This window comes from Burkholderia pyrrocinia, from assembly GCF_018417535.1.
Lineage (GTDB): Bacteria > Pseudomonadota > Gammaproteobacteria > Burkholderiales > Burkholderiaceae > Burkholderia > Burkholderia pyrrocinia_E.
In genome coordinates this window covers 170820-228490 of sequence record NZ_CP070978.1, presented here as the reverse complement: position 1 = coordinate 228490, position 57671 = coordinate 170820, and the positions used below count along the sequence as shown (strand labels likewise).

Below are 57671 nucleotides of genomic sequence, written 5' to 3'. Positions count from 1 at the left end.
CCGCCGGCTCGCCGATCGCGCCCGATTCGCCGCTCGCCGCGCTGCTGCCGGAACTCGCGATTGATCCCGCGCGCGACATCGTGTTCGACAAGACGCGGTCGAACTGCTTCGCCGGCACGCAACTCGCCGAATGGCTGTGCGCCGCTGGCATCGGCGAACTCGTCGTCGCGGGCATGAAGACGCAGTACTGCGTCGATACGACCTGCCGCGCCACCGCCGATCTCGGCTTTCGCGCCGTGCTCGTAACCGACGCGCACACCTGCATGGACACGCCGGCTCTGTCGGCCGAGCGGATCGTCGCGCATCACAATGCAACGCTCGACGGCCCGTTCGCGACGCTGACGACGACCGATACCTGCGTGTTCTGACCGATATCGACCACACGCCGTAAACGCAACAACGCACGGGCGGTCACCGCCCGTGCGTTGGGTGCAAGTCGCGTAGTCGCCCCGCTCAGAACGTATGCATCATCCCCACATACGCACCCGTCTGCGACTCGCCCGTCAGCGGGCTCGTACCCGACGTCGCGTCGCGCGGCGTCGCGAGCAGCGAGAAGTTCGAATTCCCGCCGTTACGCGCATACGCGACCGTGCCGTACAGGAACGTGCGCTTCGACAGGTTGTACGTAGTACCGAGCACATACATGATCGCGTGGCCCGACGGATCGTGCGACGCATCGCCGCCGCCGTCGCCGACCTTCACGTAATACCCGCCGCCCGTCACCGCCCACTGCGGCGTCGCGGTGTAGGTCGCGCCGAGCCAGTAGTGATCCGCGCGATCGGCGACGCCGGCCGGGCTGTCCGGCGCCTGGTAGTGCGTATACGCACCCTGGATCTTGAACTTCGACACCTTCACGTTCGCGCCGACGAAATACTCGCGCGACGCGGTGAAGATGTTGCTGAACTTGCCGTTGTTGTCGCGCAGTTCGTCGTAGATGCCGCGCACGTCGAGCACCGGCGAGTGGTACGAGATCATGATCCCGTCCGAGCGGCCGAAATCGTCGGCCGCGCCGTAGTTGAAGCCGCGCGACTGGTTGCCGAACGCGTATTGCGCCTGCACGTCGAAGCCGCCGATCACCGGGCTGTGATATTCGATGTTGTTGCTGCTCTGCTGCCAGTTGCGGCCGCGCACGAGCGATGCGGACGAAAACGCCTGCTGCACGAACGGATCGAATTCCCACACGCCGTCGCTGTCGATGAACAGGTTGCGGCCGGCCTGCAGCTGGCCCCACGTATTGCTCTTCAGGCCGACATACGCGCGCCGCGACCACATGCGCCCGCCGCCGGTCTGGCCGTTCATCACCTGGAACGCAGTTTCGAGGTTGAAGACCGTCGACAGCCCGCCCCCCAGATCCTCGATGCCCTTCAGGCCGAACATGCTGGTGCCCCAGTCGCCGCTTTCCGCGCTCCAGCGCGACTTGCTGCCGTTCGGCGTCGCGATGTGATTCAGGTATTCGACGCCGCCGTCGACACGGCCATACAACGTCACGCTCGTTTGTGCGAAAGCGGCCGCCGGCGTGGCGGCCGCAATCAGCCATGCGAAATGTTTGAGTCGCAAAATGTTGCCCCCTCGGAGTCTCGACCTTCCAGCGCGCGCCCCATGCGCGCGCCCCGGGTCTGTTTATCCGCGATCGATCGAAAAACGCCCGGGGCCCGCTGCGCAGAGCGCGAGCAGGCCGCCCGAGATCGCGATGTTCTTGTAGAAATGAATCATGTTGTTGATCTGCTCGCCGCCCGTCATCGTCCAGTAGTGGTGGCCGATGATGCCGGTGCCGATCGTATACAGCGCAAGCAGCAGCGCGAGCGGGCGCGTCTGGAAGCCGACGAGGATCGCGATCCCGGCGAACAGTTCCATCGCGACGGAGATCGCGGCGGAAACGATCGGCGCGGGCGCGCCTTCCGAGCCCATGAACGCGATGGTACCGGGGAAGTCGATGATCTTCTTCCAGCCAAACATCACGAACAGGATCACGAGCAGGATGCGGGCAAGCAGCAGCAGCACATCGCGTTGGGACGCGAGAAACGGTTGATTCGGTGTCATGGTGTCGATCAACGAAAACGATGCGCGGCTGGCGCACCGGATTGCCAGTGAACCGGGACGGACAGCCGCCTGCGCTGCCCGCCCCGCCCTGCAACAACCGGCATCGGGGTCCGCCCGATGTGCTGTGCTCCTCCTCTGGTTCGATGCCGCTCTTCTTCGATGTTGCCCTGCAGCTTCGTCGCGCGTCGCGTCAACGCAGCTTCGCGACGTCCTGCTCGGTCACCTTCGCGGCCGGATTGCCGAACTGCCCGGTCAGGTAGTTCGTCAGCGCGGCGACCTGCGCATCCGACAGCTCGTGACGGAACGCCGGCATTCCAACGTCCTCGCTGCCGGCCTTGCGCTGCACGCCGTTCAGGATCACCTGCACGAGGTTGGTCGGATTCGGCGCGCCGACCGTCGAGTTGTGGAACAGCGGCGGGTAATAACCGTCCGGCGTGCCCTTGCCCTGCATCTGGTGGCAGGTCGCGCAGTTGCCGAGATACAGCCGCGCCGGATCGATGCCCGACGACGCGAGCGCGACGCCGCGCAGCTTCTGGCCGTCCTCGGCCGGCTTGCCCCACGACGAACGCGACTGCTTCGCGTCGCCGCTGGCGACGGCCGGCACCGTGCGGATGTACGTCGAGATCGCGCCGATGTCGGATTCCGTCATCTTCGAGAAGCTGTGCTCGATCGCCTCGGCCATCGGGCCGGCCGCCTGCGCGACGCCCGGCACGCTGCCGGTGCGCAGGTACTGGACGAGCTGCTGCTGCGTCCAGCCGCCGATCCCCGCGTTCGGGTCGGACGTGATGTTGTAGCCGTCCCAGCCCGCGAGCACCGAGCCCGACAGGAAGCTGCCGCCCGTCTCGTCGAGCGACTTCTCCTGCATCGCGATGCCGCGCGGCGTGTGGCACGTGCTGCAGTGCGCGAGGCCCTGCACGAGGTACGCGCCGCGGTTCCACTCGGCGCTCTGCGCCGGCTTCGGCTGGTACACGCCGTCCGTCAGGAACAGCCAGTTCCAGATCTTCAGCGGCCAGCGCATGCTCAGCAGCGCGGGGATCTCGTTCTTCGGCGGCGCCTGCTTGACCGGTTCGACGCCATGCATGAAGTACGCGTACAGCGCCTGCACGTCGTCGTCGTTGATCTTCGCGTACGACACGTACGGCATCGCCGGGTACAGGTTGTCGCCGTTCTTCGAGACGCCGTGGCGCACCGCGCGCTCGAAATCGTCGAACGTCCAGTTGCCGATGCCCGTCTCGGGATCGGGCGTGATGTTGCTCGTGTAGATCTTGCCGAGCAGCGGCACCGGCATGCCGAGGCCGCCCGCGAACGGCTTGCCGCCCTTCGCGGTGTGGCACGCCATGCAGTCGCCCGCGACTGCGAGGTATTCGCCGCGCTTGACCTGCGCCGGATCGGCGGCGTCGGCCGCGCGCGCGAGGCCCGGCAGCGCGAGGCAGCCGGCGAGGAGGAAGGTGAGAGTAGATTTCCGCACGGTCAGACTTCCTTCTTCAGCGTGTCCGACATCCGCAGCGCGAGCGCCGCGATCGTCAGTGTCACGTTCACCGTACCGACGGTCGGCATCGTCGAGCTGCTCGAGATGAACAGGTTCGGATGGTCGAACGTGCGGCAGTCCTTGTCGACGACCGAGTCGCGTGCATCCGCGCCCATGATCGTCGCGCCCGTGATGTGGTTGTTCGGCGCGAACTCGTCGTTGAAGACGACTTCGGTGCCGCCCAGCACCTTCGCGGCCGTCGCATAGACCTCGCGCGTGTGCACGGCGCCGCGCTTCACGTAGTCGTCGATCGCGTACGTGATCTCGGGGCGCGGGATGCCGATTGCGTCGGAGGCCGTCTTGCTCGGCACGATGCGGTTCTCGGGCTGCGGCAGGATTTCATGGAAGCAGTCGAACTGCACGTAGCGCGCGGAACGGTCGCGGATCTGCGCGTCGAGCTCCGCGGGCTTCATCAGCTTGCCGCCCTTGAAGATTTTCTGCGTCTCCTGGTTGATGCGCGACATGTTCGACAGGTGGATCTTCTTCGCGGCTTCGGTCGCGCGGAACGGGCCGTCGCGGAAACCGATCAGCGACGTCATCTCCTGCGGGCCGCGGCCCGGCCACAGCTTCTCGTTCGCGTAGAACGACACGCCGGTGCCCGGATGGTCCATCAGGTTGCGGCCGACCATGTCGGAGCTGTTCGCGACGCCGTTCGGGAAATCGCGGTTCGCCGACATCAGCAGGATCTTCGGCGTCTCGATGCCGTTCGCGGCCACCACGAAGTACTTGCCTTCGACGCGATGGTCGGCGCCCGACTTGTCCTTGTAGACCGCGGCGGTAATGCGCTTGTTCGGCCCGGTCTCGAGCTTGTAGACGACCGCGTTCTCGATCAGCTTCGCGCCGGCCTGCTCGGCCTTCTCGACGTGCACGATCCCGTTGTACATCGCGCCGATCGGGCAGATCGGCATGCAATTGTTGTTCCCGCAACAGGTTGGCCGGCCGTCGTACGGGCGGCTGTTGCGCGCGACCGGCTCGGTCACCACGTGGAACTTAGGGTCATAGCCGTTGAGCGCGCGCTTGATCGTCTGCTCGTTGAACGACAACGGCAGCGGCGGCATCGGGTAAGGCTCCTTGCGCGGCGAGTACAGGTCTTCCTCGGGGCCCGGGCCCCACACGCCGAGCTCTTCCTCGGCGCGCTGATAGTAGTGTTCGAGGTCGTCGTACTGGATCGGCCAGTCGCGGCCGACGCCGTACACGGTCTTCATCTTGAAGTCGTTCGGGATGAAGCGCCACGCCGACGCGGCCCAGTGCCACGTCGTGCCGCCCACCGCGCGGATGTACTGCGAGTTGAACTTGTGCTCGCCCTTCAGGACCAGGTAGTCGTTCGGCGGGCCGTATTCCGGATGCGGCGCCCACGGGCTCGACGGGTACGGCGCCATGAAATCGGTCTTGTCGGGCTGGTTGCGAAAGCGCTCGACGATTTCCCAGCGCGGCATGCGCGGGCCGGCTTCCAGCAGGATCACCGACTTGCCCGCCAGCGCGAGCTGGTGCGCCACGATCGCGCCTGCGACACCCGACCCGACGACGACGACGTCGGCCTTTTGCGTATCGGTATCGGCCATCAGGCTTGCCTCTCGATCGGTTTTTCGGCCCAGAAGCCGGGTTTGTTGGGGCAATACGAAGGGATCACGAGCGTATCGGATACGACACCGAACATTAATGCCTCTTCGTAGGTAATCACGACGTTGTCGACGATGCCGAGATACCACGCTTCGAGAATCTTCAGCGCGAGCGCTTCCTGATCGGGATTCAGCGAACCGGACGCGAGTGCGCCGGCGAGTTGCGGCAGGCCGTCGGCCGTCTTGAACGAGCCCTTCTGCAATGCCTGCAGGAAGCGCTGGCCGAGCACGCGGCTCAGCCCCTTCTTGCCGGTCAATGCTTCGGAGAGCGTCATGAACGTATCGAGCGGCGCAGTGCCGGGATCATCGGCCAGGGCCCGCAACGCCAGCGAGCCCGTGAGGCCCGCCGCCGTCAGCGCCAGTGCGCCCTGCAGCCATTGACGCCGCGTGATGCCGGTTGCGGCTGCGTCGCCATCGCGACGCGAGTGGGGGGTGTTGTCGTTGTGCATGTTTCCTTCTCTCGAACACCGGATTCGGGAAAACCACGCTTGATATTTCTCAAACATTGGCGCGGACCTGAAATGTACGCGCACAAATCGGATCGAACAATCTTTTTATAGTCCATTAAATGTTCCGCAATCCGCGACAATCGACATTTCGCTGCATTTTTGTGTCGTCGGCGCGACAAATATGCGGCGGATGCACCGATGTCGCATGGCGACGACACACTGCGGCTGCGCGCGACGATGCGTGCGCATGACCGTCGGTTAGAATCGCGTGCAATCAAACAGAAAGCTTCCCTCCGAGGGCAATCGAGCGATGAAGCAGCACGATAAACACAACAAAGCGAAACGAACCAACCACACCACCCGGCTGCTCTGGCGCATCGGCGCCGTCGCGGCGCTCGGCGGGGCCGCGGCCCTGTCGCTGCATGCGCTCGCGGCGCGCACGGTGAGCGTATCGCCGCAGGGCACCGTCACCGAAGTCCGGCAGACCGTCGTCAAGTTCGACGAACCGATGGTCGCGTTCGGCTCGGCATCCGCGCCGAATCCCGCGCGCGTGACCTGCAACGATTCGACTGCCGCACGCGGCCAGGGTCACTGGCTCGACGACAAGACTTGGGTTTACGATTTCGAAAACGACCTGCCGCCCGGCGTGCGCTGCTCGGTCGCGCTCAACGACACGCTGCGCTCGGTCGCCGGCAATGCGGCCAGCGGCCCGCGCCGCTTCGCGTTCCAGACGGGCGGCCCGTTCCCGGTGAACGTGCGCCCCGGCTCGCGCGAGATCGAGGAACGGCAGGTCTTCGTGCTGAAGCTGAACGGCCCGGCCGAACCGCGCTCGGCGCTCGCGAACATCTGGTGCGAAGCAGCCGGCATCGGCAACCGCATTCCCGTCACGGCCGCCGACGACGACACGCGCACCGCGCTGCTCGACCACTTCGGGCTGAAGAAGGATGCCGCGCGCGTATTGACGCTGTCGTGCTCGCAGGCGTTGCCGGCAAGCGCGAAGATGCAGCTCGTATACGGCAAGGGCGTCGCGAGCCCGAGCGGCATCGCGAACGAAACCGAACGGCGCTTCGATTTCACCGTGCGCGCACCGTTCGCCGCGAGCTTCTCGTGCGAACGCGAGAACGCGAAGGCGCCGTGCACGCCGCTGCGCCCGCTTACGCTGTCGTTCAACGCGCCGATCTCGCGCAAGAACGCCGAGGCGATCAAGCTGCGCGGCCCCGACGGTTCGCTGTCGCCGACCTTCGCGGCCGACGACCGCAGCGAGGAAGTGACGACCGTCACGTTCAACCCGCCGCTGCCCGCGCAGGCCGGCCTGACGATCGAACTGCCGTCGGGCCTGCGCGACGTGACCGACCGCTCGCTGTCCAACGCCGACCTGTTCCCGCTGGCGACGCGCACCGCGCCGATGCCGCCGCTCGCGAAATTCTCGTCGGGCACCTTCGGGATCGTCGAGCGCTTCGCCGAACCCGATACGCCCGCGCTCGTGCCCGTCACGCTGCGCAACGTCGAGGCCGACCTGCATATCGCGGGCCTCAACGCGGGCGGCGCGCAATTCGCGAACCTGAAGGTCGAGAACGACACCGCGATCCGCCAGTGGATGCGCACCGTCGACCGCTTCGACAACTGGTCGATGACGGCCGGCTCGATCGAAAGCCAGATTCCCGGCCTGCTGGCGCGCAAGGGCCAGCACCCCGTCTACGTGCCGCTCGCGGCCGGCGAAAAGCAGCCCGCACCGAAGGACCGCCGCATCGACGTGCGCTCGCTGTCGCTGCTCAAGGGCGAGCCCGGCGCGCAGGCGCTGACGCTGCCGCAGGCCGACCCGAAGACGCTGCGGCCGTTCGAGATCGTCGGCGTGCCGATCGACAAGCCCGGCTTCTACGTGCTCGAACTCGCGTCGCCCGCGCTCGGCCGCTCGCTGCTTGCGAAGCCGTCGAGCATGTACGTGCGCACCACCGTGCTCGTCACGAACCTCGGCGTGCACCTGAAACAGGGCCGCGAGAACAACCTCGTGTGGGTCACGACGCTCGACAAGGGCAAGCCCGTGCCGAACGCGCAGATCCGCGTGTCGGATTGCAACGGCGACGAGATCGCGGCCGGCAAGACCGATGCGCAGGGCCTGCTGAAGATCGACCGGCCGTTCGAGGCGAAGCACGAATGCAGCTCTTCCGAGCGCTTCGACGACTACTTCGTGTCGGCGCGCGTCGACGATCCGAAGACGGGCCCCGACATGGCGTTCGTCAGCTCGGGCTGGAACCGCGGGATCGAATCGTGGCGCTTCAACGTGCCGACCGACACAGACAGCGCGCCGACCGTGCGCGCGCATACGGTGTTCGACCGCACGCTGCTGCGCACGGGCGAAACCGTGTCGATGAAGCATTTCATCCGAACCGAAACGCTGCAGAGCCTCGCGTTCCCGTCGCAATACCCGACGCGCGTGACGATCCGCCATCTCGGCACGGGCCAGACGTACAAGCTGCCGCTCACGTGGGCCGCCGACCACAGCGCGGACACGCAGTTCACGCTGCCGCCCGCCGCGAAGCTCGGCGAATACGGCGTCGAGCTCGAAGGCGGCCCGGAAGACGCGCCGACCGCCACCTACTACAGCGGCAGCTTCCGCGTCGAGGCGTTCCGCCTGCCGGTGCTGAAGGGATCGATCGGCGCGCGCGACGCGCAGAAGAGCCCGCTCGTCGCGGTGAAGGAAGCGCCGCTCGCGGTGCAGATCGACTATGTGTCGGGCGGCGGCGCATCGAACCTGCCGGTGCAGGTGTCGGCGCTGATGAAGTGGGCGTCGCCGCCGTTCGCGGATCGCTTCGAAGACTTCAGCTTCACGCCGTATCGCCCCGACAAGAGCGACGGCAATGCCGACGACGATTCGCAGGACGGCGACAACGCATCGGCGACGAACAACGATCCCGACGCGACGAAGCTGATCGCCGACAAGCTGCCGCTGACGCTCGACCGCAACGGCGCGGGCTCGGTCACGCTCAAGGGCCTGCCCGACGTCGACGCGCCGAAGCGCATCGCGCTCGAAGCGACGTTCGCCGACCCGAACGGCGAAGTGCAGACGATTCGCGGCGACACGATCCTGTGGCCGGCCGCGGTGGTGGCCGGCATCAAGGCCGGCCGCTGGGTGTCGGTCGGCCAGCGCGTGCCCGTGCAGGCGCTCGCGGTCGACCTGCAGGGCAAGCCGCGCGCATCGGTGCCGGTCGAGATCAAGGGCGTCGCGCGCATCACGACGTCGTCGCGCAAGCGGATGGTCGGCGGCTTCTATGCGTACGACAACAAGAGCGATACGCGCGACCTCGGCGTGCTGTGCTCGGGCAAGACCGACGACAAGGGCCGCATGGCCTGCGACGCGACGCTCGAACAGGCCGGCAACGTGCAGCTGATCGCGGTCGCGAAGGACGGCGACGGCCGCACGTCGAACGCATCGACGTCGGTGTGGGTCACGCGCGAGGACGAGCTCTGGTTCGGCGGCGACAACACCGACCGGATCGACGTGATCCCGGAGAAGACCTTGTACGAACCGGGCGAAACGGCCCGCTTCCAGGTGCGGATGCCGTTCCGCTACGCGACCGCGCTCGTCGCGGTCGAGCGCGGCGGCGTGATGGAAACGCACATCGTCGAGCTGAACGGCAAGAACCCGACCGTCGACCTGAAGGTCGGCGAATCGTGGGGGCCGAACGTCTACGTGTCGGTGCTCGCGCTGCGCGGCCGGATTCGCGAAGTGCCGTGGTACTCGTTCTTCACGTGGGGCTGGAAAGCGCCGGTCGAATGGGCGCGCGCGTTCTGGCGCGAAGGCCGCCACTATGAGGCGCCGACCGCATTCGTCGACCTGTCGAAGCCCGCGTTCCGCTATGGTCTCGGCGAGATCAAGGTCGGCACGGGCGTGCACCGTCTCGGCGTGGCCGTGACGACCGACGCGACGCGCTACACGGTGCGCAGCAAGGCGCAGGCGCACGTGAAGGTCACGCTGCCGAACGGCCAGCCCGCGCCGGCCGGCACGCAGATCGCGGTCGCGGCCGTCGACGAGGCGCTGCTCGAGCTGATGCCGAACAACAGCTGGGACCTGCTCGACGCGATGCTGCGGCGGCGCGCATACGGCGTCGAGACGGCCACCGCGCAGATGGAGATCGTCGGCCGCCGCCACTTCGGCCGCAAGGCCGTGCCGGCCGGCGGCGGCGGCGGCAGCGCGCCGACGCGCGAGCTGTTCGACACGCTGCTGCTGTGGAATCCGCGCGTGACGCTCGACGCCAACGGCAGCGCGACCGTCGAGGTGCCGCTGAACGACGCGCTCACGCGCTTCCGGATCGTCGCGATCGCGGCGGTCGGCCCCGACCGTTTCGGCACGGGCAGCACGTCGATCCGCAGCACGCAGGATCTGCAACTGATCTCCGGCCTGCCGCCGCTCGTGCGCGAAGGCGACGCGTTCCGCGCGCAGGTCACGCTGCGCAACACGACCGACCGCGCGATGCAGGTCGTCGTGACGCCGCGCGTGACGGGCCTCGACGTCGCGCCGCAAACCGTGTCGCTCGCGGCCAATACGGCGACCGAGGTCGCGTGGACGATCACCGTGCCCGAGCAGGCGCTCGACGCGGCCGGCGCGCTGAACTGGCGCATCGAAGCGGCCGAGCAAGGCGGCAAGCGCGCGTCCGACGCGCTGGCGGTCGCGCAGAAGGTCGTGCCCGCACTGCCGGTGACCGTGCAGCAGGCGACGCTCGCGCAGGTCGACGGCACGCTGACGGTGCCCGTGTCGGCACCGGCCGGCGCCGTGAGCAACGCACAAGGCGCGCCGCGCGGCGGCATCGCCGTGTCGCTGCAGTCGAAGCTTGCCGACGGCCTGCCCGGCGTGCGCCGCTGGTTCGAGCGCTATCCGTACCGCTGCCTCGAACAGCAGGCGTCGCGCGCGATCGGCCTGCGCGACCCCGCGCAGTGGCAGGCGCTGGTTGCACGCATGCCCGTCTATCTCGACAGCGACGGGCTCGCGAGCTACTTCCCGCCGCCGTCCGACAATTCGCACTACGGCAGCCCGACGCTGTCGTCGTACCTGCTCGTGCTGTCCGACGAGGCGAGCCGTGTCGACCCGCGCTTCGCGCTGCCGGAAGACCTGCGCGCGCAGCTCGAAGCCGGGCTCGCGCGCTTCGTCGACGGCCGCATCGAACGCAACGCGTGGGCGCCGCGCCAGGATCGCGACCTGCGCAAGCTCGCCGCGATCGAGGCGCTGTCGCGCTACGGCGCCGCGCAAGGCCGCATGCTCGGCTCGATCGAGATCGCGCCGAACCAGTGGCCGACGTCGGCGGTGATCGACTATCACGCGATCCTGACGCGCGTGAAGGACATCCCGCAACGCGACGAGAAACGCGCGCAGGTCGAACAGATCCTGCGCGCGCGCCTCACGTACCAGGGCACGCAGCTCGTGTTCTCGACCGCGCGCGACGACGACCTGTGGTGGCTGATGACGAGCAACGAGACCAACGCCGCGCGTCTCGCGCTCGAATTCGCCGGCGACCCGGCGTGGAAGGACGAGATGCCGCGCGTCACGGCCGGCCTGCTCGCGCTGCAGCGCCAGGGCGCATGGCAGACGACGACGTCGAACGCGCTCGGCCTGCTCGCGGTCGAGCGCTTCTCGCGCACCTACGAGAGCACGCCCGTGTCCGGCGCGACGAAGGTCGCGCTCGGCGGCAACGAACGCTCGATCTCGTGGTCGCAGGCGCCGGCTCCCGCCGACACGCCTGCGTCGGCCACCGCCGCGACCCGCGCCGCCGCCGCGCGCAGCGTGCTGATGCCGTGGCCGCGCGCATCGCAGGCGCCGGCCACGCTGTCCGTCACGCAGGAAGGCACCGGGCGCCCGTGGGCGACGGTCGAGAGCCTCGCGGCCGTGCCGCTGCGCGCGCCGTTCGCGGCCGGCTACCGGATCACGAAGACCGTCACGCCGGTGTCGCCCGCCGTCAAGGGCGTGCTGACGCGCGGCGACGTCGTGCGCGTGCATCTCGACATCGATGCGCAGAGCGACATGACGTGGGTCGTCGTCAACGATCCGATCCCGTCCGGCGCGACGATCCTCGGTTCGGGCCTCGGCCGCGATTCCGAAGCCGCGACGCAGGGCGAGAAGACGCCGGACGGCGCGTGGCCGGCCTTCATCGAGCGCGATTTCGACGGCTACCGCGCGTACTACGACTATCTGCCGAAGGGCAAATTCTCGGTCGAGTACACGGTGCGGCTGAACAACGTCGGCACGTTCGGCTTGCCGCCGACGCGCGTCGAGGCGCTGTACGCGCCGTCCGTGTACGGCCTGTGGCCGAACCCGCCGATGACCGTCAAGCCGGCCGACGCGGGCAAGCAGTGAGCACGTGATGATCGATCGGGTTTTGCCGCGGCCGGCGCGTGTCGCCGGCCGAGTATTCGTCGCCGTCGTGCTGGCCGCGCCGGTCGTCGCGCATGCGCTGCCCGGCTACGACGACGTGCGCCGCAACTGGCGCAGTTCCGACTGGGTGCTGCTCGCGCGCGACGGCACGCCACTGCAGCGCACGCGCGTCGACCTCACCGAACGGCGCGGCGACTGGGTGTCGCTCACGGACGTGTCGCCCGCGTTCCGCGACGCGATCGTCGTCTCCGAGGACAAGCGCTTCTACGAACACAGCGGCGTCGACTGGCGGGGAATCGCCGGTGCCGCGTGGGGCAACCTGTGGAACGAGCGCACGCGTGGCGCATCGACCGTGACGATGCAGCTCGCCGGGCTGCTCAGCGATTCGCCGCGCCGCTCGGGCCAGCGCTCGCTGCCGCAGAAGGCCACGCAGGCGATGAACGCGCTGCTGCTCGAACGCGGCTGGCGCAAGGACCAGATTCTCGAGGCGTACCTGAACCTGGTGCCGTTCCGCGGCGAGACGGTCGGGCTCGGCGCGCTGTCGCAGGCGCTGTTCGGCAAGGCGCCGTCGGGCCTCGACGCACGCGAAGCCGCGATCGCGGCCGCACTGGTGCGCGCGCCCAACGCGACGCCCGCGAAGGTTGCCGAGCGCGCATGCCGGATCCTGCGCGACATGCATGCCGAGCAGGCGTGCGCGTCGCTCGACGGCTACGTGCAGCTCGTCACCGCGCGCCCGGCCAACGCCGTACGTAACGACACCACGGCGGACGGCGCCGCCCTCGCCCCGCACTTCGCGCGACGCATCGCCGTCGAGGTCGGGCCGGCGGCCGGCGCGCAGGTCCGCACGACACTCGATGCGCCGTTGCAGCGCTTCGCGCGCGACACGCTGATGCGCGCGCTGACCGAACTCAACGCGCCCGCGCACCGGCGCAACGTGCAGGACGGCGCGGTCGTCGTGATCGACAATGCGACCGGCGAGATTCGCGCATGGGTCGGATCGTCGGGCGCGTTGTCGAGCGCGCGCGACGTGGACGCCGTGCTCGCGCCGCGCCAGGCCGGCTCGACGCTCAAGCCGTTCCTCTATGCGCAGGCAATCGACGAAAAGCGGCTGACCGCCGCGTCGCTGCTCGACGACGCGCCGATCAACCTCGCCGCCGGCGGCGGCCTGTACATTCCGCAGAACTACGACAAGGATTTCAAGGGCTGGGTGAGCGTGCGCAGCGCGCTCGGCGGCTCGCTGAATGTACCGGCCGTGCGCACGCTCGTGCTTGTCACGCCGCACCGCTTCGCCCGCACGCTGACCGCGCTCGGCCTGCCGCTCGCGCAGGAAGGCGACTACTACGGCTTCAGTCTCGCGCTCGGGAGTGCCGACGTCACGCTGCTGTCGCTGACCAACGCGTATCGCGCACTCGCGAACGGCGGCGTCGCGCGCAAGGTCGTCGACCTGCCCGCGCCGGCACCGGCGTCCGGCGCAACGGCGCCCGCGCATACGGACGGCGGCACGCGCGTGTTCAGCGAAGCGGCCAGCTTCGTCGTTACCGACATCCTTTCCGACAACAACGCGCGCGTACGCACGTTCGGCTTCGACAACCCGCTCGCGACGCGCTTCTTCTCGGCGGTCAAGACCGGCACGAGCAAGGACATGCGCGACAACTGGACGGTCGGCTTCACGTCGCGCTACACGGTCGGCGTGTGGGTCGGCAACGCGGATGGCTCGCCGATGTGGGACGTGTCGGGTGTCACGGGCGCATCGCCCGTGTGGTCGGCTGTCGTCGGCTACCTGCACCGCGACCTGCCGAGCCGCGCGCCGCGCGCGCCGGCCGGCGTCGAAACGCGCCGCATCGCGTTCGAGCGCGACATCGAGCCAGCACGCAACGAGTGGTTCGTCGCGGGAACGGCGGTCGACACGATCCGGCTCGCCGCACCGGTCACGCCGGGCAAGGACGGCGCGCGCGCGCCGCTGACGATCGGCGCGCCGACCGACGGCACGATCTTCGCGATCGACCCGGACATTCCGCCGAAGAATCAGCGGATCTGGTTCGAGCGCTCGGCCGGGCGCGCGGCGCAGTTCGCGTGGCGGCTCGACGACAAGGTGATCGGGCATGCCGACCGCGTCGCGTGGATGCCGTGGCCGGGCCGGCACCGGCTCGAACTCGTCGACGCGCGCGGCAACGTCGCGGATGCGATCAGCTTCGAGGTGCGCGGCGCGTTCGCGAAGACGGCCGCGCACAAGCCGTGAGCGCGTGAGCCGGCCGCTTACCGGCCGGCCGCGTTGCTGCAAGGCTCGCGCCGCTGAACGGCACGCCCGCCCCCTCGGAAACGGCGCGTTCCCTCGTCGTTTTTAGTCGTCCCGCAGCACAACCCATTGCGAAGGGAACTGAAAGGTTTCCGGCTGGACGGGCAAACGGCCAAACGGGCAAGCAACCCGCGGATCGGGAACCTAGAATATCAGCAGCGCCGTATTCCCGACGCTCACCGGTTGCCCCCTTCTCCCGGACACCCGCAACCATGAACATTCGCCATACGCACTTCACCCGCCCCGCGCTGGGCGCGCTCTGCGTCGCAGCACTCGCGACGCTTCAGGCGTGCAACGGCGACGCCTGCTTCGGCGTGGATGTCTGCTTCAACAACAACACGCAAACCGTCTCGCTGTCCGGCACGGCCGCCACCGGCAACGCGCTCGCGAGCGCGTCGGTGGCGGTCAGTTGCGCGACAGGCTCCGCGACGACGCTGACGGACGGCGGCGGCAACTACCAAGTGACGGTGAACGCCGCGCTGCCGTGCGTCATCACCGTGACGTCGGGCGGCACGAGCCTGCATTCTCTCGCCTATGCGGGCGGCACCTTCAACACGACGCCCGAGACCGAGCTGATGCTGGTCTACCTCGCGGCACAGCTCGGCACGAATACGGCCGGGCTGATCGGCAATTTCCAGGGCAATCTGCACTTCCAGCAGGTGATGGACAGCCCGAACGCCGTACAGGCCGCGCAATCGGCCGTCGTGACCAACCTGCAGCAGCGCTATGCGGTCACGCTGACGACGCCGGCGTTCCTGACCACGTCGTTCGTGGTCGGGCAACCGGGCGTCGACAGCGATCTCGGTGCGCTGGCCAAGGCTGGCGCGATCGACTCGAATGGAGTGCCGGACCAGACTGCCGTTGCGCTGCTCGCGCAGGCGGGTGCGGCGCACCCGTTGTAGCGGCCTACGCGGCTTCCCCGCTCCCGCACACGACGGTCGCGGCCTGCTGCTGCGTCAGGTACCGCAGCAGCTTCGTCACCATCCATACGACGATGAACGACAGCGCGACGAAAAACACAGCGAGCGGCGTCAGCACGTGGATCGACACGAAGCCGGCCAGCCCCATCATCGCGGACGACACGAGCAGCAGCGCGCACCCGAGGATCGCGCTCGTCAGGCCCGCGATATGCGGAAACAGCGAATTGCCCTTGGCCATCAGCGTCGGATACATCGCGCCCGCGCAGAAGCCCATCACGAGCACCGGCGTCGCGAGCGTCCATACGCGCAGGCCGACGGTCAGCGCCAGCACCAGCATCGCGACCGATGCACCCGCCATCACGCGCGCGCCGATGCGCAACCGTTGCTCGGCGCTCGGCAGCCCGCGCCCGTGAATCCGGTTCGACAGCCCGCCGAGGAAATACATCAGGCCGATGCCGAGCGCGAGATAGCCGAAGAAGGTCGGCGGCTTGTGCAGCGTGGTCTGCACCATGAACGGCCCGACGATGTTGAACACGAGCAGGATGCTGTAGCACAGCCCCTGCGCGAGGAAACAGCTCTGGAACACCGGGCTCGCCAGCACCTTGCCCGCGTTCGCCATCAGCGTGCGCGGTTCGAGATGCACCGGTTTCGGCAAGGTTTCCCGATAGCGCCACAGCAGCGCCCACATCACCAGCGAGTAGACGAGCAGGAACACGAGGCAGGCGCGCCAGCCGAACCACTCCTGAAGATGCGCGCCGATCACCGGCGCGACGATCGGCGCGAGCCCCCACGCGATCGACATGTACGTGAACGCATGCATCAGCGCCTGGCCGGAGAACGAATCGGTGATGATCGCCTTCGCGAGCAGGTTGGTGGTCGCGATCCCGAAGCCCTGCAGGCAGCGCGCCAGCACGAACGTCTCCAGGTTCTGCGCGCCGAGCGACAGCAGGCAGCCGATCGTGTAGATCACGAGCCCGAACGCAAGCACGCGCTTGCGCCCGTACGCGTCGGCGATCGGGCCGAAGATGAGCTGGCCGAGCGCGTAGGCCGCCATGTAGCCGGACACGCTCGACTGGATCGCCTGCGGCGTCGTCGCGAACGAACGCGCCATGTCGGGCAGCGCGGGCACGTAGATGTCGATCGCGAGCTGGCCAGCGGACGCGAACAGGCAGATCAGGAACAGCAGGAAGCGCGGCGAGTTCGACTCGCGCGCGGGAGTGAGCGTGGCGTTCATGAAGACCGGGAAGGATTCGGGCGACGGTGATGCTGCGTGATCCGTGCGTTCGCATTACGAACGCGCGTGCGCAGCGTGCCGGGTCGCATATTGTGCCTGTTGTTGCGGCAATCGACGCGATTCCCATGGCGCGGGCGAGGTTGAACGTCCATCGGGGCATGCCCGGACCTCGACACACTCGCCGAGCCACCCGCGCATTCGTCCGCCTCCTCCGTATTTTCCACCCATTGACACGCCTCCCCGCCTTCGCCCTATACTCCCCGCAGCGCCAAAAAATTGTTGAACAATCCAACATGCCCGTTGACGCCTGACCGGCCACCGACAAGGATTCCGGCCGGATATCCACGCCTGAAAATTTCCCCGAGAGCACCGCGTCATGTCGAACTATCCCGCTGCTTATCAGGTCACCAAGGGCTCCGTCCTGAACGTTGACCGGTCCTTTTACGCCGCGATCGCGCAACGCCAGGACGCGCGGCAACGCATCGAATCGCACGTCGTGCCGATCCGCAGCGGCTTCGCGTGGACGGTACCTGCCGGTCACGTATTCCGCATCGTCACGCTGGAAGGGCCGCAGGTCGCCGACTTCAACATGTGGAACCTGCACAATCCGCGCGAGCGCATGTGGGCATCGCGCACGCGCCAGCTGCAGGCGGCGCACGTGACGACGTTCGACCGCCTCTGGTCGACGCTGCCCTACCTGCGCCCAATGGTCACGATCACCGACGACACGCTTGCCGGCTATGGCGTCGACGGCGACGGCGGTCGCGTGCACGACCTGCTCGGCACGCGCTGCGATCCGTACGTCAACAAGTTGCTGACCGGCGAGGATTTCCATTTCCACTGCCACTCGAATCTCGTGCGTGCGGTCGCACCGTACGGGCTGACGGAATTCGACGTCCACGACGTGCTGAACGTGTTCCAGTGCACCGGCCTGAACGACGACGACAAGTACTTCATGAAGGCCTGTCCCGCGCAGGCGGGCGACTATCTCGAGTTCTTCGCCGAGATCGATCTGCTGTGCGCGATGTCCACGTGTCCGGGCGGCGACCTGTCGGTGCCGATGTGGGGCCCCGGCGCGCGCGACCCGATCGACGTGTGCCGGCCGCTCGGCGTCGACGTGTACAGGCTCGACCCGAGCCTGCTCGACGGCTGGTCGTCGCCGCCCGTCGCGCCGTACAAGGGCCTGCACGGGATGCAGCCGCCGCAGGCAGACTGGCAGCACGGCAAGACCGTGTGACAAAGCCCGTAGAATGACGCAACGCCGCCGGCCGGCCACGCCGGCGGCATACGATCAGGAGAGGAGCAAACGAACAGCATGGCAAGCGAAAAAGCGCGAGGACAATCGGTCGCCGACCGGATCAGCCATCAACTGCGCGAACACATCATCAGCGGCAAGCTGCCGCCCGGCACCGCGCTGATCGAGATGGACCTCGCGGCCGAATACGATACGTCGCGCAACTCGCTTCGCGAAGTCCTGCACCAGCTCGGCCGCGAAGGGCTCGTCACGTTCGTGCGGCACAAGGGCGTCGTCGTACGCACGCTCAATCGCCAGGACGTGCGCGATCTCTATGTCGCGCGCCGCACGCTCGAACTGCATGCGCTGAATACGGCCGAACTCGCACAGCCGGCGCTGCTCGAGAAAATGCAGGCGGCCATCCGCGCCGCCGAGCGCGAACTCGACAAGGAGAACTGGCAGGCGGTCGGCACGCACAGCCTGCGGTTTCACCAGCATATCGTCGCCCTGCAGAAGTCGGCGCTGCTCGACGAATTCTTCCGGACCATCTCGGCGCAGCTGCGCCTCGTATTCGCGTCCGATCCCGACGAAAAGCGCGTGCAGACGGCCGACTGGATCCAGCGCGAATACCGGATCTATGAACTGCTCACGCAGAACCGTCGCGGCGAAGCCGTCACCGCGCTCGCACGCTATCTCGACGATTCCGAGCGGATGCTGCTCGACGCGATCAGGCGTAGCCAGCGCGAAGCGGCCTGAGCCGGCGTCCTGCCACCCGCGTGCGTGCCGCGCAACGCGGCACGCACGAACCCGGCATCCAGCGCCGTCAGGCTTCCTCGCCCGCCGGCAGCGCGTAACTGCCGTCGTCGCGATGCGTCTCGAGCCCCGTCAGCGGCGGATTGAACACGCACACGAGATGCAGATCGCCGCGCGTCGCCCGCAGGATGTGCGGATCGTTCAGGTTCAGCGCGTAGATCGTGCCGGGCGTGATCCGGTGCACGTTGCCGGTCGCCGTTTCGACGACTTCCCCTTCACCCGCCACGCAGTAGTTGGTTTCGAAGTGATGCTTGTAGTGCAGATGCAATTCCGCTCCTTCCTGCACGCGCGTCTCGTGAACGGAATAGCCGACGCCGTCCTGCTTGACGATCATGCGCTTGCTGTCCCAGCCCGGTCCGTGCGCGTGGCGTTCGGTATGGGCGATATCGGCTGACCTTACGACGATCATGAGCACCTCTGAATAATAACGATGAGAAATGGCAAGACGATGCTTGCCGCCGGAAATCGGTTCATTCGGAATCCGTCAATGCACGCTCGACCAGCACCGCCGCATCGAGCAGCCGCGCGTCGTCGCCGCGGCGGCCCGTCAGCAGCAGGCCTATCGGCCGCTTCTGTCGACAGTCGCCCGGCACACTGATGCTCGGCAGGTCCAGCCGGTTCGCAAATTCGGTCAGACGGAACGCGCGTGCGTTCGCCGCGAGATACGCGGTCTCGTCAGCCAGATCGGCAATGCGCGGCGGCAGCATCGGCACCGTCGGCGTCAGTACCGCATGCGCATCGCCGAGTTCCGCGTGGTACGCATCGGCCAGCGCCGCCAGGCGCAACAGCGCGGCCGCATAGTCGTGCGCGCGCACGTGCTCACCGGCCGCGATGCGCGGGCCGACCAGCGGATCGTAACGATCCGCGGCCGTTTCCATCAGCGTGCGATGCAGCATGAACGCTTCAGCCGCGATGATGCCTCCCGCCCGCGCGACGGCGCCGGCCTCGACCGCACAATCGAGCCGCTTGCGCTCGATGCGCGCGCCCTGTGCGGACAGCCGCGACAGCCACGTGTCGAATGCCTGTCCGACGGCCGGGTCGACGTCGTCCGTCGCGAAGCGCTCGGGGACGATGAAATGCAGGTCCTTGATGCTCGCCGGCACGGGCCGGCCAGCGGCGCGGCCATGCAGCACCGCATCGACCCGCCGGCACATGCGAGCCGTCGCGGCCAGGATCCCCGGCACGTCGAACGTCGTCGACAGGAAACGCATGCCCGCATCGGGATAGCGGCCGCGCGACGGCTTGAAGCCGGCCACGCCGCAGAACGCGGCCGGAATGCGCGCCGATCCGCTCGTGTCCGAGCCGATCGACAGATCGGCCGCGCCGAGCGCCACCGACACCGCCGCGCCCGAACTCGATCCGCCGGCCACGCGCTCGCGTCGCGCATCGAGCGGCGTCGCGGGCGTGCCGTATGCGCGGTTCACGCCGAGCGCGCCGTACGCGAACTCGGTCATCGCGGTTTGAGCAATTCGCACCGCGCCGGCGCGACGCAGCGCCGCCACGAGCGCGGCATCGGCTCGCGCAGGCGGGCCGCCGGCAAGGACGCGTGAGCCCGCGTGCGTGACCCAGCCTTCGCTATCGAAACACGCCTTGACCGTCAGCACCGCGCCGGCCAGCGGTACGGCGGACGCATCGCGGCGTGCCGATGCATCCGCTGCACGCGCCTCGTCCAGCGCCGCTTTGTCGCACCGTGCGAGCCATGCCGTCCCGATGTCGTCAGGATGTGCATCGGCACGCGCGAGGCTGGTGCGCAACCGCTCGACGCATGCCTGCCCGTTCGCGTCGGGATGCCGGAAATCAGGGGCGTCCATTGTCGTTCCTCGCTGATCGTTCGTTGCGGTTCATGCGAAATGGACGTGCCGCAGAAAGTCCTTCACGCGCGCATCGGCGCTGGCACGAATCCGCTCGGGCGGCACGTCGTACAGGATCCGGCCGTTCTCCATGAAGACGATCCGGTCGGATACCTTGAACGCAAAGTTCATCTCGTGCGTCACGATGATCATCGTCATCCCCTCCTTCGCGAGCGTCTCGACCACTTTCAGTACTTCGCCGACGAGCTCCGGATCGAGCGCCGACGTCGGCTCGTCGAACAGCATGATCGACGGCCGCGTGGCGAGCGCCCGCGCGATCGCCACACGCTGCTGCTGGCCGCCCGACAGCTGATGCGGGTACTTGTTCGCGTGGTCGAGCATCCCGACCTTCGACAGCAGCGACAGTGCCTGCAGCCGGATCGCCTCCGTATCGGCCTGCCGGTGATAGCACGGCGCCATCATCACGTTCTGCAACGCCGTGCGATGCGGGAACAGGTTGAAGCTCTGGAACACCATGCCGATGTCGAGGATCCGGTCGTGCGGCACACGCGGCGGATGCACGCCCGTCGCACGGATGAATGGCTCGCCGTACAGATCGATCTCGCCCGCGTTCACCGGCGCGAGGCCGTTGACGGTGCGGATCAGCGACGTCTTGCCCGAACCCGACGGGCCGATGATCGATACGACCTGCCCCGGCGCGACATCGAGATGGATATCCTTCAGCACTTCGTGGCGACCGTAGCGCTGCTGGACGCCTTTCAGCCGCAACGCGAATTCGGCACTCGCGCGTTGTCGCGGCGCGACGGCAGGCGTCGACAGCGGCAGTGCAATGGTCGCGGGGCCGGCCTGGGCCGGCGTGCGGAGGCTGACGTCGAGGTACCGTTCGAGATACCCGAGCAGTCGGCTGAACACCGTGACGATCAGCACGTAATAAAACGCGACAGCCAGCATCGTTTCGAACACGAGGAAGTTCTGCGTGTACAGCCGCTGCCCGACGAGCAGGATCTCGGCGAGCGAGATCACCGACACGAGCGACGTCAGCTTCACGATCGTGATGAATTCGTTCGCGAGCGCGGGCAGCGCGACGCGAATCGCCTGCGGCACCACGATCATCCGCTGGATACCCGTGAAGCGGATGCCGAGCGCGCGGCCGGCTTCGAGCTGCCCGCGCGGCACGGACAGGATCCCGCCGCGATGGATCTCCGCGAAATAGGCGGTCTCGCTCAGCACCATCGCGATCAAGCCGGCCGTGAATGGATCGGACAACACCGCGCTGGTGGCGGGAAACACCTGCGGCAGGTTGTAGATGAACACGAGCAGCACCAGCAACGGCAGACTCCGGAAGAACCAGATGTACATGCTCGCGGCGCGCTTCAGCAGCGCATGGTGCGACTGCCTCGCAAGCGCCACCGGGAAGCCGAGCAACACGCCGAGCAACCAGGCGGATACGCTGAGCTTCACGACGACGACGCAGGCACGCCAGAAATCCCTGTCCCACAAGAGTTGTAACGCGTAGTGCCAATCGAACTGCATCGAAGACTCCTCAACCGCGGATAGGTGATGCAAGCGCCCGGCGCGGGTCGTGCGTCCGGGCGGGCGAGCGCGCGCGCCGGCACGGCGCGCGGTTGCCGCTTCGCGACTACTTCGCCGTGCCGAGCGCGTTCGCGACGTCGGCATTGGTCGGCACCTGCAACCCGTACTTCTTCACGAGGCTGTCGTACTCGCCGCTGTGCTTCGCGTCGTCCAGCGCCCCCTCCAGCGCGCGTTGCAGGCCCGCGTCACCCTTCGTCACGCCGAGGCCGATGACGATCGGATACAGCAGCGTCGTCGAGCTGAGCTCGACACGCCCGTTCGTCTGCTTCGGAATGCCCTGCGCGACGGCCGTATCCTCGATCTGCACGTCGACGGCCTTCGACATCAGCGCGGACGTCGCTTCCGGCGAGGTCGGAAACTCGAGAATCGCGATCTCGCCGCGACCGGCCGCCTTGCAGGTGTCCTGCGAGACCGCGCGCAGCTTCGGCGTCCACGACGCGCCCTTGATCGTGCCGACACGCTTGCCGCACAGGTCCTGCGGCGTTTTCGGCAGGTACGCGCTGCCCTTCGCGACGAGCAGCGACGCGCCCGTCTTCAGGTACGGCACGAAATCGACCTGCTTCAAACGATCGGGCGTCACGTAGAGCGCCGACGCGACGACATCGAAGCGGCGCGCCTTCATCCCGAGGATCAGGTCGGGGAAGCGCGTGTCGAGGAAAACCGGTTCGAGCTTCAGGTGGCGCGCGAGCAGCCGCGAAAACTCGGCGTCGAAGCCGGCCGGCTTGCCGCCGTCCAGGTACGCGTAAGGCGGATAGGTCAGGTCGGAGCCGACCAGGAGCGTGCCGGGCCGCACCGTCTGCAGCGATGCCGCCGACGCGAGCGAGCACGCGAAAGCCAGCGGCACAAGCGCGCCGCCGAGAAAACGTCGAAACGAGAACTGACCGGGCATTGCGTGGCTCCTGAGGTTTTTCGGCTCCTGCGTACAGACATCGCAACGCTTCCCGCGCACCGCCACATGCGGGTTCGCGAGATTTTTCACCGAAAATTGTTGAACAATTTCGGCCGATTCTGACCAGTTAAAATTGATAACTGAATCCGGGTTTACGCGGGAAACGGCGTCGCCGTGCGCGAATCATCCGCGCGCAGATGCGCCATCGTCCGGTGCCGGACGCGAGTTTCAGGACGGGGAGAAATGAACGGGAGAAGGCGGCGATCCCGAAGGGTCACCGCCGAGGTGCGCGCGCCCATTGCGGACGCGACGATTTCTGCAACGCAGCCGAGATGAAAGCCGGCTCGTCAGCCGGCATACGCGGCGCGCATCGACTGCAGGGATCGGCAGAACGACACACCGGACCCTGCCACACTGCTAGATAACGATCAATACTGCGCCTGGTCCGTCGGATTCCTGAACAACTGCTTCATCTCCGCCGACAGCGGATAATCGAGACTCACGCCCTTCGGCGGAATCGGCTGCGTGAACCACTGGTTGTAAAGCTTCTCGGCCGCACCCGACGTCTGCATCTTCGCGATCACGCCGTCGACGACATGCTTGAACGGCGGATCGTCCCTGCGCATCATGCACGCGTAGTTCTCGTGGACGAGCGGCGTGCCCGTCACCGTGTACGCGCCCGGGTTGCGGTCCTTCGCGATCTCGCCGTACAGCAGCGGTTCGTCCATCACGAACGCCACCGCGCGCCCGGTCGTGACGTTCATGAACGCTTCGGCGTGATCCTTCGCGCTGATGATCGTCATGTTCATCGCCTTCTCTTCGTTGAGCTTGCGCAGCAGGCGCTCGTCCGACGTGCCGGCCGTCGTCGCGACCGTCTTGCCGGCCAGGTCCGCGAAGTCCTTCACGCCCGAATCCTTGCGCGTGCTGAAGCGGATGCCGTACAGAAAGATGCTGTTCGAGAACGCGGCCTGCTTTTGCCGCTCGAGCGTGTTCGTCGTCGATCCGCATTCGAAATCGATCGTCCCGTTCTGCAGCAGCGGAATCCGGTTCTGCGACGTGATCGGAATTTCCTTCACCGTGAGATTCGGCGCGTTCAGTTCCGTCTTCAACTGGTCGATGATGCGCGACGCGATGTCTCGCGAATAGCCGATGTTCTTCTGCTGGTTGTCCGAATACGAAAACGGCACCGACGATTCGCGAATGCCCAGCGACACGACGCCCGTGTCCTTGATCTTTTTCAGCGTGCCGGTAAGGGCCTGCGCATGCGCGGCACCCGCCAGCGCACAGGACAGCGCGACAGCCAGCCAACGGAAGCGGCGATCCATGCTTTTCTCCTGACGAAACGTTGATCGAATCGCGATCGTACGCCCGACAAAATTCGCATCGCATCAGGGAAAGCGTAAACAAGCTTCCACCGCGGCCCGGCCGCGCGACCTGTTTTCCGTGCCGCGCAAACCGGCCCGCGCCGCACGTTTCGCCCGACCGGCCGCTTGCGGGCTCGCCCCCGCGTTCTGTGCCACACGTTCCAAACAGGCGTTCATGCCGCAACGCCGCAACGTAATCGTTTGCGCGAACCCCGGTTTTTCTCGCGAAACGTACTCAAGAAGCCGCCGCGCAAGCCGTTACCCAGTGCATGGCGCGTCGCAGCAAGCCTGCCGCGACCACCACAAAAACGACAAGGTCCGGGTCAGCCGGACCAGCGCCACCGCCGGCACGACGGTTATCTACGAGGATCGAGTTTCAACATGAGAGCCAAACGTTTCAATTTCGCGCTGGCGCGCCCCGCTCATGCGCACGTGCTCGCCGGCATGCTGTCCGCCGCCGTCCTCCTGCCCCTCGCCGGCTGCGGCGGTGGAGGCGGCGACGGCAGCAACCCGTCTTCATCCAACGCGGCACCTGCGCCGACGCCTGCCCCCGCCCCCGCCCCCACCACGCCCACGCCCACGACCCCGCCCGCCACGACCGGCAGCAACGCGTGCTCGACGCAGCAGGCCGCCGCGCAGATGGCCGCGCTGACCGCGCCGGTCGAACCGCCGGTCGATCACCTGATCGTCAAGCTGAAGACGCTGACGGCCGCGCGTGCGATGGCGGCCATCGACAGCGGGACGCGGCTCGACGCGGTGATCCAGCGCTCGATGACGCGCTGGACGGCGCCGGTGACCGGCAGCGCACGCGCCTATGCGAGCTCGGTCGCGCAAACGCCGCTGAACGTGCAGGTCGAGCGGACGATCTCGAACGGCGCGGCCGTGCTGTCGCTCGGCCAGCGCATCGCGGCCACCGACGCGACCGCACTCGCGCAGGCGTTCGCAGCCGATACCGACGTCGACTACGCGGAACCGGATCATCCGATGCAGATCCGCGACACGCCGAGCGACCCGCTCTACAGCCAGCAGTGGTACCTGTCCGACCCGACCGCCGGCATCGACCTGCCGCCCGCATGGAACACGACCAAGGGTTCGCCGACCGTCGTCACGGCCGTGCTCGACACCGGCTATCGGCCGCATGCGGACCTCGTCGGCAACCTGCTGCCCGGCTACAGCTTCATCACCAACGTCAACACCAGCAACAACGGCCTGTCGCGCGGCCCTGACGCAACCGATCCGGGCGACTGGGTCACGCAGCAGGAACTCGGCAACGCCAACGGCCCGTTCTATCAATGCGAGTCCCAACCGAGCGACAGCAGCTGGCACGGCACGCGCGTAATGGGCGTGATCGGCGCGACCGCCAACAACGGCGCCGGCATCGCCGGCGTGTCGTGGCTCGGCCGGATCCTGCCGGTGCGCGTGCTCGGCAAGTGCGGCGGCGTAACGAGCGACATCGCCGACGCGATGCGCTGGGCGGCCGGCATCGCCGTCAACGGCGTACCGACGAACCCGACGCCCGCGAAGGTCATCAACCTGAGCCTTGGCGGTGTCGGTGCGTGCAGCACGACGTTCCAGCAGGCCATCGACGACGTGACCGCGAAGGGCGTGACCGTCGTCGTCGCGGCCGGCAACGACGGCCTGTCGACCGGGCTCGACCAGCCCGCGAACTGCCGCGGCGTGATCAGCGTCGGCGCGACCGACGCGACGGGCCGCCGCGCATCGTTCAGCAACTTCGGCGCCGATGTCGCGCTGAGCGCGCCGGGCGTCAACATCCTGTCGACGTCGAACACCGGCACGACGACGCCGGGCTCGGACACCTACGGCCTCGCGAACGGCACCAGCCTTGCGACGCCGCAAGTGAGCGGTGTCGCCGCGCTGATGCTGTCGGTGAACGGCAACCTCACGCCCGCGCAGATCCAGCAGAAGCTGCAAGGCGGCACGCGTGCGGCGAAGCTGGCGGCCGGCACGTCGTGCACCGCGATGCCGGCGGGCTCGGGCATTCTCGACGCAGGAACCGCGGTCGCGGCAGCCAACCCGTAACCGGCCCCCTGCTTCGACGCGACCGCGCGCATGCCGACATGGCGTGCGCGCGGCTGGTTTGTTCCGGCGGTCCGGCGATCGCGCATCGACCCGCTTACGTTTCTCGAAATAACGCCTGACAAAAGGGTTGACGCTTCGCACGACGAGCCTTTACCATCGCCCCCGTCTAGTTACATGGAGTGTTCTGTGAACACCGATGCGAGTTGTAGTTGGTGCTTGACCAACTTGACTGCTGCCTGAGGAAAACGCGCAGAGCCTCGTCTTCTGCCGCATCCCGGGAAGCAGGATGCGGCGTCCTTCCGGCCTGACTGGCCAGATTCCCCGCCGAATTTTTCGAAGTTGTCGAATGCACGCGACGCGCCGTCGTGCGTGTGCGTTCGTGTTGCGCGCGGCGCCGGCCGCGTGCGCTTTCCGTTCGCGTGCCGTCCGGCCGCGCGCCTTCGTGCGTGCGCCGCTGCCGATCGCCCGTGCCGACTATCCGCAACCGACAGGAGTGCAGATGAACTCAGACGACAGTAGTCGATTACCGCTCGCCGGTGCGACGCTGCGCATCGACACGCCGACCGCACTCCACGCGCCGGCGAGCGTTCCCGCCTTTTCCGATCCACAGCCGATCGCGCCTGACGCGACGCGGCGGGGAGCGCTCGTGCGTCGATAACGTCACGGTCGCTCCCCGCCCGCCGCCTCGTGCGCTAGGAGCGACTCATGACACAACACAATACATCGCAAAAGAAACAGCGCGGCTTCGTCAAGGCCGGCGCCGGCCACCAGAACGAGCCGCGCATCATGCGCGCCGCGCAGGAAGCGGCCCGCCCGCTCGAGGACACGCTGAAGTCGCTGCATACCAGCATGCGCGGCCTCACCTACGAGCAGGCCGCCGACCGCCTGCAACAATCCGGCCCGAACGAAATCGCACACGACAAGCCACCGCACTGGACCCGCCAGTTGCTGCTGTCGTTCCATAACCCGTTCGTCTACGTGCTGCTGGTGCTGGCCGCCATCAGCTTCTTCACCGACGTCTACTTCGCCGCGCCCGACGATCGCGACTATGTCGGCATGACGATCCTGCTGGCGATGGTCACGATCAGCGCGCTGCTGCGCTTCGTGCAGGAGTTCCGTTCGCTGCGCGCGGCCGAGAAGCTCAAGGCGATGGTCCGCACGACGGCCACCGTGCAGCGCGCGGTGACCGACACGTCCGAGCCCACGCGCCGCGAGGTGCCGATGCGCGAAGTCGTGGCCGGCGACATCGTGCACCTGTCGGCCGGCGACATGATCCCGGCGGACGTGCGCCTGCTCGCGTCGCGCGACCTGTTCATCAGCCAGGCCGTGCTGACCGGCGAGGCACTGCCCGTCGAGAAGTACGACACGCTCGGCGCGGTGGCCGGCAAATCCGCGAGCACGCGCGCGGCCGGCGCGGCGAACGATGCATCGGCGTCGCTGCTCGATCTCGAGAACGTCTGCTTCATGGGCACCAACGTCGTCAGCGGCACAGCGACGGCCGTCGTCGTCGCGACTGGCGAAGACACGTACTTCGGTTCGCTCGCACGCAACGTCGTGAGCCACAAGCGCATCGAGACGAGCTTCGACCGCGGCGTGTCGAGCGTGAGCTGGCTGCTGATCAAGTTCATGTTCGTGATGGTGCCGATCGTGTTCATGATCAACGGCCTGACCAAGGGCGACTGGCTGAGCGCGCTCACGTTCGCGCTCGCCGTGGCCGTCGGCCTGACGCCCGAAATGCTGCCGATGATCGTCAGCGCGAACCTCGCACGCGGCGCGATCGCGATGGCGCGCCGCAAGGTCGTCGTCAAGCGGTTGAACTCGGTGCAGAACTTCGGCGCGATGGACGTGCTGTGTACCGACAAGACCGGCACGCTCACGCAGGACAAGATCATCCTCGAACACCACCTCGACCTGTCCGGTCACAAGAACGAGGAAATCCTGCGGCTCGGCTGGCTGAACAGCTTCCACCAGAGCGGCCAGAAGAACCTGATCGACATCGCGGTCGTCGCGCGTGCCGACGAAATCGGCGAGCGCGTGAAGCCGCAGGGCTACAAGAAGATCGACGAGCTGCCGTTCGACTTCGTGCGCCGCCGCCTGTCGGTCGTCGTCGAGGATACGCGCGGCACGCACCTGCTGGTCTGCAAGGGCGCGGTCGAGGAAATGCTGGCCGTCTCCACGCATGTGCAGGATGAAGACGGCGTGCGTCCGCTCGACTTCGTCGCGCGCAAACGGCTGCTCGAACAGGCCAACGCATACAACGAAGACGGTTTCCGCGTGCTCGTGCTCGCGACCCGCACGATCCCGCGCGGCGACGAACGCGCGCAGTACCGCACGTCGGATGAACACGACCTCGTCGTGCGCGGCTTCCTGACCTTCCTCGATCCGCCGAAGGAATCGGCCGCGCCGGCAATCGCCGCGCTGCGCGAGAACGGCGTCGCGGTGAAGGTGCTGACGGGCGACAACCCGATCGTCACGATGAAGGTGTGCCGCCAGGTCGGCCTCGAACCCGGCAAGCCGATCCTCGGCGCGGAAATCGAGGCGCTCGACGACGCGACGCTCGCGCAGGTGGTCGAACGCACGACGGTGTTCGCGAAGCTCACGCCGCTGCAGAAGGCGCGCATCGTCAAGGCGCTGCAGGCGAACGGCCACACGGTCGGCTTCCTCGGCGACGGCATCAACGACGCGCCCGCGCTGCGCGACGCCGACGTCGGCATCTCGGTCGACAGCGGCGCCGACATCGCGAAGGAAACCGCCGACATCATCCTGCTCGAAAAGAGCCTGATGGTGCTCGAGGAAGGCGTGATCAAGGGCCGCGAGACGTTCGGCAACATCCTGAAGTACCTGAACATGACCGCGAGCTCGAACTTCGGCAACGTGTTCTCGGTGCTCGTCGCCAGCGCGTTCCTGCCGTGGGAGCCGATGCTCGCGACGCAGCTGCTCGTGTTGAACCTGGTCTACGACACGTCGCAGATGCTGCTGCCGTGGGACAAGATGGATCCCGAGTTCCTGAAGAAGCCGCGCAAGTGGGAAGCCGGCAACATCAGCCGCTTCATGCTGTGGGTCGGGCCCACGTCGTCGGTGTTCGACATCACGACGTACGTGCTGATGTGGACCGTGTTCGGCGCGGGCGCGATGTATCACCTGAACGGCGGCACGGGCGGCCAGATCGTGATGAACTCCGGCTGGTTCATCGAGAGCCTCGTATCGCAGACGCTCGTCGTCCACCTGCTGCGCACGCAGAAGATTCCGTTCCTGCAAAGCACGGCTTCATTGCCGGTGCTGCTGTCGACGTTCACCGCGATCGCGATCGGCTGCTGGCTGCCGTTCTCGCCGTTCGCGGACGCGATCGGCTTCATGCACCTGCCCAGCACCTTCTGGCTGTGGCTCGCCGCGACGATGGTCGGCTATTTCCTGCTCGCGCAGATCGTCAAGACGATCTACGTGCGCCGCTACAAGCAGTGGTTCTGATTCCGTTCGAATGACGACATGCCGGCCCGCGCGATGCGCGAGGGCCGGCCTTTCACGACGCTTCAAGGGTAATGCGATGAAAAGAATCCTTCCGCTCGCAGCCGCGAGCGCACTCCTCGCGCCGCTCGACGCCTATGCGGCGCATCCGCTCGTCAGCGACGATACGGGCACGCAGGGCAATGCGAACTGGCAGTTCGAGTTCAACGGCGAGGAAACCTCGAAACAGGAAGAAAACGGCCGCCACCAGCTATGGAACGCGACGCTCACGCGCGGGTTCGGCGAGCACGTCGACCTCTACGTCAGCGCGCCTTATACGCATCTGCAAACGCGGACCGACGAGAACGGCGCGGGAATCGGCGATGTCGAGATCGGCATGAAATGGCGCTTCGTCGAACGCGGGCCGCTGTCGCTCGCGCTGAAACCGAAGGTGACGATGCCAACGGGCAACAACGGTCGCGGGCTCGGCACGGGCCGCGTCGGCACCGGCGCGACGCTGCTCGCGCAGGCCGACGTCGCGCGCTTCTCGCTGCTCGCGAACGCGGGCCTCGCATACCAGCCGAATCGCCAGGGCGACCTGACGTCCGTCTGGGCCGTGTCGGGCGCGGCGATCTACAAGGCGACCGACCGGCTGCAGCTCGTGGTCGACGTCGGCATGTCGCGCAACACCGAAAGCACCGCCGGCGCGAATCCGGCATTCGTGCTCGCGGGCGCGATCTATTCGCCGACACGCTGGCTCGATCTCGACATCGGCTACCGGCGCGGGCTGAACGACCAGACCTATCGTCATTCGGTGATGGGCGGCGTGACGGCACGCTGGTGATACACGGCATGGCGCGGCGCACGCGTTGAGCCGACACACGACGGGCCGCGTCAGCGGCCCGTCGTTCATTCATCCAGCATCGTTCGCGCCGAACAGTTGCGCGCACACGGCGCGCCCTTCGTCGGTCAGCGCGGCGCTGCCGGTGCCGTCCTCGTTCAGCGTCGTCGCGCTCAAGCCTGCGGCGTCGAGTTGCGTCAGCACGCGCCGCAGCGTGCTCATCGGCAGTTGCGTGCGCTTCGCGATCTTCGGCAGCGACCAGGTCTTGCCCGCCGGATCGTTCGCGGCCTCGTTCAGCGTCGCGAGCGTCGCAACGAGTGCGGGATCGAGCGCGGCTTCGTCGGATTCTGAAGTCATCGGTTCCGTTTCGTGGGCCGGTGCGGGACCGGCCTTCATTCAAGACAAGGATGCAATCGCGGACACTATACGCCCGGTCACGCGGCCTTGATCGCGGCGCGCATGAACGACACGAAATGCGTCGTGACGGGATCGTCGCGGCCCGACAGCCATGCGAGCCCCACGCGCCACTTCGCATCCTTGCCGTCGAGCGGCAGCACCGTTGCGTCGCGCAGCAGGTACTGCGCGCGCGACGGGATGAACGCGACGCCGACACCGGCCGCAACCGACGTCAGCACCGACTGCACATCCTCCGCCTGCTGCGTCACGTGCGGCACGAAGCGGCGCTCGACGCACCATCGGTCGATCTGCGCGGCCAGCCCCGGACCGCGCGCACGCTGCAGCGCGATGAAGCCGATCTCGTTGAGCACATCGAGGTCGGCCGGCACGCGCTTGTAGCCGAGGTGCGGCGGCACCGCGAGCGCGAGCCCTTCGTCGATCACCTTGAACGACGACAGCCCGTCGTCGGACGGCAGGCGCAGGAAACCGGCGTCGAGCTTGCCGGCGCGCAGCCGGCGCGTCTGCTCGGACGACGACAGGTCGCTCAGCGTGACGGCGATGCCCGGATTGCGGCGACGAAATTCCGCGACCAGTTTCGGCACGAGCGTCAGCACGGACAGACAGATGCCGAGCCGCAGATGCCCGCGCTGCCCGCTGGTCGCCTCCCGCGCGCGCGCGAGGATCTCGTCGGCATCGCGCACGAGCGCCTGCGCGTCGGGCAGGAAGCGCTCGCCGAACGGCGTCAGCTCCGCGCCGTGCCGCCCGCGCTCGAACAGCTTGCCGCCGAGGCTCGCCTCGAGCGCGCCGATCTGCTTGCTCAGTGCCGGCTGGCTCATGTGCAGCGCATCGGCCGCGCGGCTGAAATGGCACAGCTCGGTGACCGTCAGGAACGTTCGCAGCAGTTTCAGTTCCATTCTTTAAAGGAATCGTAACGATCGAAATATTCATTTTACCGATCGAATGCGATGACGTTCAATACGGGCATGCCCTTTCCGGAATTCACTGTCATGTCTCTTGATCATTCGACCGAATGCGTGGCCGACTCGTCGTGCGACGCCGCGGTCGTGAATGAACGCGCCACTGCGGCCGATGCGTGCACACCGAAACGTCGTGCCGAACGCACCGACGGACGCAGCCGCCGCTTTCGTTTCGGCGATGCGATCGAAGACGCGCCGCCGCGCGCCGTGACAGGTTCGATCGCGATCAGTTTTGCGGTCGTGTCCCGGCGGAACTGGCCGCGCTGAACCACGCCACCTCCAGCGGCATGCCGGCCCGGAACGGCGCGCCTTTACGATTTTCACGACCTGCGCGCCGTTGACCGGCAGAAAAAAACGACCCGAATCTGCCCGCATCGCGCGCCATTGCACGCGATCCAATCGTCATCGCCACGCGATCGACCTTATAATTTCCCGCACCCGCTGACCGCCCATGCATTCCGCGCAGCCGCATCGCGCGTGAAAAGGAGACTTTCGCTTGACCGGCCTCATCGCGCGCCTGCCTCGCGCCCGGACCACCCTGATCCTCGCCCTCTCGTTCCTGCTGCTCGCGTTCGCCGCGAACGCGTCCGCGCAGCGCGTGCAGCCGCATCGCACCGCGCATGCCCAGGCGCCGCATGCGCATACGAAGGCCGTCAAGAAGAAGCCTGCCCACCGCAAGAACAAGGCCGTCAAGCATCGCCGCCCGCGCGTAAAGCATCAGGCAGTCAAGCGTCATGCGGTGCCAGCCCCTCAGCAGCGCCGCGCGAAGCGCACGACCGCCGTACGCCCGTGCCCGCGCCCGGCGGCCGCCAAACCGCGCCTGATGGCAAGCTGCGGCTACACCCCGCGCGCGGTCGGGGCGCTGCATTCACGCGCGGCCTACGTGCTCGACGTCGACTCCGGCACGCCGCTGCTGGCCCGCAACGCGCGCACCGTGCGGCCGATCGCGTCGATCTCGAAGCTGATGACGGCCGTCGTCGCACGCGACGCCGACCGTCCGCTGAACGGCGTGCTGCGCGTCACCGCGCACGATCGCGACACGATCAAGTTCACCGGTTCGCGATTGCAGGTCGGCTCGGAGCTGTCGCGCCGCGACATGTTCCATATCGCGCTGATGTCGTCGGAAAACCGCGCGGCCGCCGCGCTGAGCCGCGACTATCCGGGCGGGCGCGCCGCGTTCGTCAAGGCGATGAACCGCGAAGCGCGCCGGCTCGGCATGCGCCACACGCATTTCAGGGAGCCGACCGGCCTGTCGCCGCACAACGTCTCGACGGCCGAAGATCTCGCGAAGCTCGTCGGCGCGGCGGCGCAGGATCCACTGATCCGTTATTTCTCGACGGATACGTCGACCACCGTGCGCCCCGGCGACGGCGAACTGCTGTACGTGAACTCCGACCCGCTCGTCCGCTACCGTCGCCTGCCGATCCGGCTGCAGAAGACGGGTTTCATCAATGAATCGGGGCACGGCGTCGTGATGCGCATGCGCGTGAAGGGCCGCCGCGAAACGGTCGTGCTGCTCGGCGCACCGACGCGTGCCGGCGTATCGAGCGACGCACTCAGGATCCATCGCTGGCTGACCTGCTCGATCCGGTAAGCGCGCGCAGGCGGCCGGCGCGTTCACGCTACGGGAGCGATGCCATGCAGGACGAATACCGCTTCATCGCGTTCGGACGGCTGCTCGCCGTCGTGCGCAAGAACGGCCGCTGGTCCGTGTTCGATCTCGGCGCCGAAGGCAAGCGGCGCCCGGCCGACCTGCACATTCCGTCCGCGCTCGCCGCGGACGAACTCGCGCAATACCTCGGCGACCTGCTGCACGAGGACGCCACGCCGAGATACTCCGAAGTCGTGCCGGTCCCCCCAACCGGTCGCATCTAGCGGATCACGCCCTCACCAGGTGCGCGGGCAAGAGTCGCGCCGCCTGCGTCTCGCATTCCCGCTGTATCAGCCGGTATCGTCACGCCACGACGTGAACGACACGTCGATCGCCGGACGAACCGATCCCGTTCACATCCCTTTTTAAATTAGACAGTTTAACTTGCAAGTTAAACTGTCTTAACCTATGATCCCGCCCATGACTGCTTCGCGTCCATCCGGCCTTTCCGCCCACACCGTCGCCGCCGACCTGACCCTGGCGGTCGGCCAGTTGATCCGTCGGCTCCGTTCCGAAGTCCCGGCCGACGGCCTCGGGATGTCGCAGACGAGCGCGCTCGCGCGCCTCGAACAGAACGGGCCGATGACGACCGCCGATCTCGCCCGCGCCGAGGCAATGAAGCCGCAATCGATGAAGACGATCCTCGCGAGCCTCGAAGAGGAAGGCCTCGTCGAACGCGAGCCGCACCCGACCGACGGCCGCCAGATCCTGTTCCAGCTGACCGCGGTCGGCCTCGAGGCGCGGCGCAAGCGCCACGTCGCGAAGCACCAGTGGCTCGGTGCCGCGATCGAGAAGCTCGATCCCGAAGAAATCCGCACGCTCGCCGCCGCGATCCCGCTGATCAGGCGGATCGGCGACAAGTGAATCCGGCGGGCGCGCGAATGCCGCGATGCGCGGCATTCGCGCGCCCGCCTCCCTTCGTCCATTCCACGGAGCCCCATCATGAGCGCAACCCGTCTCGACACGAACACGGCACTCGTCGTCATCGACCTGCAGAAAGGCATCGCCGCCCTCCCCACCGCACACCCGGTCGCGCCGGTGATCGCGCACGCCCGCGCGCTGCTCGACGCGTTCCGCAGCCGCGGCCTGCCGGTCGTGCTCGTCAACGTCGCCGGTGGTGCGCCGGGCCGCACGCAGCAGCAAATGCGCGTGGACGCGCTCCCCGCCGACTGGACCGAACTCGTGCCCGAACTGAACCGGCAGCCGGGCGACCACGTCGTGACGAAAAAGACCTGGGGCGCGTTTACCGGTACGGATCTCGACTCGCACCTGAAGGCGGCCGGCGTCACGCAGATCGTATTGACCGGCATCGCGACGAGCATCGGCGTCGAATCGACCGCACGGTACGCGTTCGAACTCGGCTACAACGTCACGCTCGCCGTCGACGCGATGACCGACCTCAACGCGGACGCGCACGTGAACAGCGTCGAGCGCGTGTTCCCGCGCCTCGGCGAAACGGGCATGACGCAGGACATCGTCGCGCTGCTCGACCGGCGCGGCGCGTGAGCGACCGGCGCGCGCAGCCGGCGCCGGGCCACGCGGCCGGCCGGCTCGATCCGTCGATCTGGAAGGTCAGCGCGGTCGCGACGCTCGGCTCGCTGCTGTCGCAACTCGACGCGACGATCGTCAACGTGTCGCTGTCGAGCCTCGCGACCGACCTGCATGCAAGCCTGTCGACGATCCAGTGGGTGACGAGCGGCTACCTGCTCGCGCTGACGCTGGTACTGCCGCTGAACGGCTGGCTCGTCGACCGCATCGGCGCGAAGGCGCTGTACCTGTGGTGCTTCTCGGCGTTCACGTTCACGTCGGCGCTGTGCGGGCTCGCGTGGTCCGCGCCGTCGCTGATCGCGTTCCGCGTGCTGCAAGGCGTCAGCGGCGGGCTGCTCGCGCCGATGGCGCAGATGATGATCGCGCGCGTCGCCGGCCAGCAGATGGCGCGCGTGATCGGCTACGCGGCAGTGCCCGTGCTGCTCGCGCCGATCCTCGGCCCCGTGGTCGCCGGCGCGATCCTGCAGTACGCGTCGTGGCGCTGGCTGTTCCTCGTGAACCTGCCCGTCGGCGTGCTGGCGCTTGCGCTGGCCGTGCGGTTCCTGCCCGGCGACCGGGACGATGCGCAACGGCGCACCCTCGACTGGGTCGGCCTCGCGCTGCTGTCGCCGGGCCTCGTGCTGTTCCTGTACGGCGCCGAGCGGATCGGCACGGCGCCCGGCATCGCCGCGATCGCGTGCTCGGCGCTGCTGCTCGCCGCGTTCCTGCGCTTCGAGCGACGCAAGGGCGAGCATGCGCTGATCGATCTCGCGCTGTTTCGCTCCCGCGTATTCGGCGCGGCGGCCGGCACGCAGTTCCTGTCGAACGGCGCGATGTACGCGGGCCAGATGCTGATTCCCGTGTTCCTGATCCAGGCGTGCGGGCGCTCGCCGGGCGAGATGGGCTGGCTGCTTGCACCGCTCGGGCTCGGCATGCTCGTCACCTATCCGTCGATGGGCGCGTTGACGAACCGGTTCGGCGTGCGCCGACTGGCCGCCGCCGGCGCACTGCTCGCCCTCGTCGCGACGCTGCCGTTCGTGTTCCTCGCGCTGGCCGGCTACGATCCGTACGTGCTCGTGCCGGCGCTGTTTCTGCGCGGCATGGGCCAGAGCGCGATCGGCGCGCCGTCGATTTCCGCCGCGTATGCATCGGTCGAGCGCCGCAACCTGCCGATGGCGACGACCTCGCTCAATATCGTGCAGCGCCTCGGCGGCCCGACGTTCACGACCCTGTGCACGCTGTTCCTCGCGTGGCGGCTGCAGGCCGAATCGGCTTCGGGCGGCGGCACGCAGGCTCGCGCGTACGCGTGGGCGTTCGGCCTGCTTTGCGTGCTGCATGCGGCGAGCTTCGTCACGACGCTGCGGCTGCCGTTGTGGTCGGCCGGCGCGGGCGGGCGACCGGCCGGCGTCGCGCGCGCCGGTTCGCGCTGAACGTGGACGCTGCGCCGCGATGCGCGCGCAGCGTCGTTACGGCAGCCACATCGGCACGATCGAGATCACGAGCAGCACGCCCAGCCCCGCATTCAGGCAGCGCCACTGCCGCTCCGTGCGCAACACGCGCGCGAACAGCAGCCCGGCGAAACACCACAGCGACAGCGACGCCATCGCGGCCACGCCGAACGCCAGCCCGAGCAATACGCCGAGCCGTGCCGGCCCGGGCGCGAGCGCGGCGAACGACGCGGCCGCGCCGAGCGTCATCGCCCAGCCTTTCGGGTTGTGCCAGAGCATCCAGACGCCGCTGACGAACCCCTGCGGCCGGTGCACGGCGGCATCGAGCCGCGGCTTGCCGCCGTGCCCGATGCGCACGGCCAGCCACACGAGGTACGACGAGCCGGCCGCCTTCATCGCGAGCTGCAACGCGGGCAGCGCAAGCAGCACGCCGCCGAGCCCGGCCGCGGCGGCCGCCGCCATCGACGCCAGGCCGGCCGCGATGCCGGCCATCAACGGCAGCGACCGCCGATAACCGAAATGGGCGCCCGACGCGGTTGCCAGCGTCGTCGCGCCACCCGGCGTCACGGTGGACACGATCACGAACAGCATCAGCGGCAGGTAGTCGCGAAGCAGCACGAAGGCTCCCGGTTGTCGTCGTCGAAGCCCCGTTTTACCCGCGATCGTCCCATTACGACAGCGAAAGCTTTTTATGCTTTCCATTAGCATTCATAATGCGACGCATGACACGCAATCTCGACATCGCGCTGCTGCGCGCCTTCGTCACGGTCGCCGATCATCGCAGCATGACGGCGGCCAGCCGCGCGCTGCACCTGACGCAAGGCGCGATCAGCCAGCAGGTCGCGCGGCTCGAAACGCTGTCGGGCCCGCTGTTCGTCCGCGAGCATCGCAACCTGCTGCTCACGGCGGCCGGCGAGCGGCTGCTCGAACAGGCGCGCCGGCTGCTCGCCGTGCACGACGCGCTGCTGACCGACGTGACAGCCGGCGCGGTCGAAGGCACCGTTCGCCTCGGCGCACCGCAGGATCTCGTCGGCACCTGTCTCGCACCGATCCTGAAAGGCTATGCGCAGGCGCATCCGCAGGTCGCGCTCACGCTCGTGTGCGCGGCGTCGCCGGAACTGCGGCGCGGGCTCACGCAGGGCGATCTCGACATCGCGCTGATCGAGGCGCCGGTCGGGCCGTCGCGCGGCGAATGCATCGCCGTCGATCGCCTCGTCTGGGTCGGCGCGAAAGGCGGCACCGCGCACCGCAACACGCCGCTGCCCGTATCGATGGTCGCGCAGACCTGCGCGTTCCGCCCGACCGTGCTCGACGCGCTGCGCGGCTGCGATCGCGCGTGGCGCACCATGTTCGAGAACGGCAGCTTCGACGCGACGGCCGCGACCGTGCGTGCCGATCTCGCCCTGACCGTCTGGCTCGCGTCCACCGTGCCGGCCGACCTCGACATCCTGCCGGCCGGCAGCGGCCTGCCCGCGTTGCCGAACTTCGCGATCAACCTTCATCTGCCGCGCGGCCAGCGCACGCCGGCCGCGACGGAACTGGCCCGCCACCTGCGCAACGGCTTCGCGCGCTTGCGCGCGGCCGCGTAGGGCCCGCTTCACGCTACACGGTACCCGGCTCCTGCGGCGCCGGCGTCGTGCCCGCCGCCTCCAGCGCCTGATGCAGCGTCGCGAAGATGCACGACGCGCCGACGATCTCGGTGATCCGGTGACGATCCATGTCCGCGCGCAGGTAGCGGTTCACGCGGCCGAACAGCACGCCGATCCCGCGCGCGTGCAGCGTGTTGACGAGATCGGTCACGGTCCGCGCGGCCGAATAGTCGAGATCGGTGATCGCGCCCGCGTCGACGACGAACCAGCGCGGCGGCACCGGCGCCGCATCGACGAGTTCGGTCACTTCGCCGGCGAACAGATGGTCGTTCGCGAAGAACGGGTCGGAACCGAACCGGTAGACGATCAGCCCCGGCGCCGTCATTGCGCCGCGCCGCGTGGGCACCGGCTGCCACCGCCCGTTGCCCTCCACCGGTTCGAGCACCATCGTGTGCGGCTGGTAGCTGTGGCGCACGTGCCGCATCAGCGACAACGCGATGGCCAGCAGGATGCCGTGCTCGACGCCGACCGTCACGACGGCCGTGGCCGTCACGAGCGCCAGCGTGAATTCGCCGGGGCTTTCCTTGCGGATCGCCGCGAGGCTGCGCACGTTGATCAACCCGAGCGCGATCGTGAACACGATGCCGGCCAGCACCGCATGCGGCAGATACTGCAGGGTCGTGCTGAAGAACAGCAGCACGACGGCCACGACGGCGGCGAACGCGAGATGCCCGATCTGGCTGCGCACGCCCGCGCCGTCGGCCATCGCCGTCTGAGTCGGGCTGCCGTTGACGACGAACGCGCCGCCGACCGCGGCAGCCGCATTCGCGGCCGCGAGCCCGAGGAGGTCGGCGTTGGTGTCGACGTCCTCGCCGTACTGCTGCGCGAACACGCGCGCGGCGGCCGCGCTCTGCGCGATGATCATCACGAAGCACGACGTGGCGACCGGCACGAGATCGAGGAACTGCTGCCACGTGACGGACGGCCAGCGCAGCGGCGGCAGCCCGCCCGCGACGGGCCCGAGCACCGCGATGCCGTGCGCGGCGAAACCGAATGCATGGCTTGCGGCGATGCTGCCCGCGACCGCGATCATCGGCATCGGCACACGCGGCAGGAACCGCTTGCATGCAAGGATCGCGACGACGACGAGTGCCGCAAGCGCGAATGTCGGCCGGTTCGCGTGGACGAGATGCGTGACGACATAGTCGAGTTGCGCGAGGCTGCGTGAGGCCGGATACGGCACGGACAGGCCGAGCATGTCGCCGAGCATCGCGATCGACACCTGCACGCCGACGCCGGCGAGAAAGCCGACCAGCACCGTGCGCGACAGGAAATCGGCGAGAAAGCCGAGCTTGAAGATGCGCGCGAGCAGCAGCATCGCGGCGGTCAGCAGCGCGACCATGCCGGCCAGCGCCGCATAGTCGGCGCTGCCGGCCGGCGCCATCGACGAAAGCCGGCTCGCGAAGATCGTCGCGGTCGCGGAATCGGCGGCCACCACGAGATGGCGCGACGCGCCGAAGCACGCGAACGCGACGAGCGGCAGGAACACCGTGTACAGGCCCGTGACGGCCGGCATGCCGGCGATGCGCGCGTAGCCGAGCACCTGCGGGATATCCATCGACGCGAGCGACATGCCCGCGAAGACGTCGCGGACGGCCCCCGCGCGACGGATCGGGAGGATGCCTTTCAGCAGCCGCACGCCTGACGGACGGCTTTCGTTGGAATCTTGCATGCGTGAAATGCGTGAGGTCGAAGTGACGGGGTGACGGGGTTCGCGACGTCGTTCGCGCATCGTGCCCCGGGCGCGCATCGCATGGCAAGTGCGCGAAGCTGCCGCGTATCGCTCACCGTCGGCGGATCGGGTGCACGCGACGGCGAGCGACACACCGGCAACGCATGCGATGCCCGCATGATTGCATGGATCGCCGGTCCGGCGCTTTCGCCCGCGAAGGCCCGCCGCAAAGGTTTCGAGCCGATCGCGGGCATGCGTGCGGCGCATCCGGCAACAGGCACGCACACCGGCTTGCGGTGATGCGGATTCGCCGTTGGCCATCACCCGATTACAGAGGATACCTGCGCAATGGTGAGGATTTTCGGGAGCCGCGCGACGCGCGTCCGACGCACGCGCCCGGAATCCGATGGCACAATCACGGTCCCTTTCATGTGCCCTTCACCGGGCGCGCGCCGCATCGCGGCGCCGATTCAACGCACGAGAAGGCCCCTGTCTGCCCCTATGACCCTGAACGAATCCTGGTTTGCGCCGCTCGTCGGCATCCTGGTCCTGCTCGCCGCCGCCGGTGCGATCGCCGCGGCCGTCCATTTCCTGCTGTTTCGCGTGGTGGCGCGGCTCGCGCGGCTGTCGGCCACGCGCGTCGACGACGCGTTGTTCGAATTCGGCGCATTCAAGTGGCTGAACCGCATCGTCCCGTTCGTCGTGATCAAGCTCGGCCTCGGCGCGGTGCCCGGCATTCCGGACCGCGCCGCGCAGGCCGCCGACAAGGTACTGTTCGCGCTGATCGTGTTCCTCGTGACGATGACCATCAGCGCGACGCTGTCCGCGCTCGAGCACACGCACCGCACGCACCAGCGCGACCAGCCGCGTCTGTCGCTGAAAGGCGCGATGCAGCTCGTCAAGCTCGTGATGTTCATCACGGCCGCGCTCGTCGTGATCGGCGATGCGACCGGCAAGCAGATCGGCCTGCTGCTGTCCGGCATCGGCGCGATGTCCGCGGTATTGATGCTGATCTTCAAGGACACGCTGCTCGGCCTCGTGGCAGGCGTGCAGCTGTCGTCGAACGACATGCTGCGGATCGGCGACTGGATCACGATGCCGTCGGCCGGCGCGGACGGCACAGTCATCGACATCACGCTGAACACCGTGAAGGTCGCGAACTTCGATCACACGATCATCACGGTGCCGACCTGGAAACTGATCACCGAGAGCTACCAGAACTGGCGCGGGATGACCGAAGCGGGCGGCCGCCGCATCAAGCGCGCGCTGTTCGTCGACGCGACGAGCGTGCGCTTTCTCGCGAACGACGAGATCGAGCGGCTCGAACGCCTGACGCTGCTGAAGGACTATCTCGAGGACAAGGTCGACGCGATCGAGCAATGGAACGGCACGCTCGGCGCGGCCGGCGACTGCCCGGCGAACCGCCGCCAGTTGACGAATCTCGGCACGTTCCGCGCGTATGTCGCGAACTACCTGAAGGGCCATCCGCGGATCCGCCGCGACATGACCTGCATGGCGCGGCAGTTGCCGCTCACGGCCGAAGGCATTCCGCTCGAACTGTACTGCTTCACCGATACGACGTCGTGGGTCGACTACGAGACCATCCAGTCCGACCTGTTCGATCACCTGATCGCGGTGCTGCCGGAGTTCGGGCTGCGCGTGTACCAGCACCCGTCGGGCTTCGACATGCGGCAGATGGCCGGCGCCGCGCAAGCCGGGCTGCAGGCGCCGCGCGCGGGTTGATTCACGCCACGGCGGCCGGCCACCGGCCGCCGCCTGTCACCCGGCATTGCGGCGTTCACCGCGCCGCACACTCCGACGCGAGCCGCCCCAGCACCTTCAGCGCGTCCTCGATCTGCCGCGACCACGGATAGCTGTAGTTGAGCCGGATGAAATGCCGGTAATCGGTGCCCGCCGAAAACATGTGCCCGGGCCCGACCGTGATCCGCTGCGCGAGCGCGAGCGTATACAGCTTCATCGCATCGACCTGCGGCGGCAGTTCGACCCACAGCACATACCCGCCCTGCGGCTGCGACAGCCGCGTGCCTTCCGGAAAGAAACGCCGCACCATCGCGCTCATCAGGCTCGCCTGCTGCGCGTACTGCTTGCGCATGCGCCGCAGGTGGAAATCGTAGCCGTCGAATTTCAGGTACTCGGCGATCGCGAGTTGTTCGATCGCGGGCGTCGCGAGCGTGTTCAGGAATTTCAGCTTCTCGACCTGGTCGCGATAGCGGCCCGGCATCGCCCAGCCGATCCGGTAGCGCGGCGACAGGCTCTTCGTGAACGACGCGCAATGCAGCACGAGCCCGTTGCGGTCGAACGATTTCAGCGCGCTCGGCGTCGTGTCGCCGAAGTGCAGCTCGTGATAGACGTCGCTCTCGATCGCCGGCACGCCGTGCTTCGCCAGCAACTCGACGAGCGCGCGCTTGCGCGCATCGGGCATCTGGAAACCGAGCGGATTCTGGAAATTCGGCATCACCATGCACGCGGCGATGCGCTCGCGCTCGAGAATCCGTTCGAGCGCATCGAGATCGATGCCGTCGACCGGGTGCGTCGCGACTTCGAGCGCGCGCATGCCCATCCGCTCGATCGCGTGCAGCATCGCGTAGAACGTCGGTGACTCGACGGCGATCGTGTCGCCCGGCTTCGCGACGGCCTGCAGGCACAGGTTGATCGCCTCGGTCGCGCCGATCGTCATCACGATCTCGCCCGGCTCGACCGCGATCCCGCGCTCCGCATAGCGCCGCGCGATCTGGCGGATCAGTTCCTGGTTGCCGGGCGGCAGGTCGTCGATCACGCCCCAGCGCGTGCGGCGGCGCCCGATCGCCTGCGCATAGCGCGCAAGGCGCTGCACCGGGAACTGCGACGCATCGGGATACGGCGAGCCGAGCGGCACCGCGTCGTCGCGCGCGATCGAGCGCAGCGTCGACAGCACGAGCCGGCTCACGTCCACCGCCGACGGCTCGGCGGCCGGCGCCGACATGTGCAGTTCGGCCTCGGCCGGCGCCGCCGCGCGCGCCCGCACGAAATACCCCGACTGCGGCCGGCTTTCGATGAGGCCGCGGCTTTCCAGCACGAGGTACGCGCGCAGCACGGTCGTGACGCTCAGCTGCTGCTGCCGGCTCGCCTGACGCACCGACGGAATCCGCTCGCCGGGCCGGTACACGCCACGCTCGATCTGCGCCTGGAGATCGTCGGCCAGTTGTTCGTAACGCTTCACGCGCCTCCCTTTCAACTTCCCTTCAACAACACAGTTGCGATTCGCACTGTCTGAATGGCCGCAACTGTACTCTTTTTTGAAGTGAACAGGTGTACACACAGCCGCACGGGTGCCGCGCGTACTCTGCACGCATCGACCCCGACACCTGCTGCATCATGAAAAAGAAATCCGTCACCGCGCGCATCGAACCGTACACCCACCCGGCCGCCGGCTGGGGCGCGCTGAAAGCCGTCACGATCAACCTGATCAAGGAAAAGGTCGCGGGCGGCAACTACCGCACGCTGCTGCGCCAGAACCAGCCGGACGGCTTCGACTGCCCCGGTTGCGCGTGGCCCGACCGCCAGCACGCGTCGACGTTCGAATTCTGCGAGAACGGCGTGAAGGCGGTGGCCGCCGAAGCGACGAGCAAGCGCGTGACGCCGGAATTCTTCGCCGCGCACACGGTCACCGAGCTGCTCGAACAGTCGGATTTCGAACTCGAACAGCACGGCCGGCTCACCGACCCGATGGTGTACGACGCGCACACCGACCGCTACGTGCCGATCGCATGGGACGACGCGTTCGAGCTGATCGCGCGCCACCTGCGCGCGCTGCCCGACCCGAACCAGGCCGCGTTCTACACGTCGGGCCGCGCGAGCAATGAAGCGGCGTTCCTGTACCAGTTGCTCGTGCGGCGGTACGGCACGAACAATTTCCCCGACTGCTCGAACATGTGCCACGAGGCGACGAGCCGCGGGCTGCCGGCGTCGGTCGGCGTCGGCAAGGGCACCGTCACGCTCGACGATTTCGAACACGCGGACACGCTGCTGATCTTCGGCCAGAACCCCGCGACCAACCACCCGCGGATGATGGGAGAGCTGCGCGAATGCGCGAAGCGCGGCGCGACGATCGTGTCGATCAACCCGCTGAAGGAGCGCGGCCTCGAACGCTTCGCCGATCCGCAAAGCCCGCTCGAGATGCTGACGATGTCGGGTACAAAAATCGCATCGACGTTCATCCAGCCGACGATCGGCGGCGATTTCGCGCTGATCAAGGGGATGGCGAAACGCGTGCTCGAACTCGACGACGCCGCGCGTGCCGCCGGTGCGCAGCGCGTGCTCGACACCGCGTTCATCGGCGAGCACACGGCCGGCTTCGACGCGTTCGCCGACGACCTGCGCAATGAAAGCTGGTCCGCGCTGACAGCCGAAAGCGGCGTGCCGTACGAGCAGATCGACGGCCTCGCGCAGCTCTATGCGCGCAGCGAGCGCGTGATCGCGACGTGGGGCATGGGCATCACGCAGCACAAGCATTCGGTCGCGACCGTGCAGATGCTGACCAACCTGATGCTGATGCGCGGCAACATCGGCCGCCCCGGCGCGGGCCTGTGCCCGGTGCGCGGCCACTCGAACGTGCAGGGCAACCGCACGGTCGGCATCGAGGAAAAGCCGACCCAGGCGTTCCTCGACCGGCTCGGCCACGTGTTCGATTTCGAACCGCCGCGCCACCACGGCTACGACGTCGTCGAGACGATCGAAGGGATGCTCGAAGGCCACGTGAAGGTGCTGATCGGCCTCGGCGGCAACTTCGCGATGGCGACGCCCGACACGCCGCGCACGTGGGAAGGCATGCGCCGCTGCGACCTCTCGGTGCACATCACGACGAAGCTGAACCGCAGCCACCTGATCCACGGCCACGACGCGCTGATCCTGCCGACGCTCGGCCGCACCGAGATCGACCTGCAGGACAACGTCGCGCAAGGCGTGACGGTCGAGGATTCGATGAGCATGGTCCACGTGTCGTACGGGATGAACAAGCCGGCGTCGCCGAACCTGATGTCGGAGCCCGCGATCGTCGCGCACATGGGCCACGCGCTGTTCGGCAGCGGCAAGATCGACTGGCTCGCATACAAGGACGACTACGCGAAGATCCGCGACGCGATCGAGGCGACGCTCGACGGCTTCTACGACTACAACACGCGCATCGCGCGGCCGGGCGGCTTCCACCTGCGCGTCGCATCGCGCGACCGCGAATGGCTCACGCCCACGGGCAAGGCGAACTTCATCGCGCACGCGCTGCCGACCGACACGCCGATCCAGCGCGCCCGCGCACAGCACGGCGAACGCCTGATGACGCTGATGACGACGCGCTCGCACGACCAGTACAACACGACCGTCTACGGGCTCGACGACCGCTATCGCGGCGTGTTCGGCCAGCGCCGCGTGGTGTTCGCGAACCGCGACGATCTCGCGATGCTCGGCCTGAAGGCCGGCGAATGGGTCGATATGGAAACCGTGTGGCACGACGGCATCGAGCGACGCGCGGACGGCTTCCTGCTGGTCGAGTACGACATCCCGCGCGGCTGCATCGGCGCGTACTACCCGGAAACCAACCCGCTCGTGCCGCTCGACAGCGTCGGCGACGTGTGCAACACGCCGACGTCGAAGTCGGTTCCCGTGCTGCTGCATCGCGCGGCCGCGCCGGCCTCGATCGCCGCCTGACGGAGCACGACGATGATCGTTCGTCCGCGCGAGCACTGGCTGCGGATGCTGCTGGTCTGGAACGGCTCGGTGCTGCCGACCATCCTGCCGCAGCTCGTGCTGACGCTCGCGATCAGCCTCGTCGCAGTGTGGGGCGGCGGCCGCGTGCTCGGCGAGAAGGTGCCGCTGAACCCGACGCCGTTCACGCTGATCGGGCTCACGCTCGCGATCTTCGCGGGGTTTCGCAACAACGCGAGCTACGACCGCTACCGCGAGGCGCGGCAACTGTGGGGCGGCGTGCTGACCGCCACGCGCACGCTCGTGTCGCAGGCGCTCTGCTACGGCGCGGTCGATAACGACGACGACGCGCGGCGCACGTTCGTGCGGACGGTCGTCGCGTTCGTCTATGCGCTCAAGCATCAACTGCGCGGCACCGATCCGGCCGCGGACCTGCGCGCGCTGCTCGACGACGGCACTTATGCGCAGGTCGCCGCCGCGCGGTTTCGCCCGGTCGCGATCGTGCACGGGCTGCGCGAAGCGTTCGCCGCGCGCGCCGATGCGGGCCGCCTCGCCGACACGCGCCTGTGGATGCTCGACGCGCGCCTCGACGAACTCGTCGCGATGGTGAGCGGCTGCGAGCGCATCGCGTCGACGCCGATCCCGTTCTCGTACGACGTGCTGCTGCATCGAACCATCTATGCATACTGCGTGCTGCTGCCGTTCGGCCTCGTCGACTCGATCGGCGCGGCGACGCCGTTCGTCACCGTGTTCGTCGCGTATACGCTGATCGCGCTCGACGCGATCGCACATGCGATCGCCGAGCCGTTCGGCGACGGGCCGAACCATCTCGCACTCGATGCGATCACGCGGCAGATCGAGCGCACGCTGCTCGAACTGAACCGCGAGCCGCTGCCGGCGGAAGTGACGCCCTGCCGGTCCTATCGGCTCACCTGACACGCGCCGCAAACGCCAGACGTAACGAACGCTTGCAATCGATACAGGCCGAAACGTCAACAGCCGGTGCCCGCTCCGCGTTTTTTCGTCAAGCGCCCACGATTCGGGCGCACAACGACAGGAGAAAACACCATGCGAGCACTTACCCGCCATCTCGCGATTGCCGCCACCCTGATGTCGGTGCTGACCGGCACCGCGTTCGCCGACACGCCGTGGCAGCAGGCGCATCCGCGCCGCGAAGAGGTCAACCAGCGCCTCGCAAACCAGAATCGCCGCATCCATCACGAAGTGAAGGAAGGCGAGATGTCGCACGCACAGGCCGCGCGCCTGCACCGTGACGACCGCAAGATCCGCCAGGAAGAGCGGGACATGGCTGTGCAGGATCACAGCCACATCACCAAGAGCGAACAGCACGTGCTGAACCAGCAGGAAAATGCGGTCGGCAACAAGATCGGCCAATAAGATCGACAACACCGGCAAGCGCCCATTCGCCTTCACCTGAAACGCCCGCTGCCGCCGCGCGGCAGCGGGTGCTTGTTGTTGTATCGAATCGTTTCAACGCTCCATCCGCGTCAAATGCCGCGGGTATACTCCGTCGTCAGCCGCTTGCCGTAATCGACCGTCAAAAACGGCCCGATTCCGGGCGGTTTCGTCGCGAAGCTTCGCGTTTCGCCTACCCCGCGCCCCAGCCTCGATACGAGACACTCGACGACCGACCATGAAACGATTCCTGCTGCTCCTTCCCACCGCCCTGCTCGCCGCCTGCGGTTCCGCTCCCTCGTCCGATTCGGCCTCATCCGGCACAGCGCCGATGATCTACGTGTCGTCGCAACGTCCGGCCCACGCGATCGCCAACTGCCTCGACAGCCGCCTGTCGGGCACCGAGCAGTCGCAGCACAACGGCGTGACCGACATCTCCGTCGGCTCGAACTCGTACTTCGTCACGCTCACGCCATCGGGCAACGGTTCGGTCGTCAAGGTCGTGCGCGGCTCGGGCAGCCAGCCGCCCGAGGAAGCGATGCGCTTCGCGATCGCGCGCTGCGTGATCTGATCCGACGCCTGCCGGCGCCGGGCGCCCGCCCGGCCCACTCGTGTGCGCCACCGCGCGCACGCCGAATATTTTCATCCGGGCGGCCGTCGATGAGAGAATCGCACCCACGATTCCCTTTCAACGGAGCCCGCATGAAGCACCTGCTGTCCCGGCTGTTCGTCAGCGCCGCGCTCGTCGCGCTTGTTCCGGCGCTGCCGGTGCAGGCTGCCACGCCGCCCGGCATCTTCGTCGTCGCCACGCAGCTCGGCGAATTCACGACCCTCGACCCGAGCGGGATCTACGAACTGGTGCCGTCCGAGTACGTCGCGAACACCTACGAGCGGCTCGTGCGCGTCGACCTGAAGGACCCGACGAAATTCAACGGGCAGATCGCGCAATCGTGGACGGTGGGCGCCGACGGCGTGACCTACACGTTCAAGCTGCGCCCCGGCCTCGCGTTCCATTCCGGCAACCCGGTGACCGCCGACGACGTCGCGTGGTCGCTGCAGCGCACCATCCTGCTCGACAAGGGGCCGGCCGGCGTGCTCGCCGATCTCGGCCTCACGAAGGCGAACGTGATGCAGAAGGTGCGCGCGATCGACCCGCAGACCGTCGTGCTCGAAACCGACCGCAAGTACGCACCGAGCTTCGTGCTCAACGTGCTGAGCGCATGCCCGGCATCGGTCTTCGACAAGAAGCTGCTGCTGTCGCACCAGCAGGGCAACGATTTCGGCAGCGGCTGGCTCAGGACCAACGACGCGGGCTCCGGCCCGTACCAGCTCGTCAAGTGGACGCCGAACGAAAGCATCGTGCTGCAGCGTTTCGACAAGTACCGCACGCCGTACCCGATGAAGCGCGTCGTGCTGCGCCACGTGCCCGAAGCGTCCGCGCAGCGGCTGCTGCTGGAAAACGGCGACGCCGACGCCGCGCGCAACCTGAGCCCCGACAGCCTCGCCGCGCTGACGAAGGCCGGCAAGATCAAGGTCGCATCGTGGCCGGTATCCGCGCTGCTGTACCTGAGCCTGAACACGAAGAACCCGAACCTCGCGAAGCCCGACGTGCAGCAAGCGATGAAATGGCTCGTCGACTACGACGGCATCCAGCGCAACATCGTCAGCACGACCTACAAGGTGCATGAAACCTTCCTGCCCGAAGGCTTCCTCGGCACGCTGAACGCACGGCCGTACAAGCAGGATGTCGCGAAGGCGAAGGCGCTGCTCGCGAAGGCCGGCTTGCCGAACGGCTTCGACGTGACGATGGACATGCCGAACGACTATCCGTACCTCGAGATCGCGCAGGCGCTGCAGGCCAACTTCGCGCAGGGCGGCATCCGCGTGAAGCTGATCCCCGGCGATGCGAAGCAGGCGATCGGCAAGTATCGCGCGCGCCAGCACGACATCTTCATCGGCGAATGGTCGCCCGACTACATGGACCCGAACAGCAACGCGCGCGGCTTCGCGTGGAATCCGGACAACTCGGACCAGTCGCCGACCAAGATGCTCGCGTGGCGCAATAGCTGGGATATTCCGCAACTGACGAAGGACACCGAGGCCGCGCTCGTCGAGCCGTCGCCCGCGAAGCGCGCGCAGCGTTACGAGGCGCTGCAGAAGGCCGTGCTCGCGAACTCGCCGTTCATCATCATGTTCGAGAAGGTCGTGCAGGTCGCGACGCGCCCCGGTGCGACCGGGCCGGAAATCGGGCCGATCAACGACCTCGTGTCATACCGGACGCTCGCGAAGTAATCGCGGCTGCCCGCGCGGCCGGCCATGCCGGCGCGCGGGTAATCGCCGCAGTCCGCCGCGCCGGCGCTATGCCGTGCGACGCCGGCGATCTACAATGGCCGACGCCACGGGGCCGGCCGCGCCCGGCGGTGATGAAAGCCACCGAATTCGACTCAACAACGAGAACAGGACGCGCACGCCCGGGTGCGCGCAACGGGAAGAGAACATGCCTCCGAGCGAGCACGCGGTCTGCGTGGCGATCAACGACAACAACCGCGCATGGTACGAAATGCTCGTGCCGTTCCTGCTGTCGCTGCGGCACACCGGCTACGACGGGCGGATCGCGGTGATCGGCTACGGGCTGTCCGAACGCAAGCGGCAGATCCTCGCGAGCCAGTCGGTCGACGTGATCGACGCGTCGAGCGCGTATGCGCTGCCGGTCGGCCGTTTCATCGAGGCCGCCGACTACTGCGCCCGCAACCCGCAGATCCGCAAGCTCGCGCTGTACGACGCCGACATCTGGTTCTGTGCGCCGCGCTTCGACCTGTTCTCGCAGATCGGCGACGACCGGATCCACGTGTGTCCCGACCCGCTGTTCTGCACGTTCATCGTCGCACCGCTGATCGGCGAGCGGCGCGACCATCACTGGCGCCTCGTCGTCGACGAAGTCACTGCCCGCCACGGCAACGCGCTGCAGGCCGGGCTCGTTGCCGGAACGGCCGACGCATGGGCGCGCTACGCGAATCACCTGCGCGACTGCATCGTCCGCATCGGCACCGATTTCCAGGAATGCTTCGGCATCGATACGACGTTCCTGCACCTGTGGAGCGCACAGGGCGAAACGGCGCTGCTCGATCCGGTCCAGAACTTCGTCAGCAAGTACGGCATTCACGAATCGTTCGATGCAAGTGACGGCAGCACGACGCTCCGGTATCAGGGCGAGCCGATCCGCGCGCTGCACATGACCGGCGATATCCGCTTCATCGACCGGTGGCGCTACTACGCAAACCACGTCGATGCCGCGCTGCGCGACGGTGCGCCATTCGCGCTGTCGGACGGCACGCCGGCGCAGTCCGATGCCATTGCCGCACGCATCGCGGCGACGGACTACGTGCGATCGGCCGGGTTGACCGTGTCGGCCGCGGCGATCGAAGGCAGCCCGGGCGCCTACCTCCAGGCCATCGACGAACCGGGCGGCACGATGCTCGTCGGCAGCGGAAACCACGAAATCGTGTTCACCGCGACACGCGACATTGCGCGCCTGAACATCTACATCACGCACCCGTCCGGCTCGCCGTCGCCGCTGCGGTGCGACGTGCTGATCGACGGGCACGCGCAGCGCAAAGGCACCGAGCTGATGGCGCATTTCTGGTATCAGGTCGCGGCCGGCACCGTCATCACGCTGCGCTCGACGAGCCTCGGCGGCCAGCAGTGCAACGCGATCTGGCGGCTTCGCGAAGCGCCGGACATGCAGCAGTAGGCGGCGCCCCTGCGGTCGCCACGCACCGCTGCCGTTCAATTGAAGGCCGCCCACACCAGATACGCATTCAACCCGACGATCACGATCGTCGCCGCGCCGGCGACGATCCGCAACGGCATCCGCATCGCGTAGGCGCCCATCACGTCCTTGCGCGCCGACAGCATCAGCAGCGCGATCATCGGCATCGGCAGCACGAAACTCAGCACGACCTGGCTCGCCACCATCGCGCGCGTGACGTCGCAGCCGAGCGCGACCACCGCGAACGCGGGCGCGATCGTCACCGCGCGCCTTACCCATATCGACATGCGACGGCGGATGAAACCCTGCATCACGACCTGCCCGGCCATCGTGCCGACCACCGAACTCGACACGCCGGACGTCAGCAGCGCGACGAGAAACAGCGCACCGGCCGCCGGCCCGAGCACCGGGATCAGCGTGTGATACGCGTCGCCGATGTCGGTCATGCCCGGCGCGTTCCGGTGGAACGCCGACGATGCCATCATCACCATCGCGAGATTCACGAACCCGGCCAGCCCGAGCGCGACGACGACCTCGCGGTTCGAGAAACGCACGAGCCGCCGCCGCTGCGCATCGTCGCGCGGCGCAGTGCGATCCTGCGTAAGGCCCGAATGCAGATACAGCGTGTGCGGCATGATCGTCGCGCCGATGATCCCGACCGCGATCGTCAGCGCCGCATGATCCGGAATCTGCGGGACGACCAGGTGGAACGCGGCCGCGTGCCAGTCCTGCGGCGCGATCAGCAGTTCGCCGAGATAACACGCGCCGATCACGCCGACCAGCGCCGCGATCGCGGCTTCCAGCGGCCGGAAGCCGCGCTTTTCGAGCGCGAGGATCGCGCAGGTCGCGCACGCCGTCGCGATCATTCCCGCGAACAGCGACAGGTGGCACAACAGCCCGAATGCGAGCGCGCCGCCGAGGAATTCGGCGAGATCGGTCGCCATTGCGGCGATCTCGGATGCGGCCCACATGACCCACACGACCGGCGCGGGGAAACGGTCGCGGCACAGCTCCGCGAGATTGCGGCCGGTCACGATGCCGAGCTTCGCCGACATCGCCTGGAACAGCATCGCGATCGCGTTCGCGGCCAGCACGACCCACAGCAGCCGATAGCCGTACGCGGCGCCGGCCTGGATGTTGGTCGCGAAGTTGCCGGGGTCCATATATCCGATCGACGCGATCACGGCCGGGCCGACGAACGGCAGCAGCGCGGCGACGCCGGTGCGGCGCCCTTCCAGCGCGGCCCGCGCCGCGCCGTCGGCGCGCTCGGGAGACGGGCCCGGCAGCGCGAGGCCGCCGGCGGATTTACTCGTGACGGGAATCATGTCGTGTCGTGTTCCGTTCGGATGAGGAAAGCTTGCCCGGAAGCGGGCGCCGCGGCCGGCCTGCCGCGTGCCGGCCACGGCAGGATGACGGCCGCGTTACAGCGGCACGACGTCGGGACGGTTGCGCGGAAACTGCGCGATCACGTCCGGCGCGACGTTCAGGTGCGCTTCGACGAGCTTCGGCGGCGTGTGCGCGAGCCAGTCGGACAGCGACACCTCGGCGTAGCGGTCGGTCTTGAAGATCTCGAGGAACACCAGGTCGGTGTTGCCGGTGTTCTGCACGTAGTGTCCGAGGCTCTTCTTCACGTAGCCGACGTCGCCCGCGCGGAAGTCGGCCGTCTGCGCCTTCGGCCCCGTGTCGAACACGGTCATTCGCGCGTCGCCCTGCAGGTAGTACTGCCATTCGTCCGCGTTCGGGTGCCAGTGCAGCTCGCGCATGCCGCCCGGATGCACGGTGACGAGCGCCGCCGCGACGGTCGTCGACACGTTGAAGTTGGTGCTGTCCGCGATCCGCACTTCGCCGCCGCGCGTCTTCCTGACCGGCTTCATGTCGCCGAGCGGGAAGATGAACGGATGCGGCGGCGCACCGGCCGACGAAGCCGACGCGCGCTGGGCATCCGCGAGCGGGCCGGGTTCGTCGCCCTGGAAGATCCACAGGTTGTCGATCGGGATGTTCCTGAACACATCGGCGGGCACGCCGAAGTTCAGCGCGAGCACATCGGGCGGTGTATGCGCGACCCAGTCGGTCAGCAGCAGCGTATTGAATTCCGACGCACGGCCGTTATCGAACGCGAGCAGGAATTCGGCGCCATCGGTGCCGAGGCCCTGCAGCGAATGCGGCAGGCCGGGCGGGAAATACCACAGATCGCCGGTTTTCACGTCCTGCACCGACGGCCGCCCCAGTCCGTCGAGCACCGTGATCCGGCAGCGGCCGTCGAGCATGATCGCCCACTCGGCCTGCTGGTGCCAGTGCATCTCGCGAATGCCGCCGCGCGTCAGGCGCATGTTGACACCGGAAATGGTTTCCGAAATCGCAAAATCGTCCTGCGTGACTTCGCGCGCCCACCCGCCATTTTGAATGCGTTTATGGGCATTATTGAAAGACGCCCAGAATAATGGCATCCCGTTGATATCGGTGGCCGGCGGATCCTGAAAAGACGGAAACTGGTTGGCGATTGCCGGATTTTTCGGGCCGGGGTCGGTCAGGCTCTGGCGGTTGTGCGCATTCACCGCGCCTTCCGGCGGACTGTCCGGATTGCCGAACGAGGCGGCCTTGGCCGATACGGCAATGCCCGCGGCGGCAATGGCGCCGGCCGTACCCGCCAGCATCTTGCGTCGAGAAAGATTCGTCATGATTTCCTCTTCATTCTTGCGATTGAGCGAATTCCAATTACGGAATACTTGCCGCTTTTCGGATTATCGAAAATCGAACATCCCGTGACGCAAGTTAAATCCAAAACTTCGCAAAAATTAAATGAATTATTAACCTGAATTAATGACTTAATCTGATCGACTTTAATTTTGTAATTATTGCGGTGCAGCGAGGTGCCGCGTTGAGGCAGATGCCGGCGAGTGGATCAGGTCCGGTGAATGCGGAAATGCGACCGCGCCCGGTCGTGATGCCTCGAATGGCGACGAGAGGAGATCGAGACACGCAACGACACGGATAAACGCAAATTATTCCTCACAGGCATAAACGCAAAATATGCCTGACAGACATGAAGCGCTTCCTTGCACACCACCACCCGGTCCACGAACGCGTTTTCGACCCTATCACCTATCCTCACACCATAGTTTTTATCCGCTGGCGCGAATGATTTTGGCTTTGTTAGATGGATGACATTCGATCATCAGACGACAACGATCTAACAGCCGATGACCTGCGCATTCGCCCTTGCCGTCGAATCCCGCTATGCCGAGCTGACGCCGACCGCGAAGCGCATCGCGAGCTACATGCTTGCGAACCTCGACCGGCTCGGGCTCGAGACGGCCGACCAGATCGCGCAGCAGGCCGGCACGAGCGGCATCTCGGTCGGGCGCTTCCTGCGCAGCGTCGGCTACCGCAATCTCGACGACCTGAAACGCGAGCTGCGCGGCGGCGGCGATCGCCCGTGGATGATCACCGACCGGCTCGACGAATACCGCCGCGTCGCCGGCACGCAACCGGCCGAAGGCAACGGCAGCGCCCGCGACGGCACGCTCGTGTCGTCGCTCGAACGCGAGCTCGATGCGATCCGCCACGTGTACCGGCTCGCCGAAGGCCCCGTGTTCGCGCAGGTCGCCGACCGCGTCGCGCATGCCGATGCCGTGTTCATCCTCGGCATCCAGTCGACGCGCGGAATCAGCAACGCGTTCAGCAGCTACCTCGAATACCTGCGCCCGCGCGTGTTCTATTCCGACGGCCAGTCGGGCTCGTATGTCGATTCGCTGAACTCCGAATTCGAGCGGCCGTACTGCATCGTCACCGACACGCGCGCGTATTCGCGCAGCGCGCGCCGCTATTGCCAGGCGGCCGCCGAGCGCGGGCAGCCGTTCGCGCTGGTCACCGATCTCTCGTGCCCGTGGGCGCGCGAATGGCCGGCCGACCTGCTGCAGGTGAAGACCGACGTCGGCCAGTTCTGGGATTCGCTCGCGCCGCTCACCTGCCTGTTCAACCTGCTGATCACGGCCGTCGTCGACCGCCTCGGCCCCGCGATCGACCGGCGCGTCGCGCGCAACCGCGAACTGCAGCACACGTTCGACCAATTCGAATCCTGAGCGAGCCCGAGCGAACCTGAACCGCCGATGAACGACCACCGCCTCGTCGAAATCACACCCGCCACGCATCGCGTCGACCTCGATCTCGTCTACGCGACCGACCGCAACCTGACCGGCAAGCCGATCTACCGCCGCGCGCACTGCCTGCTGCTGGAGCCGGCCGAGGCCGCGCTGCGCCGCGCGGTGGACGTCGCCGCGCAGGCCGGCTTCACGCTGCGCATCTACGACGCGTACCGGCCGCCGCAGGCGCAGCAGGTGCTGTGGGATTTCCTGTCCGATCCGAACTTCGTCGCCGATCTCGGCCGCGGCTCGAATCACAGCCGCGGCACCGCGCTCGACCTGACGCTCGTCGGCGCGAACGGCGAGCCGCTCGACATGGGCACGGGCTTCGACGAGATGGTCGCCGCGTCCGGCCACTTCCACGCGGGGCTGCCCGACGCCGTGCAACGCAACCGCCTGCTGCTGCTCGGCGTGATGCACGCGGCCGGCTTCGCGCACATCGACAGCGAATGGTGGCACTACGAACTGCCCGGCTCGCGCGCGTTGCCGCAGATCGACAACGCGGCGAGCGGCCCGTGGCGCCTGATGTGATGCATGTCCCGTTGCCGTTTTACGTTCACTTTTTGCACGTTCACCTCACGATGGAGCGCACATGAAACCCCTGACATCCCGGATTGTCGCGGCGCTGGCCGCCGCGTCCGTGCTCGCCGCCGTTCCGCTTTGCGCCGCGCACGCGGAGACGCCGAAGGACCTGTTCGTGATGGCCACGCTGCTCGACGAATTCACGACGCTCGACCCGGGCGAGATCTACGAGCTGGTGCCGGAGGAATACGTCGCGAACACGTACGACCGGCTCGTGCGCGTCGACCTGCGCGATCCGTCGAAATTCAACGGCGATGTCGCGCAGTCGTGGACGGTGAGCACCGACGGGCTGACCTATACGTTCAAGCTGCGCGCCGGCCTCAAGTTCCATTCGGGCAACCCGCTGACGGCCGACGACGTCGCGTGGTCGATCCAGCGCGCGGTGCTGCTCGACAAGGGCCCGGCCGCCGTGCTGACCGGCATCGGCCTCACGAAGGCGAACGTCGTGGCGAACGTGAAGAAGCTCGACGACCTGACCGTGTCGGTCACGACCGACCACAAGTACGCACCCACCTTCGTGCTGAACGTGCTCGGCTCGTGGCCCGCGTCGGTGCTGGACAAGAAGCTGCTGCTGTCGCACCAGCAAGGCAACGACTTCGGCAATGCGTGGCTGAAGACCAACGAGGCCGGCTCCGGCGCGTACAGGCTGGTCAAGTGGGCCGCCGGCGACAGCATCGTGCTGCAGCGCTTCGACGGCTACCGGCTGCCGCTCGCGATGAAGCGCATCGTGCTGCGCCATGTGCACGAAGCCGCGAGCCAGCGCCTGCTGCTGGAGAACGGCGACGTCGACGCCGCGCGCGACCTGAGCCCCGACGATCTGGCGTCGGTCGTGAAATCCGGCAAGGCGAAGGTCGCGGCATCGCCACAGGCGACGCTGCTGTATCTCGGCCTGAACACGAAGAACCCGACGCTTGCGAAGCCCGACGTGCAGGAAGCGCTGAAGTGGCTCGTCGACTATGCCGGCATCCAGGGCAATGTCGTGAAGACAACTTACAAGGTGCACCAGGCCTTCCTGCCCGAAGGCTTCCTCGGCACGCTGAACACGAATCCGTACAAGCTCGACGTCGCGAAGGCGAAGGCGCTGCTCGCGAAGGCCGGCGTGCCCGACGGCTTTTCGGTGACGATGGACGTGCGCAACGACTACCCGTACACGGAGATCGCGCAGGCCGTGCAGGCGAACTTCGCGCAGGCCGGCATCAAGGTGCAGCTGATCCCCGGCGACAACAAGCAGACGCTCGCGAAATACCGCGCGCGCCAGCACGACATCTACATCGGCGAATGGTCGGCCGATTACATCGACCCGCACAGCAACGCGCAGGGTTTCGCGTGGAATCCGGACAACTCCGACAAGTCGAGCTATAAAATGCTGGCCTGGCGCAACAGCTGGGACATCCCGCAGCTCACGAAGGAAACCGACACCGCGCTCGCCGAACCGACCGCCGCGAAACGCGCGCAGCGCTACCAGGCGATGCAGAAGGAAGTCCTCGCGCACTCGCCGTTCGTGATCATGTTCGAAAAAGTCGCGCAGGTCGCGACGCGGCCCGGCGTGAGCGGGCTCGAAGTCGGCCCGATCAACGATCTCGTGTCGTACCGTAACCTGAAGAAGCAATAAGATTCGCCGCATGTCGACTCCCGCCTCCTCCCTCGAAGCACTGCGCACGCTGCCCGCGCGGCGCCCGGCCGTGCGCTGGGCACTGCGCGTGCTGCGCTGGGCGCTCACGCTCGCCGTCACGTTCGCGGGGCTGCTCGCGCTGACCTTCGTGATCGGCCGCAAGGTGCCGATCGATCCCGTGCTCGCGATCCTCGGCGATCGCGCGTCGGCCGACGCGTACGCGGCCGAACGCATCGCGCTCGGGCTCGACAAGCCGCTCGTCACGCAATTCCTGATCTACGCGCGCGACGTGCTGCACGGCAATCTCGGCGTGTCGCTGCTGACGGCGAACCCCGTGCTCGACGACATCAAGCGCGTGTTCCCGGCCACGCTCGAACTGGCGACGATCGCGACGCTGATCGGCATCGCGATCGGCGTGCCGCTCGGCGTCGCGGCCGCCGTGAAGCACAACCGGCCGATCGATCACATCGCGCGCTTCGTCGGGCTGATCGGCAATTCGGTGCCGGTGTTCTGGCTCGGGCTGATGGGGTTGCTGCTGTTCTACGCGCGGCTGCACTGGGTCGGCGGGCCCGGCCGGCTCGATCCCGTGTACGACGGGATGGTCGATCCGCGCACCGGCAGCCTGCTGATCGACGCGGCGCTCGCGGGCGAGTG

The 57671-nt window shown here is 67.5% G+C and carries 46 protein-coding genes (2 of these 46 cut by a window edge); 28 read left to right on the top strand and 18 right to left on the bottom strand.

Annotation, left to right across the window (positions count from 1 at the left end):
* Positions 1-368, top strand: the 3' portion of a protein-coding gene (locus JYG32_RS19125; RefSeq protein WP_213266554.1) for a cysteine hydrolase family protein. The gene continues 175 nt to the left of window position 1, outside the view; 368 of the gene's 543 nt are visible here — the last part of the coding sequence; its start codon lies beyond the left edge, outside the window; its stop codon occupies positions 366-368.
* An 85-nt stretch (positions 369-453) separates the two neighbouring features.
* Here the strand turns inward: JYG32_RS19125 and JYG32_RS19120 are convergent, their stop codons facing one another.
* From JYG32_RS19120 to JYG32_RS19100, 5 genes are all read right to left on the bottom strand, one after another.
* Positions 454-1557 (bottom strand): porin, encoded by a 1104-nt coding sequence (locus JYG32_RS19120; protein WP_174382051.1) that lies wholly within the window; start codon positions 1555-1557, stop codon positions 454-456.
* Positions 1558-1620: 63 nt separating this feature from the next.
* The gene (locus tag JYG32_RS19115; RefSeq protein ID WP_213266553.1) at positions 1621-2040 is read right to left on the bottom strand and encodes a DoxX family protein; all 420 of its coding nucleotides are present in this window, start codon (positions 2038-2040) and stop codon (positions 1621-1623) included.
* 190 nt (positions 2041-2230) lie between these two features.
* The gene (locus tag JYG32_RS19110) at positions 2231-3508 is read right to left on the bottom strand and encodes a cytochrome c (protein WP_174382049.1); all 1278 of its coding nucleotides are present in this window, start codon (positions 3506-3508) and stop codon (positions 2231-2233) included.
* 2 nt (positions 3509-3510) lie between these two features.
* On the bottom strand, positions 3511-5130 hold the full coding sequence (locus JYG32_RS19105; RefSeq protein ID WP_213266552.1) for a GMC family oxidoreductase: 1620 nt from the start codon (positions 5128-5130) through the stop codon (positions 3511-3513).
* On the bottom strand, positions 5130-5636 hold the full coding sequence (locus JYG32_RS19100) for a sugar dehydrogenase complex small subunit (RefSeq protein ID WP_174382047.1): 507 nt from the start codon (positions 5634-5636) through the stop codon (positions 5130-5132). Before JYG32_RS19100 ends, JYG32_RS19105 begins: the two co-directional genes overlap by 1 nt.
* Positions 5637-5946: 310 nt before the next feature.
* On the opposite strand from JYG32_RS19100, the gene JYG32_RS19095 reads away from it, so the two are divergent.
* From JYG32_RS19095 to JYG32_RS19085, 3 genes are all read left to right on the top strand, one after another.
* Positions 5947-11982, top strand: coding sequence for an alpha-2-macroglobulin family protein (locus tag JYG32_RS19095; protein WP_213266551.1), 6036 nt, complete (start codon positions 5947-5949; stop codon positions 11980-11982).
* Between the two features lie 7 nt (positions 11983-11989).
* Positions 11990-14239 carry a penicillin-binding protein 1C gene (gene pbpC, locus JYG32_RS19090; protein WP_213266550.1) on the top strand — a complete coding sequence of 750 codons (2250 nt, stop codon included), beginning with the start codon at positions 11990-11992 and terminating at the stop codon, positions 14237-14239.
* A 269-nt stretch (positions 14240-14508) separates the two neighbouring features.
* A complete protein-coding gene (locus JYG32_RS19085) occupies positions 14509-15198 on the top strand; it encodes a hypothetical protein (RefSeq protein ID WP_213266549.1) in 690 nt (229 codons plus the stop codon).
* Between the two features lie 4 nt (positions 15199-15202).
* Here JYG32_RS19085 and JYG32_RS19080 read toward each other — a convergent pair whose 3' ends face one another.
* Positions 15203-16450, bottom strand: a complete 1248-nt coding sequence (locus JYG32_RS19080) for a multidrug effflux MFS transporter (RefSeq protein WP_213266548.1) — start codon at positions 16448-16450, stop codon at positions 15203-15205.
* 376 nt (positions 16451-16826) lie between these two features.
* Here JYG32_RS19080 and JYG32_RS19075 point away from each other — a divergent pair, with 376 nt between their 5' ends.
* Positions 16827-17687: an urea carboxylase-associated family protein gene (locus JYG32_RS19075; protein WP_174380974.1), complete on the top strand. Its 861-nt coding sequence runs from the start codon at positions 16827-16829 to the stop codon at positions 17685-17687.
* Between the two features lie 78 nt (positions 17688-17765).
* On the top strand, positions 17766-18440 hold the full coding sequence (locus tag JYG32_RS19070; protein ID WP_213266547.1) for a GntR family transcriptional regulator: 675 nt from the start codon (positions 17766-17768) through the stop codon (positions 18438-18440).
* A 67-nt stretch (positions 18441-18507) separates the two neighbouring features.
* Here the strand turns inward: JYG32_RS19070 and JYG32_RS19065 are convergent, their stop codons facing one another.
* The 5 genes from JYG32_RS19065 to JYG32_RS19045 all read right to left on the bottom strand — a co-directional run bounded on the left by JYG32_RS19065 (position 18508) and on the right by JYG32_RS19045 (position 24115).
* A complete protein-coding gene (locus JYG32_RS19065) occupies positions 18508-18906 on the bottom strand; it encodes an ectoine synthase (protein WP_174380972.1) in 399 nt (132 codons plus the stop codon).
* Between the two features lie 61 nt (positions 18907-18967).
* Complete coding sequence (locus JYG32_RS19060; RefSeq protein ID WP_213266546.1) at positions 18968-20308, bottom strand: amidase family protein; 1341 nt, start codon at positions 20306-20308, stop codon at positions 18968-18970.
* A 30-nt stretch (positions 20309-20338) separates the two neighbouring features.
* The gene (locus JYG32_RS19055) at positions 20339-21841 is read right to left on the bottom strand and encodes an amino acid ABC transporter permease/ATP-binding protein (RefSeq protein ID WP_213266545.1); all 1503 of its coding nucleotides are present in this window, start codon (positions 21839-21841) and stop codon (positions 20339-20341) included.
* Between the two features lie 106 nt (positions 21842-21947).
* Positions 21948-22790, bottom strand: coding sequence for an ABC transporter substrate-binding protein (locus tag JYG32_RS19050; protein WP_213266544.1), 843 nt, complete (start codon positions 22788-22790; stop codon positions 21948-21950).
* 428 nt (positions 22791-23218) lie between these two features.
* The gene (locus JYG32_RS19045; protein ID WP_174380968.1) at positions 23219-24115 is read right to left on the bottom strand and encodes a glutamate/aspartate ABC transporter substrate-binding protein; all 897 of its coding nucleotides are present in this window, start codon (positions 24113-24115) and stop codon (positions 23219-23221) included.
* Between the two features lie 420 nt (positions 24116-24535).
* On the opposite strand from JYG32_RS19045, the gene JYG32_RS19040 reads away from it, so the two are divergent.
* The 4 genes from JYG32_RS19040 to JYG32_RS19025 all read left to right on the top strand — a co-directional run bounded on the left by JYG32_RS19040 (position 24536) and on the right by JYG32_RS19025 (position 30482).
* On the top strand, positions 24536-26194 hold the full coding sequence (locus tag JYG32_RS19040; RefSeq protein ID WP_213266543.1) for a S8 family peptidase: 1659 nt from the start codon (positions 24536-24538) through the stop codon (positions 26192-26194).
* Positions 26195-26540: 346 nt separating this feature from the next.
* A complete protein-coding gene (locus JYG32_RS19035; RefSeq protein ID WP_174380931.1) occupies positions 26541-26852 on the top strand; it encodes a hypothetical protein in 312 nt (103 codons plus the stop codon).
* A gap of 47 nt (positions 26853-26899) precedes the next feature.
* On the top strand, positions 26900-29662 hold the full coding sequence (gene mgtA, locus JYG32_RS19030; protein WP_213266542.1) for a magnesium-translocating P-type ATPase: 2763 nt from the start codon (positions 26900-26902) through the stop codon (positions 29660-29662).
* Positions 29663-29738: 76 nt separating this feature from the next.
* Positions 29739-30482 (top strand): transporter, encoded by a 744-nt coding sequence (locus tag JYG32_RS19025; RefSeq protein WP_213266541.1) that lies wholly within the window; start codon positions 29739-29741, stop codon positions 30480-30482.
* Between the two features lie 69 nt (positions 30483-30551).
* On the opposite strand, the gene JYG32_RS19020 is transcribed toward JYG32_RS19025, so the two are convergent.
* Both JYG32_RS19020 and JYG32_RS19015 read right to left on the bottom strand, forming a co-directional pair.
* Complete coding sequence (locus JYG32_RS19020) at positions 30552-30836, bottom strand: transcriptional regulator (protein ID WP_213266540.1); 285 nt, start codon at positions 30834-30836, stop codon at positions 30552-30554.
* 77 nt (positions 30837-30913) lie between these two features.
* Positions 30914-31789, bottom strand: coding sequence for a LysR family transcriptional regulator (locus JYG32_RS19015; RefSeq protein WP_174380963.1), 876 nt, complete (start codon positions 31787-31789; stop codon positions 30914-30916).
* Between the two features lie 51 nt (positions 31790-31840).
* On the opposite strand from JYG32_RS19015, the gene JYG32_RS19010 reads away from it, so the two are divergent.
* The 6 genes from JYG32_RS19010 to JYG32_RS18985 all read left to right on the top strand — a co-directional run bounded on the left by JYG32_RS19010 (position 31841) and on the right by JYG32_RS18985 (position 36460).
* Positions 31841-32119, top strand: coding sequence for a hypothetical protein (locus tag JYG32_RS19010; protein ID WP_213266539.1), 279 nt, complete (start codon positions 31841-31843; stop codon positions 32117-32119).
* 229 nt (positions 32120-32348) lie between these two features.
* Complete coding sequence (locus tag JYG32_RS19005) at positions 32349-33446, top strand: serine hydrolase (RefSeq protein ID WP_213266538.1); 1098 nt, start codon at positions 32349-32351, stop codon at positions 33444-33446.
* 44 nt (positions 33447-33490) lie between these two features.
* Positions 33491-33727: a DUF7661 family protein gene (locus tag JYG32_RS19000; protein ID WP_213266537.1), complete on the top strand. Its 237-nt coding sequence runs from the start codon at positions 33491-33493 to the stop codon at positions 33725-33727.
* A 196-nt stretch (positions 33728-33923) separates the two neighbouring features.
* Positions 33924-34367: a MarR family winged helix-turn-helix transcriptional regulator gene (locus tag JYG32_RS18995; protein ID WP_213266536.1), complete on the top strand. Its 444-nt coding sequence runs from the start codon at positions 33924-33926 to the stop codon at positions 34365-34367.
* A gap of 78 nt (positions 34368-34445) precedes the next feature.
* Positions 34446-35009, top strand: a complete 564-nt coding sequence (locus tag JYG32_RS18990; RefSeq protein WP_174380958.1) for an isochorismatase family protein — start codon at positions 34446-34448, stop codon at positions 35007-35009.
* Positions 35006-36460 carry a DHA2 family efflux MFS transporter permease subunit gene (locus tag JYG32_RS18985; RefSeq protein ID WP_213266535.1) on the top strand — a complete coding sequence of 485 codons (1455 nt, stop codon included), beginning with the start codon at positions 35006-35008 and terminating at the stop codon, positions 36458-36460. Before JYG32_RS18990 ends, JYG32_RS18985 begins: the two co-directional genes overlap by 4 nt.
* Before the next feature lie 36 nt (positions 36461-36496).
* On the opposite strand, the gene JYG32_RS18980 is transcribed toward JYG32_RS18985, so the two are convergent.
* A complete protein-coding gene (locus JYG32_RS18980) occupies positions 36497-37096 on the bottom strand; it encodes a LysE family translocator (RefSeq protein ID WP_213266534.1) in 600 nt (199 codons plus the stop codon).
* Positions 37097-37191: 95 nt separating this feature from the next.
* Between JYG32_RS18980 and JYG32_RS18975 the strand changes: the two genes are divergently transcribed.
* Positions 37192-38067: a LysR family transcriptional regulator gene (locus JYG32_RS18975; RefSeq protein WP_213266533.1), complete on the top strand. Its 876-nt coding sequence runs from the start codon at positions 37192-37194 to the stop codon at positions 38065-38067.
* Positions 38068-38080: 13 nt separating this feature from the next.
* On the opposite strand, the gene JYG32_RS18970 is transcribed toward JYG32_RS18975, so the two are convergent.
* A complete protein-coding gene (locus JYG32_RS18970; RefSeq protein ID WP_213266532.1) occupies positions 38081-39799 on the bottom strand; it encodes a SulP family inorganic anion transporter in 1719 nt (572 codons plus the stop codon).
* A gap of 501 nt (positions 39800-40300) precedes the next feature.
* Between JYG32_RS18970 and JYG32_RS18965 the strand changes: the two genes are divergently transcribed.
* Positions 40301-41542 carry a mechanosensitive ion channel family protein gene (locus tag JYG32_RS18965; protein WP_213266531.1) on the top strand — a complete coding sequence of 414 codons (1242 nt, stop codon included), beginning with the start codon at positions 40301-40303 and terminating at the stop codon, positions 41540-41542.
* Between the two features lie 55 nt (positions 41543-41597).
* Here the strand turns inward: JYG32_RS18965 and JYG32_RS18960 are convergent, their stop codons facing one another.
* Complete coding sequence (locus JYG32_RS18960; protein ID WP_174380952.1) at positions 41598-43019, bottom strand: PLP-dependent aminotransferase family protein; 1422 nt, start codon at positions 43017-43019, stop codon at positions 41598-41600.
* A gap of 155 nt (positions 43020-43174) precedes the next feature.
* Between JYG32_RS18960 and JYG32_RS18955 the strand changes: the two genes are divergently transcribed.
* The 6 genes from JYG32_RS18955 to JYG32_RS18930 all read left to right on the top strand — a co-directional run bounded on the left by JYG32_RS18955 (position 43175) and on the right by JYG32_RS18930 (position 50663).
* Complete coding sequence (locus JYG32_RS18955; protein WP_213266530.1) at positions 43175-45499, top strand: FdhF/YdeP family oxidoreductase; 2325 nt, start codon at positions 43175-43177, stop codon at positions 45497-45499.
* 12 nt (positions 45500-45511) lie between these two features.
* On the top strand, positions 45512-46432 hold the full coding sequence (locus JYG32_RS18950; RefSeq protein WP_213266529.1) for a bestrophin family protein: 921 nt from the start codon (positions 45512-45514) through the stop codon (positions 46430-46432).
* Positions 46433-46564: 132 nt separating this feature from the next.
* A complete protein-coding gene (locus tag JYG32_RS18945) occupies positions 46565-46894 on the top strand; it encodes a hypothetical protein (protein WP_213266528.1) in 330 nt (109 codons plus the stop codon).
* A gap of 256 nt (positions 46895-47150) precedes the next feature.
* A complete protein-coding gene (locus JYG32_RS18940; protein ID WP_213266527.1) occupies positions 47151-47483 on the top strand; it encodes a sugar ABC transporter ATPase in 333 nt (110 codons plus the stop codon).
* 131 nt (positions 47484-47614) lie between these two features.
* Positions 47615-49204, top strand: coding sequence for an ABC transporter substrate-binding protein (locus JYG32_RS18935; RefSeq protein WP_174380947.1), 1590 nt, complete (start codon positions 47615-47617; stop codon positions 49202-49204).
* 205 nt (positions 49205-49409) lie between these two features.
* Entirely contained in the window at positions 49410-50663 is a 1254-nt protein-coding gene (locus JYG32_RS18930; RefSeq protein ID WP_213266526.1) for a hypothetical protein, read from the top strand.
* A gap of 35 nt (positions 50664-50698) precedes the next feature.
* Here JYG32_RS18930 and JYG32_RS18925 read toward each other — a convergent pair whose 3' ends face one another.
* Positions 50699-52006, bottom strand: a complete 1308-nt coding sequence (locus tag JYG32_RS18925) for an Nramp family divalent metal transporter (protein WP_213266525.1) — start codon at positions 52004-52006, stop codon at positions 50699-50701.
* 96 nt (positions 52007-52102) lie between these two features.
* Entirely contained in the window at positions 52103-53359 is a 1257-nt protein-coding gene (locus tag JYG32_RS18920) for an oxalate decarboxylase family bicupin (RefSeq protein ID WP_213266524.1), read from the bottom strand.
* 522 nt (positions 53360-53881) lie between these two features.
* Here JYG32_RS18920 and sapR point away from each other — a divergent pair.
* From sapR to JYG32_RS18900, 4 genes are all read left to right on the top strand, one after another.
* A complete protein-coding gene (gene sapR, locus JYG32_RS18915) occupies positions 53882-54763 on the top strand; it encodes a sap1 transcriptional regulator SapR (RefSeq protein ID WP_174380941.1) in 882 nt (293 codons plus the stop codon).
* A gap of 27 nt (positions 54764-54790) precedes the next feature.
* A complete protein-coding gene (gene ddpX, locus JYG32_RS18910; RefSeq protein ID WP_213266523.1) occupies positions 54791-55354 on the top strand; it encodes a D-alanyl-D-alanine dipeptidase in 564 nt (187 codons plus the stop codon).
* Between the two features lie 61 nt (positions 55355-55415).
* Complete coding sequence (locus tag JYG32_RS18905) at positions 55416-57017, top strand: ABC transporter substrate-binding protein (protein WP_213266522.1); 1602 nt, start codon at positions 55416-55418, stop codon at positions 57015-57017.
* 10 nt (positions 57018-57027) lie between these two features.
* Positions 57028-57671, top strand: partial view of an ABC transporter permease gene (locus tag JYG32_RS18900; RefSeq protein ID WP_174380938.1) — the 5' portion only. It continues 427 nt past the right edge of the window; the window shows 644 of its 1071 coding nt (coding positions 1-644); the start codon lies at positions 57028-57030; its stop codon lies beyond the right edge, outside the window.

What these genes read in the sequence shown, in the direction of transcription:
- JYG32_RS18945 (WP_213266528.1), top strand. Translation starts at nt 46,565, where the DNA reads ATGCGAGCACTTACCCGCCATCTCGCGATTGCCGCCACCCTGATGTCG.
- JYG32_RS18955 (WP_213266530.1), top strand. Translation starts at nt 43,175, where the DNA reads ATGAAAAAGAAATCCGTCACCGCGCGCATCGAACCGTACACCCACCCG.
- pbpC (WP_213266550.1), top strand. Translation starts at nt 11,990, where the DNA reads ATGATCGATCGGGTTTTGCCGCGGCCGGCGCGTGTCGCCGGCCGAGTA.
- mgtA (WP_213266542.1), top strand. Translation starts at nt 26,900, where the DNA reads ATGACACAACACAATACATCGCAAAAGAAACAGCGCGGCTTCGTCAAG.
- JYG32_RS19020 (WP_213266540.1), bottom strand. Translation starts at nt 30,836, where the DNA reads ATGACTTCAGAATCCGACGAAGCCGCGCTCGATCCCGCACTCGTTGCG.
- JYG32_RS19055 (WP_213266545.1), bottom strand. Translation starts at nt 21,841, where the DNA reads ATGCAGTTCGATTGGCACTACGCGTTACAACTCTTGTGGGACAGGGAT.
- JYG32_RS18930 (WP_213266526.1), top strand. Translation starts at nt 49,410, where the DNA reads ATGCCTCCGAGCGAGCACGCGGTCTGCGTGGCGATCAACGACAACAAC.
- JYG32_RS18935 (WP_174380947.1), top strand. Translation starts at nt 47,615, where the DNA reads ATGAAGCACCTGCTGTCCCGGCTGTTCGTCAGCGCCGCGCTCGTCGCG.
- sapR (WP_174380941.1), top strand. Translation starts at nt 53,882, where the DNA reads ATGACCTGCGCATTCGCCCTTGCCGTCGAATCCCGCTATGCCGAGCTG.
- JYG32_RS18965 (WP_213266531.1), top strand. Translation starts at nt 40,301, where the DNA reads ATGACCCTGAACGAATCCTGGTTTGCGCCGCTCGTCGGCATCCTGGTC.
- JYG32_RS18995 (WP_213266536.1), top strand. Translation starts at nt 33,924, where the DNA reads ATGACTGCTTCGCGTCCATCCGGCCTTTCCGCCCACACCGTCGCCGCC.
- JYG32_RS19070 (WP_213266547.1), top strand. Translation starts at nt 17,766, where the DNA reads ATGGCAAGCGAAAAAGCGCGAGGACAATCGGTCGCCGACCGGATCAGC.
- JYG32_RS19015 (WP_174380963.1), bottom strand. Translation starts at nt 31,789, where the DNA reads ATGGAACTGAAACTGCTGCGAACGTTCCTGACGGTCACCGAGCTGTGC.
- JYG32_RS18970 (WP_213266532.1), bottom strand. Translation starts at nt 39,799, where the DNA reads ATGCAAGATTCCAACGAAAGCCGTCCGTCAGGCGTGCGGCTGCTGAAA.
- JYG32_RS19080 (WP_213266548.1), bottom strand. Translation starts at nt 16,450, where the DNA reads ATGAACGCCACGCTCACTCCCGCGCGCGAGTCGAACTCGCCGCGCTTC.
- JYG32_RS19050 (WP_213266544.1), bottom strand. Translation starts at nt 22,790, where the DNA reads ATGCCCGGTCAGTTCTCGTTTCGACGTTTTCTCGGCGGCGCGCTTGTG.
- JYG32_RS18975 (WP_213266533.1), top strand. Translation starts at nt 37,192, where the DNA reads ATGCGACGCATGACACGCAATCTCGACATCGCGCTGCTGCGCGCCTTC.
- JYG32_RS19105 (WP_213266552.1), bottom strand. Translation starts at nt 5,130, where the DNA reads ATGGCCGATACCGATACGCAAAAGGCCGACGTCGTCGTCGTCGGGTCG.
- JYG32_RS18950 (WP_213266529.1), top strand. Translation starts at nt 45,512, where the DNA reads ATGATCGTTCGTCCGCGCGAGCACTGGCTGCGGATGCTGCTGGTCTGG.
- JYG32_RS19065 (WP_174380972.1), bottom strand. Translation starts at nt 18,906, where the DNA reads ATGATCGTCGTAAGGTCAGCCGATATCGCCCATACCGAACGCCACGCG.
- JYG32_RS18990 (WP_174380958.1), top strand. Translation starts at nt 34,446, where the DNA reads ATGAGCGCAACCCGTCTCGACACGAACACGGCACTCGTCGTCATCGAC.
- JYG32_RS19075 (WP_174380974.1), top strand. Translation starts at nt 16,827, where the DNA reads ATGTCGAACTATCCCGCTGCTTATCAGGTCACCAAGGGCTCCGTCCTG.
- JYG32_RS19035 (WP_174380931.1), top strand. Translation starts at nt 26,541, where the DNA reads ATGCACGCGACGCGCCGTCGTGCGTGTGCGTTCGTGTTGCGCGCGGCG.
- ddpX (WP_213266523.1), top strand. Translation starts at nt 54,791, where the DNA reads ATGAACGACCACCGCCTCGTCGAAATCACACCCGCCACGCATCGCGTC.
- JYG32_RS18905 (WP_213266522.1), top strand. Translation starts at nt 55,416, where the DNA reads ATGAAACCCCTGACATCCCGGATTGTCGCGGCGCTGGCCGCCGCGTCC.
- JYG32_RS19115 (WP_213266553.1), bottom strand. Translation starts at nt 2,040, where the DNA reads ATGACACCGAATCAACCGTTTCTCGCGTCCCAACGCGATGTGCTGCTG.
- JYG32_RS19095 (WP_213266551.1), top strand. Translation starts at nt 5,947, where the DNA reads ATGAAGCAGCACGATAAACACAACAAAGCGAAACGAACCAACCACACC.
- JYG32_RS19040 (WP_213266543.1), top strand. Translation starts at nt 24,536, where the DNA reads ATGAGAGCCAAACGTTTCAATTTCGCGCTGGCGCGCCCCGCTCATGCG.
- JYG32_RS19045 (WP_174380968.1), bottom strand. Translation starts at nt 24,115, where the DNA reads ATGGATCGCCGCTTCCGTTGGCTGGCTGTCGCGCTGTCCTGTGCGCTG.
- JYG32_RS19025 (WP_213266541.1), top strand. Translation starts at nt 29,739, where the DNA reads ATGAAAAGAATCCTTCCGCTCGCAGCCGCGAGCGCACTCCTCGCGCCG.
- JYG32_RS18920 (WP_213266524.1), bottom strand. Translation starts at nt 53,359, where the DNA reads ATGACGAATCTTTCTCGACGCAAGATGCTGGCGGGTACGGCCGGCGCC.
- JYG32_RS19060 (WP_213266546.1), bottom strand. Translation starts at nt 20,308, where the DNA reads ATGGACGCCCCTGATTTCCGGCATCCCGACGCGAACGGGCAGGCATGC.
- JYG32_RS18925 (WP_213266525.1), bottom strand. Translation starts at nt 52,006, where the DNA reads ATGATTCCCGTCACGAGTAAATCCGCCGGCGGCCTCGCGCTGCCGGGC.
- JYG32_RS19000 (WP_213266537.1), top strand. Translation starts at nt 33,491, where the DNA reads ATGCAGGACGAATACCGCTTCATCGCGTTCGGACGGCTGCTCGCCGTC.
- JYG32_RS18940 (WP_213266527.1), top strand. Translation starts at nt 47,151, where the DNA reads ATGAAACGATTCCTGCTGCTCCTTCCCACCGCCCTGCTCGCCGCCTGC.
- JYG32_RS19085 (WP_213266549.1), top strand. Translation starts at nt 14,509, where the DNA reads ATGAACATTCGCCATACGCACTTCACCCGCCCCGCGCTGGGCGCGCTC.
- JYG32_RS19100 (WP_174382047.1), bottom strand. Translation starts at nt 5,636, where the DNA reads ATGCACAACGACAACACCCCCCACTCGCGTCGCGATGGCGACGCAGCC.
- JYG32_RS19010 (WP_213266539.1), top strand. Translation starts at nt 31,841, where the DNA reads ATGACGTTCAATACGGGCATGCCCTTTCCGGAATTCACTGTCATGTCT.